The following is a 49,640-nucleotide window of genomic DNA, read 5'->3' on the forward strand; positions in this document are numbered from 1 at the left end:
GGGCCTCTCGCTTCCGTCCTGCCGTCTCTCCCAAACAACAAGCCAGCTTCACGACTGGTGCTCCAAGAGATTCTAGGAAGTGGGACTGCCGCAGGAAGCGGGTTGAGGTGGTGTCATGACCGTATCTGAACCGTCAGAAGTGATTCAGCCAAGCATACCAGATTGCGGGCAGAGCAATGAACAGTCCGCTCCGCAACTAAGTCCGGCATGGCGAACGATTGACACTGCGCCGAAGGACGGGACGCAGATCGATCTCTGGCTAACGCCTCCGAAAGGCGCGCTATCTGGCGGCGGGTATGGACGTGTCTGCGATTGTTGGTTCGCTGAGGGCAAGTGGTGGCGCTACGACGAAACCAAATATGCGTCCGATTTTCCAAATCTTCGCAGCGAAGTCTGGAATGTTAGCCACTGGATGAGCCGCCCTGCCCAGCCAGCAGTTGCGGATACGCGTCGTCGGCCTCGTGAGTGGAGTTTCTTCTGCTCCATTTTCCTCCACCCGGAAGGACGAACGAGCATGAGCAAACTTGACGATCTTCACAAGGCGGCCTTGGAAGCCGCTCAAGCATTCGAGGACGCTGCGTCATACGAGGAAGCGATGTGGACCGGATGGGGCGATTGCGTCGTACCAGCACTCGCTGAAATGCGCCGCGTGAAGGCGCAACAGGCTGTCTGCGCTTTGCGGGATGCCCAGCCATGACAGCAGCACGTTCCGATTTGATGGCGTTGGCGGAGCTTTTCGAGAAAAAGCTGACTACCGATGTGCGCACTGATTGGTCTGCTCAATTGGTCAATGACCCGAGCGAATACAACTACATCAACATTTCCATCCGCATACCTGCTGCGAAGAAATATCTTGATGCCCTCCGTCTCGCAGCATCGCAGCCGGACAGGGAAGCGTGGCGCGAAATTATCAAGCAGCCCGATGAGCGTGAACTTCCGACATACGGGCAAATTCCTTGGGATCAGCTTGGTCGCGATGTGGTCGGAGCTCAATTCGCGCACCGGCGTGACTACGATTTTGACTCATCATTCTATCCCGGACACCAAATGGTGCCGCAGATCAATTTTAATTCGCTCGCGCGGATCGTGGACAAGTATCGTTATTACGGCTTGCCATGTACAGAACCCTCCCTGCTCTCAGGAGCGGGCACGAAATCTGACGGCGGGGGGCCAAGCAATCTACGCAACACTATTTTAGGCCAGATCAAACGGTGTCGAATGTCTGGCGAAAGTGAAGAAATGCTTTCGCGTTGGATTTGCGAAGCGGTGCGGCCCCTTATCCCGTCAGACCCCTCTCCCGGCCCTGATGTGAGGGAGGCGTGGGCGACGCTTCGCAGCGAACTCTTGTGGCAAACGGAATGTAATTTCCGCCAAATGCAAGGCACCAACTGGACCTCGTTCGTTGAACAGATGGATCAAGCTATCTCCGCTCTCACCCGTCCTTTAGGGGGATTTGTTCAGGGAAGTATCGCTACAAAGCAATCCACGGACCCCGAAGGCAGTTCACGTACTGAGACTGCTTTAGATATTCTTGAACAGAATTGTTGGGATTTGCGCTGCGTCGATATCCCAACAGGTGCGGGCGATGCTGACATCGGCTGGCATATTGTTGAGCACCACATGGCCCCGCCAAAAGAGCGGATCATTGGCTATGGAAATGCTCCGCTCGATGCCCTGATGGATGCAATGAGCAGGGGGCCGAAATGAGCACCAGCAAGATTTTCCTGTGCGTTGATAGGGATGGGTGGACCGGCGGCTATCAGCTTTCGATTGATGACGACCATGGCGGGTTTCGCATCGCGGGACCGAAATACAACGGTTCAAGCAAGAGCATCATTCGACATCAGATCACGGCGCGGGATGCAGGCCGGATTCGGGAATATCTCGACAAGATAGCGCCAGCAGTTGCGGAGACGGATGCTGATGCCCAGCGGGATGACGGCGGCGGGGAGCCGGAAACACATTGAAATTACAAACCCTAGGAGAAAATCATGAGACTTACGTCTGAAGAAATATCAAAATTGCCTGTCCCGTTTAGTGCATTGCAGGCGTGTATGGCTGGGGGCGTTCAGCAGTCCACCCACAACGTAGCGATCTGGCGCGCTGACGGCACGGTGGAATGGATCGGCGGCCACCATCCCGATACGACCCTCAACCCAGGAGACGAGGTTGAACTCGTCCCAAAGGCGAATAGCGGAAGCTTCGCCTCCGACGTGAGAAGCTAAAATGACCGAGCAGATCAAGGTCGGCCCAGAATCGGTGACGGTAGACGCCCTGCTTGATGCCCGCATCAATACAGGATGCGACACCGACGAACCCTCATTGAGGAGTCTAATCCAACATTATTACAAGTCATGGAACGACAACCCCGCATGGTGGCTAAAGCAATACAACAAGTACATTTATGCATTAGCGGTAGCATTCCCAATTTCATCTCCCGTTAAGGCGCATGCGGAGACGGATGCCCGCGAGAGTTCGGAATTTCCGCCTCCTGCGGTCTTTACTGATCCCACCCCCACCTAACACAGAGCATTAAGCCCACGGACTGCATTGGAGAGAGAGATGGCCGATCATAACGAAATTCGGGATCGCGAGAAGAAGGAAAACGATACGGCCCTCATCCAAGCAAGGTCGCAAAACAAGCCGATTACCTTTATCGCCCACGACGGTTGCGAAGTTACTGTCACGCCTGACGGGCGCGTGTTTTACAACATGTCCGATTGGTACTGACCACCCTCCTAGGCAAAGGAAAGCGCTTTGCTGATAGGCAACCAGGAGAACAGAGAATGGAAGTGAGTGAGAGGCCGATCCGAGTTTTAGTCTGCGGAGGTCGTCACTTCAATGATGCGCTCACGCTCGGGTCATGGCTTGGCGGCATTCACAAGCAGCAGGGCATTTCATTGCTGATCGAAGGCGGCGCTCCAGGTGCTGACTTCATGGCTCGTAAGTTTGCCGAATGGCAGGGCATTCCCACAAAGACCTTTGAGGCCGACTGGGATCGCCACGGGCGCGCTGCTGGACCTATTCGCAACAAGCAGATGTTGGACGATGGCAAGCCCGATCTGGTCGTCGCGTTCGAGGGCGGGCAAGGAACCAAGAACATGGTTTCGCAAGCCGTTGAGGCTGGCGTTCGAGTCATCCTCGCAACCAAAATCACAACACCGCACTGAGGACCCACCCCATGCAAGTAACCGATGAAATGGTGAGTCCCGCCCCATCCCAACTTAGCAAGAGGGGTGATGCAGAAAGAGACTCAATTCAGGAAGCCTGAATCGAGACAGAACTTTTAATTCACGGACTGCAACCACGGACGGAGATTGAGATGAGCGGACCAAAGCCACAAACCGAAAAGACACTCAACATAATTCGCGGCAAGAATCTTGTCGGCGCGGCGACGAAAGAGGACATCCTAAAGGTTTTCGAGCACGTCGATGCGCTTGAAGCGTTTCTGGATGACAACGAGCAAGATGACCAATTTGGCACCGAAGGTTGGCGTCACGCTATCGGCCTCGACTGAAGCAATCACACAGCCAACGGAGATATCCATGAGCGTTCAGTGCAACACTTACGTTTTGATCGGTACATCGTTTCCATATGACACCTTTAGCGAAGACGACATGTATGAAAAGCTGGAGCCGTTCATGGATAACCCATTCAAAGGCATACACCATCACAACGGGATTTGCATCCTGAGCGACGGCATGAATGGAGAGTATTTTATTGTCGGGCGGGTCCTTGCCAAGAGCGCTAATCACGATGGCTTGGTCGCGCCGCTGGTAGTTCGTATGACGGACGCTGAGCGTTCTGAGGTGAAGTACGACATTAAGCACGCGCTTGGTTCGCTGGTCACCCTGCCCGATTTCGATGTGACTCCGATCGTAGTGAGCCACTACCGTTGACGGACTTAGTGTTTGACCCCTCGTAGTCCCCGATCCCCGCAATCTGCGAACCTTGGCTGAATCAAAATGACCCATCCTTCGGTGAATAGTATTGTGGAGAGGTTGGAGCCTTGTCCGTTTTGTGGAGGGAAGGCTGAGTTTGAGAACCTCGTATTTGAGGCCGTCGTGCGGTGCGAGGATTGCTACGCAACCTTGGTTCGCGCTCATGACGCCAAGGCAGACACCGGGGTCGAAACTGTCGTTTCGGCTTGGAATACTCGTGCCGCAGAATCCTCCCTCTCCCGAATAAAGGCTGAGACGATTGAGGAATGTGCGAGGGTGGCGGAAAACCCCGGCTTCATCGGGGCGCAGGATACAGACTGGGACTTGGGCGTGAACTTCGCAAAGACATTCATCGCCTCCGCCATCCGCTCTCTTGGTTCTACGGGTGGAGGAGATGCAGAAGAAGGCTCCACTCAGAAGGATGGATCGCGATGACCGATAGCACACGTACTGAGTTTTGCTGCGATGAGTTTGCCGAGCAGGCTGGCGCTGTGAAATCGCTTGCTGGCGGCGGCTTCATGTATCCCGCTGAAATGCGCCCGCTGTCGCAATTCGAGTGCGACGATGGCGATGGAACATGGAGCATCAATGGGTGCTGCGGCGGCGGATGCTACGTCGTTACGAATATGATGTTCTGCCCGTATTGCGGAACGAAGGTGGCGCGGCAAGAACGGAGCGCAAAATGATCCGGGCACTGATCGAGATTGAGGGCAAGGATGACTGGGAGCATTCGCGCCAGTTAGAAGCAGCGCTCGGGAAACTTGGCTTTGAGCCAAAGAAGTCAGAAGACGATATCCGTTGGCAGCGTGACCTTTGGGCCGCCCTCAACGAGGAAGGCATCGACATACGGAAGTTGGTCGAGGCTTACCGCCAGAAAGTTAACTCAGTGACGGAACGAACTGACGGCGAAGAAAAGAGCCTTGTACGCAACTTGGCTGAACCATGACCCGCGCCCTTTCCAAATCACGCACTGTTCCCCGCCGTGGATTGTCACGGGAGGAAGCTGAAGCGGCTTGCACTGGCGTCGAGACGCTTATCTATTTTGTCCGGGCGGGAGAATTCATCAAGATCGGACATTCTAAGAATTGGCGCGCCCGCGTATCTCAAATGCAGGTTGGGTCGCCGTATACGATCCAGCCCTTACTTGTTCTGCCAGGAGATTGCGAGATGGAGGTAAAGCTCCACGTCCGCTTCTATAGAGATCGCTTCCGAGGCGAATGGTTTCACAATAGCCCGGCAATCCTATCGTATATCAAAGACAACTTGCACTTATGCATTGTCGCCTCTGGCGTAGAAGCCGTCATACCTGTCCTAACGTGGACCTCAAAGGAGGTTATCCTTTGACAGCCATCCCCGAGATCACCACGCCAGAAGCCCTAGCCAAACGCCTTGGCTGGTCGGAAAGACGTGTGCGCGAGAAGGCGCGAGCACTTGGCGCATGCCGCATTTTAGGCAATCGTATGATCCTCACCCAGACTGACGTAGACGCCATCCTAGAGGCAACCCGGCCATGCCCCTCACCATCTATCGACGCGGCAAAATCTGGCACTACCGTGGCCACGTTGCCGGGCGGAGACTTCGCGGCTCTACAGGCTCTGCGATCAAGGAAGTCGCCCAGCAGGTCGCCGCGTCCATCGAAAGCAAATACTGGAAAGGTCATCTTAATGGACCGTCAGCGGTCCTGACCTTCGCCCAAGCCGCGATCCTTTATCGCAAGGCTGGCAAGCCAACCAGGTTCCTCGATAAGGTCGAGGACTACTGGAAGGACACGACCGTAAAGGACATCACCTCAGGTGCAATTCGGGCCGGTGCAAAGGCCGCCTATCCGAAGGCAATGGCTTCTACTAGGAACAGGCAATTCATCGTCGCCACTCAAGCCATCATCAATCACGCGGCGGAATCGGAGCTTTGTCCGCATATCCGGGTCAAACGCTTCCCGATTGATAAACGGCTCAAAGAGCCTGTCACGATGGAGTGGGTTCAGGCCTTCATGAAGGCGAGCACGCCGCACCTTGGCGCTCTGGCATTGTTTATGTTCCTGACGGGAGCGCGTGTCTCAGAGGCGTTGGCCGTGGTTCGCGATGACCTGGACCTCGCCAAACGAACGGTGCTCATCAAGCAGAGCAAGCTGGGGAACGAGCGCAGAGCGCACCTACCGCAGCCGCTGGTAGTGGCACTGGCAAACCTCCAAGAGGTGAAGGGTCGACCGCTGTTCTGGTACACAGACAGGCGCAACATTGTTCGCGTTTGGAGAGCCGCCTGTAAGCGCGCCGGGATCAAGGTGCTTTCTCCGCACTCATGCCGTCACGGCTTTGCTACGGCCCTCCTGCACCGTGGGATCGACCCTATAACGGTCGCCAAGCTAGGCGGCTGGAAGTCGCCGCAACACGTCTTTGCGACCTACGGCCACGCTCGGGATGACCTGACACTGACGGATATGATTACTGACGCACCAGTGACACAGCGGGCAAAGAGAAATACGACTAAGGCCCGTAAATTGGGCATTTCTTGAATTTGCCAACACTCCTGATGAGGGCCGCGATCGTTTGCAGTCGCGGCCACCCCATGATTTTGGGAACAGTGCATGCTAACGTCCAACGCAACGGGGGGCGAATTCTTGGAACGGCGAAACGAAGCTCTGGACGGACTTCGCGGATACGCAGCGCTTGCGGTCGCGGTCTTCCATACCGTACTCGGCATCGACCCCGCGCTGATCGCGCGCGTTCAGGAACAGGATTACTCCAGCCTCGCTGGAGTCTATGACCGGCTCAACTGGGTTGTCCTCCGCACTTTCAACGGATCGGTTGCGGTCGCCATCTTCTTTACTCTCAGCGGAGCGGTTTTATTCGACAGCCTGCGCCGTGTGAACGGTTCTCCCGTAAAACTGTCAGCCGTCTTTCTGCTCCGCAGATTTCTGCGAATTTATCCGGCCTTGATTGTTTGTCTGGCCGTGATGACTGGCGCATTTGTAATGTTCGGGATTCCGGTTTCGATGGAAGGGTTCATCGCAAATGCCCTGCTTCATTCCTTTCCCATCAACGGCGCGACATGGACATTAGCCGTCGAAATGCTGGCGGCTCCGGCAATTCTGGTTGCCTTCGCCGGCTATTTACTGGGACGGGAAACCGGGCTCCTTCTCGCGGGCATTGCCATTGCCCTCTTTCTGAACATCAAGGGTCTGGCAATGGGGCCGATCAAGGTCTTCTGGCCGTATTTTCTGATTGGAATGCTGATACCGACGAGGATCGGCGGCGCCGTTGCCCGGATCATGCCTCGTCACAGCGGGTGGATCATTATGATCGTCCTGCTTTATTTCTCCGGCCCGACAACCGAGAAGGTTTGCTGCGGCCTTCTCATAGCATCTCTTTACCATGGCAGCAGCGGCGCTCTTGGCGATGTTCTGCAACGCCCGGAGGCGGTGTTTCTCGGCCGGATCAGCTACAGCTTCTATCTGTACAATGTCATGTTTCTCGAGATCATCTGCAGCCATCTGCGCGGCACGGCGCAGGCGACAGCTTTTCCGCTTGAAACGGGACTTGTGATGTCCGTTGTCGTGATCGTGCTCACCATTCCGGTCGCATATGCCTCGATGAAATGGATCGAGGAGCCGTTCAACAGGCTCGGCAGGGCCGCTCGCGGCACAGTCGCCGGAGCAGCGAGAGGTAATGCGCTTGTTTGATCCATCGGGGTAACCATTTGATCACCTTGAAGGGCGAATGACGCGACTGTGGTTGGTTGGGTAACGATCACTGACCTATCTAGGGGCAGGATTTCTCAGGCGGCCCGCTCGCATGCTTCTCGATCAGCTTTCCATTCTTGTCGCCATCGGCTTTTCGGGCGCCTCGCTTGGCCTGACATTCTTCATGATGTGGGCAATCGGACGGTCCGAGACTCATCTCTTGATGTGGGCGATTGCCCTTGCATTGATCGTCGTCGGCGTCGCCCTCTTCGGCACAGTGGTCGAGAATTACAATGCGACATTCTTGCTGGTCTCGTTTTTGTTCCTGATTGCGGGATTTGGACTGCTTCATGCAGGCTGTGCCCGGTTCTGTTCCGGCCAGACCGACTGGACCACGACGACCGTCTGCACCACGATTTTCTGTCTCCTGACCGCGAAGGCTTTCGCGCTGGGTTACTCGGGCGTCGGAACCATGATCGGCAACGTCGCCATCGGCATTCTTCTTGTCATGACAGGACGCCACTACTGGCGGGCACGGTCGGAATCTCCGCTTCTCATGACGGCCAACACCGTTTTCTGTGCCATCACCGCCGCATCGTTCATCGCGTGTGGCTACGCGCTCGCCGAGCAGGGACAACTCATCCTGACCTCGCGGCCTGCCAACTGGGCGGAAGAGATCAATTCGATTGTCGCGGTCGCGGGATTGAGCGGGATGGGCGCACTCTCCCTCACCCTCAACCAGATGCGGATCGCGAACGGCCACAAATCAGACGCCATGAAAGATGCCCTGACCGGCCTGCTCAACCGGCGCGCGCTTCTCGACAATCCGCAGGAGATCGCACCCGCCGGAACGGCTGTGGTGATGATGGATCTGGATTACTTCAAGGCCATCAATGACCGCTTCGGACACGATTCCGGCGACCGGATTCTGATGGCCTTCGCCGACGTGATTCACGCCAACATCCGGGCCAACGACCTGGCCGCGCGCATGGGCGGCGAGGAATTCTGCATCATCATGCCGGACTCGACGCCAAAATCATCTGCGGCCGTTGCCGACCGCATCCGGTCGCAGATCGAAGCGACATCGGTTCAGACCGTTAGCGGGCCGGTGCGCGCAACCGTCAGCGCAGGCATTGCGGTTCGCTCGACCGAGCCGGAAACGATGCAATCCTTGCTGAACAGAGCCGACGCCGCGCTCTATGAGGCCAAGGCGTCGGGGCGCAACCGCGTCGAGATTTCCAGCTTCAGCCTCGCCGCGTAATGTCGCGGGACGCTACCGCTTTCCCTGCACCTTCTGATAAATATACGACGGATCGAAACCGCCGATGGCGGTCAGCTTGCTCCAGTTTTTCACGATCAGCCTGCCTCCGCTCCAGTCGGCCGCGCCGCTTCTGCGCAGCTTCTGCAGGTTCCGGTTCACCGTGGCGATCGACATGCCGAGCGTTTCTCCCAACTGCGTCTGATTGAGCGGCAACGCGCAGGCGCCGCCACGAACCAGATCGACCGCGTTGGCCCGATAGTAGAGTTCGGCGAAAAAGTGGGCGAGCCGCGCCGCGCCATGCCGGCTGCTGTTGTTGGTGATGGTCATCCGGAAAATCGCAGCGTCGATCAGGGTCTCGCGCCAGACCACGAAGCCGATCTGCGGACGCTCCTTGAACAGCTTGAAGAGTTCCTGATGCGGAATCGAATAGACCGACGCGCGCCCCATCGCACAAATCGAATGGTCCATGTGATCGAGGAACAATCCCTGCGCGTCGGCCCAGTCTCCCGCGATGTGAAGCGAGATGTACTGCCGTTTGCCGTCGCTCATCGTGTGATAGCGTCCAAGCATTCCTTCATCCACGATGGCGCAGGATGTTGCCTTGTCGCCCTGACGGCAGAAATCATCGCCTGCCGACATTTCGCGGTAGGTGAAACTGAGCTTGCGGACCGCGCTCACGTCTTGGGCATCGAGCCGTGAGTGCAACTTCAGTTTTCTGAGCAATGCATCGGGTGGCGCCATGTCCACCAACGCGCTCAGGGCGCTTTGGTTCTTTATCAAATGATAAAGCTCGGGATTTTTGAGCCGATATAGTGCGCCCATCATCAGATCATGGATCAGAATGACCAGGCGAACGGACCCGGCTCAGGAATGGAAAGCGATGGCGGCGGACCTGCGCGCCAAGGCTGCGCTGTTGTCACCGGGCCCCGAGCGCGAGGCGATTCTGAAGAAGGCACGCCAGCTTGAAACCGCGTCTCACATGGACGACTGGGCGTCGTCTCCCGGCTTGCGCCCACCAAAGCCGTGAACTCATGAGACGCCCGACAAAGACAAGCTGGTCCGCGGAGGATATCGAGCGCCTCAAGGCTCATGTTGCAGCCGGCGGCTCCGCAGCGCGCGCCGCGAGCATTTTCAAGCGCACGATACTGGCGGTGAAACAGGTCGCGCGCCGCGAGGGATGTCCCTTTCCTCACGACTACAGCATCCGCCGAAAGATGCGAGCTGACTGATCAGATCGGCACCAATCTGAACGGCCATTCATCAAAATCTTCAGATCGCACCCGGAACATCCACCGCTCGCTGCCGTTCTTCTCACCCTACAAGAGGAGAGACGATGAAAAAATTTGCTTATGTTGTTGCAGCCGCTGCGGCACTCGCTTTCACGGCCCCGATTGCCGCCAGCGCGCAGACCGTCGTGATCAAGGAGCGCGGAATGCACCATCATCACGGCTATCGCAATTCGCACGCCTACATGCACCGCGACCGCGGCTGGCATCGCGGCCACCACAAGAAGGTGATTGTGATCAAGCGCGGTCACCGCCATCACCATCACTGGTAATCGCAGACAATAAAAAGCCCGGTGACTTTTGGTCGCCGGGCTTTTTATTTATGTCATTCATGATGCGAGCGGCTATTCGTCGCGATAAACCTTCTCGCGCTTCTCGTGGCGCTCCTGCGCTTCGACTGACAATGTCGCGATGGGGCGGGCTTCCAGCCGCTTCAGCGAAATCGGCTCGCCGGTCTCTTCGCAATAGCCGTAGGTGTTATCCTCGATCCGCTGGAGGGCGGCGTCGATCTTGGAAATCAGCTTGCGCTGCCGGTCGCGCGCGCGAAGCTCGATGGCGCGATCGGTCTCCGATGACGCGCGGTCGGCAAGATCAGGATGATTGACGTTTTCTTCCTGAAGCTGCTGAAGCGTGGTCTTGGATTCCCGAAGGATCTCATCCTTCCAGTCGAGCAGCTTGCGGCGGAAATACTCCCGCTGCCGCTCGTTCATGAAAGGCTCTTTTTCAGAGGGCCTGTAGTTCTTCAACTTTTCCAAGTGCGGTCCATGTCGACGTACAAGGCGGACGGAAAATGCCCGTTCGCGCCGCAGCTTATATAGCGACGCCTTGTGACAGACAATATCGCGGGGGGGCCGAAAATCCCCGGAATCCCCGCCCAAAATACCAATCCACAGGGAACCTTGCCGGGCTTTTGCGGCCCCTGAATGCCCTAGCCGCCGGCGGACTGGCCGGCCTTGGCCAGTTCGACCTCCACCCGCAGCTCGATTTCGGACAGCACCTGATCGAGGCCGGGATCGCCCGAGGTGACCTTCAGATCGGCCGCTGCAGTGCGCAAACGGGCCACGGTACCGGCATCGAAGGCTCCGGCCAGCAGCCCGATCTTGAGGTCGTCCAGCACATCGAGGGCGGTCCGGCCGCGGGCGACCGAGCGGCGGCGCCGTTCGGTGGAATCCTCGACACCCTGCATTGCCAGCAGCGCATCAATACTGCCGGCGGCACGGGGCGGAGCTGAGGAGCGGGTTTCGGCGGCCGTGCTGATGTCACCGAGGGAAAATGTGGTCGAGCCCGACCGCCGGGTATTCGCCGACGGCGAGGCCAGATTGGCTCCATTCGGTCCGTAGATTCGCATCGTGCCGATCTCTCTGCGCAGCGTCTCTCGGCCTCATGCCGGTCCGTGAGCCTGCAGCCTCAAAGTGCGACGTTTATGGTTAACGGGAGGTAAACGACCCGGCAATTTATGCCGGATACGGCAAAGATCGGCCCGGGCGCGCCGATGCCAAACTCTCCCTCGTAGAAAATTACCCAAACAAAACAATCTCTTAAATGCATCACGCCGTTGGCATGGCCCTCGCATAGTTAATGGCGGACCAGTTGCGTGGGGAGCACGGAACGGGCCGCCAAGACCTCAGCGGGGAGCAGAGGATGTTTCGGATTTCTCAGGCAGTTTGCATGGCGATCGCCCTGCTGACCGCCGTCATCACCGCCGGCACACCGGCCCATGCGACATCGCGGATCAAGGATCTCGCGAACATCGAGGGCGTGCGCCAGAACCAGTTGATCGGCTACGGCCTTGTGGTCGGCCTCAACGGCACCGGCGACACCCTCAACAACATCCCCTTCACCAAGCAGTCGCTGCAAGCGATGCTCGAACGCATGGGCGTCAACATCCGCGGCTCCACTATACGCACCGGCAACGTCGCCGCCGTGATGGTCACCGGTAACCTGCCCGCCTTCGGCACCCAGGGCACCCGGATGGATGTCACCGTGTCGGCGCTCGGCGACGCCAAGAGCCTGCAGGGCGGCACCCTGCTCGTCACCCCGCTGCTCGGCGCGGACGGCAACGTCTACGCGGTCGCGCAGGGGTCGCTCGCCATCGGCGGCTTCTCGGCCGAAGGCGCGGCCGCCAGCGTCACCAAGGGCGTTCCCACCGTGGGCCGCATCGCCAACGGCGCGATCATCGAGCGCGAAATCGAATTCGCCCTCAACCGGCTGCCGAATGTCCGCCTCGCGCTGCGCAACGGTGACTTCACCACCGCAAAGCGCATCGCCGCCGCGGTCAACGATTATCTCGGCACCAAGACCGCCGAGCCGGTAGACCCCTCCACCGTGCAACTGAGCATTCCGGCGGAGTTCAAGGGCAACGTGGTCGCGCTGCTGACCGAGATCGAGCAATTGCAGGTCGAGCCGGATCTCGGCGCCAAGATCATCATCGACGAACGCTCCGGCATCATCGTGATGGGCCGAGATGTGCGCGTCGCCACTGTTGCTGTCGCGCAGGGTAACCTCACCGTGACGATTTCCGAAAGCCCGCAGGTCAGTCAGCCCGCGCCGTTCTCGCGCGGACGGACCACCGTGACGCCGAACACGCGCGTCGGCGTGCAGGAGGACGGCAAGAAACTCGCGGTGGTCAAGGACGGCGTCTCGCTGCAACAGCTCGTCGATGGCCTCAATGGCCTTGGCATCGGCCCGCGCGACCTGATCGGCATCCTGCAGGCGATCAAGGCGTCAGGTGCGATCCAGGCCGACATCGAGGTGATGTGATGAGCCTCATCCCGAGCACGACGAACGCACCCGTCACCTTCACCGGCGGACGTCCCGATCTCCTGTTGCAGGATGCCCTGACGAAAGTTTCGCCGGACAAGCAGGCGAAAGCCAAAGCCCAGGCGCAGGATTTCGAGGCGGTGTTTCTGAACTCGATGTTTTCGCAGATGATGAGCGGCATCAAGGGCGACGGTCCCTACGGCAACACGCCGGGCACCGGCATCTGGCGCTCGATGATGACCGAGCAATACTCCAAATCGTTCGCACAGGCCGGCGGCGTCGGCATCTCCAGCGACGTCTACCGCACCCTGATCCTGCAACAGGCCAACAGCGCGGCCTGAGCGCGCCGGAGGACATCATGAGCCAGCAGCAACAGCAGACCCCCGCTCCGGCGCCCGCATCGACACCGGCCGAAGCCCGCAAACTCGCCGAAGGCATGATGAAGATCATGAGTTCGCTGCTCGGCATTGTCGAGCGCGAAACCGAGCTGGTGCGCGGCGGCAATGTCCGCGAGGCCATGGCGCTGGAAGCCCAGAAAAGCGATATGTCGCGCCAATATGTCGAGGCCATCGCGCATGTGACGCGCAGCCGCGACTATCTCAAGACAACGACTCCCGAACTGCTCACCGCGCTGCATCGCTATCACGATACATTCCGCGCCATGCTGCAGGTCAATCTGACCGTGCTGGCGACAGCGCACGCTGTTTCCGAAGGCATCATCCGGGGCGTCAACGGCGAGATGCAGCGCAAGAACCTGCCCAACGGCTACACCGCCGGCGGCCAGCGCGCGATGCCGAACCAGCGCCATGCCACGCCGCTGTCGATCAGCCGCTCGCTTTAGCAGCTCACATCGAACTGTTTGATAGCGTGACGCGCAGCTCCTCACCCCGAGGAGCTCGCTCTGGCGCGCGTCTCGAAGGATGATGATGGTTCGCGACGCATCGCTGCGCGATGCTCCTCGCCATGAGGCATCGCACAACGCGAACATTTTGAATCAATTCGCCGCAGCAACATAAGGACCGGATTCAGACGGTTCCGCCAGTATGGGAACTGGAGGGGTTGGGATTTGACTCGAACGGGAGCCAGAGGCTGCCATGAGTACGGATTTCAACATCAAACCGGTGGGGGCATCGGTTGTCGCGACATATGCCGAACCTGCGTCCGACGCAGCGAGGACGGCTGTCCCGACGCAACTTCCAGCGGACAAGGCCGTCACCGCGCCGGACGCCTCCGTGCAGGCGCGCTACAATCCGCAAGGTGAAACCGACCGGCTGTCGAAGCAGGTGGTCATCGACCGCGCGGCGGCAGAAATCGTCTACCGGACCGTGGACAGCCGGACGAGCCTTGTGGTTCGCCAGTATCCCGATGAGGCGCGGCTGCGCGCACGCGCATACCTGCGGGCGATGGACATCGCCCGCGAGGACAACATGCGCCGGAATACCGATCTGAGGGTTTAGGATTCTCGCAGCGGCAGGGCGCGCGATCAGCCCTGCTTGGCGTAAGCCGTTTCCATCGACTGCGCACCCGTGGCCGGGTTGGTCATCACCGTCTTGATTTGCGCCGTGCCCTGCTTGGTCAGGGTGAATTTCGAGTCGCCCACCCTGAATGAATTGTCGCGGATCAGCACATCCTGATACTTCACGGTCGTGCCGCTCTGGTAGCGCACCTTGGCGCGGAAGCCCACGACGTTGGAGACCTGGATGCTGAACTGGTCGTTGTTGGCGTACTTGCCGGTCCAGTTGCCTTCATAGCTCGCAGCATCGACGGCCACGTACGGGCCCTTCGAGTAGTTCACGTTCGAGCCGACCGCCACGTAGTTCGATTGCAGGATGCTGTAGATGTCGGACATCGCCCTGCTCCGGCTTAAGCGCGGCCCGACAAACCCGCGGCGAGATTGCAGTTGATGTCGATCAGCGGCTTCAGCTTGTCGCGCTGCGGATTGAGCTGCAGCTCCGCGGTCTGCGTCAGCACGAACGTCCCGATATTGACGATGTTCTGGCGAACCTCGATCGGCTGCTGGTTGTCATCGCTGGTCACGGCGCTCAACAGGATCGCCCAGAGCTTGCGGTTGAACAGCAGCGCGGCGGCGAATTCGTCGTCGGTCCGGCCGAGATTATTGACGATATCCTGGAGCTTGTTGGCCGCTTTCAGCAAGGCCTGCGCCTCGATCTCGCGAGGTGATGCAGTGGTCTGGGCAGTACGAGCGTAAGCCTGGGCGGCAGCGTTGGACATCCATTACCTCGACAAGAGTTCGTCTTCGCGGCTTATCAGTTTCCTGATTTCTCTTAGAGCTTTGTAAAGATAACCGCTTAAAATAAGATTACTTGCGGCTTCTATGTGTCCGCGCGAACTGGGCACGGCTTCCAGCAAGTCTTTCACGAAGCCGAGATAGAGATCCTGATATTTCGGGATATCATCTTCGAGATACATCTGCTGCACACACAGATAAATCCGCTTGGCCGGCGTGTTCGCGGTCTCGGCCGTCAGAATATCCTTCTCGCGCAGGATCGGTGTATCGCCGTCGATCAGGAAAACCGCGCGCGTTTCCGAATTGGTGATGACACTCTTGCCGATGACGATGCGCTCAAGCGGCTTGAGCTCGACTCTCAGGGGCACATTCTGTCTCCCTTGCGTTGCAGATATCGGCCCCGGCGGACGTCTCAATCAATAGCAACTGTTTCCGGCGCAAAAAAAGCGGCGAGGATGCCCCCTCGCCGCCTTCCTGCTTTAACCCTTAGCCGTCTCTTAAGTCCGCAGAAGCTGCAGCACGCTCTGCTGCGACTGGTTGGCCAGCGCCAGCGCGGACACCGCGATCGACTGGCGGGTGGACAGCGCCTGGCTGTTCGCCGCTTCCTCGTTGGTGTCGGCGATGGTCAGGTTGGTCGAGCCGGTCTGCAGCACGTTGATCAGGTTCTTCGAGAAGTCCTGACGGATCTGCACGATCGAGAGGTTCGAGCCCAGCGTCGATGCCTGCGAGCGCAGGAAGCTGCTCGCATAGTTCAGCGAGTCCAGCACCTTGTTGGTCGCGACGTTGTCGACGAAATCGGTTCCGGCGGTCAGCGCGCCGAGGCCGAGACCGGCGGGGTCGAGATTGACGCCGGTGATGTTCAGCGTCGACTTGCCGGTCTCGTTGAAGATCAGCTTGAGCTGGTCGCCGTTCAGCAGGTTCACGCCATTGAACGAAGCGTCCTGCGACGTCGTTTTGATCTGGTTGATGATGTTGTTGTACTGCGAGACCAGATTGGCGCGGGTCGCCTGCGAGGTCGGATCGACCACCGGCGCGGAGATGCTGAGGCCGGCGAACACGCCGCCCGGATTGGTCGAGGTGCCGCCGAGCACGCCGATGGTCGACGATGCGGCATCGTTCGCCGTGGTGATGGTGATGGCGCCGTTGGTGGCGATGCTGGCCTGCAGGTTGTTCGGCAGCAGCGCGGCGTTCAACTGGTTGATGGTCGAAACCTCGCCGACGCCGGTGCCGAAGGTGATGTTGGTGGGCGTGCCGCCGCCGGTCGATGCGATGGTCAGCGTGGTGCCGTTGAGGCCGCCGCTGCTTGCCGCGCCGGCGCCGCTGTTCACCGTGATGCCGGTGGTGTTGGTCGCGGAGCCCGCCGCTGTCACGGCGCTGGTTGCGATGCTGGAGGCCGCACCCGTGGTTGTCGACGTGAACACGAGATTACCGCCCGTGACGGAAGCGACCGTGCTGCCGACCTGGTAATTGATGATCGAGGCGATGTTCGACGCGCTGAGGCTCGCGGCATTGAACGTCGTGCTGTTGGCGGAGTTGTAGGCCGCAACCGTGGCCGCGCTGATGGTGACGGGCTGCGCCGCGCCGCCGTCAACCGTGACGGTGAAAGCCAGCGAATCAGCCGGAACAGCCGCGACGCCTGCCGTGCCGGTGCTGGTGGTGTTGGCGAGTCCGGTCGAGCCGCCAGCAGCAGTGCTGTTGTAGCCGGAGATGGTGACCTGCGAGGTCGCGCCGGTGGTTGCCGACGCGATCTGGAGTTCACCGCCGGAGACGGTCAGGGCCGCCGAGCCGAACTGGTCGTTGACGATGTCGGCAACGTCCTGCGCCGTGAGCGCAGAAGCTGTACCGGCCAGCGTGCCGCCACCGCCAGTATAGGCGGTGACCGCAGCCGCATCGAGCGTGATGGCCTGCGAGGTGCCGTCAACATTCAGGGTGAAGCTCACAGCACCGCTGGTCACGTCCAGCGCCGAGAAGCCCGAACCGGTGAAGGTCGTCGCTGCGGTCGCCGGTACGGCGGCAGAGCCCGCGCCCGAGACGTTGACCGGGGTGAAGGCGCCGGCGCTGACGGTGCCGGCGGTCGCCGGAGTAGAGGTGCCGAGGATGTTTGCGCCGTTCGCGCCAGCGGTCGGCGCCGTGGTGACAACGGACTTGGTGTAGCCGACCTGGGTCTGCAGCGCCTGATTCGCGATCGACTTGGCGGTGTCGATCAGCTTCTGCAGCGAGGTGATGCCGGTGTTGGCCGCCTGCAGCACCTGCACGCCGTTGCCGATGCCGTCGAGCAGGTTGTTGATGTCGCTGGCGCGGGCGTCGAGACCCGCCGCTGTAAAGAAGTTTGTCGGGTTGTCGAGGGCCGTGTTGACCTTCTTGCCGGTGGCAAGGCGAGTCTGGGTGGTCGCCAGGAGGTCCGCCGTGGACTGCAACGACAGCAGGTTCTGACGAACTGACGCCGAAAGAACGATATCGGACATTTGAGTACCTTCCTTGATAAGCCAAGCCGATTACGGAACGGCGCTCGCATCGACGGCCGTCTTTGGCGTTAATCTTTAGAAGGCACGATTTAAATTATGGTTAAGATGCGATTAAATTGTTCCCCTAACAAAAGGTAAAGACGCACCAGCGCCCTGCCCGGCGGACCCTTATTGGTCCGAAAACCCGCCCAAACCGGAGTCAAAAAGAAAACGGCGGGGTTTCCCCCGCCGTTTCCGTGTTGTGTTTTGTTTCCGCGATTAGCGGAGGAGCTGAAGAACGCTCTGCTGCGACTGGTTGGCCAGCGCCAGCGCGGACACCGCGATCGACTGGCGGGTCGACAGCGCCTGGCTGTTCGCCGCTTCCTCGTTGGTGTCGGCCAGCGTCAGGTTCGACGAACCGGTCTGCAGGACGTTGATCAGGCTCTTCGAGAAGTCCTGACGGATCTGCACGATCGAGAGGTTCGAACCGAGGGCCGAAGCCTGGCCGCGCAGCGTGCTGGAGGCATCGTTCAGCGACGCGAGGACCTTGTTGGTCGCAGCGTTGTCGATGAAGTCGGTGCCAGCGGTCAGCGTGCCGAGGCCCAGACCAGCCGGGTTGAAGTTCACGCCCGTGATCGAAAGCGTGGACTTGCCGGTTTCGTTGAACACCAGCTTGAGCTGATCGCCGTTCAGCAGGTTCACGCCGTTGAACGAAGCGTCCTGAGCCGTCGTGCGGATCTGGTCGATGACGTTGTTGTACTGCGTCACCAGGTTCGCACGGGTGGTCTGAGCCACCGCGTCAACCACCGGAGCGCCACCGGTCGCACCGACGAACGCATTGCCGCTGTTCGTCGCGGTGCCGGTGATGGCGCCGATCGTGGACGAAGCGAAGTCGTTCGAGGTGGTGATGGTGATCTTGCCGTCGGTGCTGATCGACGCCTGCAGGTTGTTCGCCGAAAGAGCGGCGTTCAACTGGTTCAGGGTCTTCACAGTGCCGCCCGTGCCATCGCCGAAGGTGATCGTGGTGGCAGCGCCACCGCCGGTCGAAGCGATGTTCAGGGTCAGACCGCCGAGCGCCGAAGTGCTCGGAACAGCAGCCGCGCCGGCGGTGCCGGTTGCAGCGGTCACGCCGGTCGAGCCGGTTGCGCCGCCAGCCGAAGTCACCGCGGAGGTGACGACGTTGGAGGTGGTGCCGGTCGAAGCCGAAGTGAAGGTCAGCGCGCCGCCGACGACCGAAGCGGTCGCGCCGGTGATCTGGCTGTTGATCACAGCAGCAACATCCGCAGCGGTCAGAGCCGAAGCGTTAACCGTGGCGGAAGAGTGAGCGGTGTTATAGGTCGTGATAGCCGCAGCGCTCAGGGTCACGGTCTGGGCGGAACCGCCGTCAACCGCAACAGTGAAGGTCTGCGAAGCAGCCGGAACAGCCGCCGAACCAGCGGTACCCGTGCTGGTGCCGTTGGCAAGACCGGTGCTGCCGCCGTTGGCGGTGCTGGTGTAGCCGGAGATCGTGACCTCAGAGGTCGCGCCGGGGCCGGCCGAAGCGATCTCAAGCTCGCCGCCGTTGAGGGTCACGACGTTGCTGCCGTACTGATCGTTCACGAGGTCGGCAACGTCCTGCGCGGTGAGCGCAGCAGCCGTACCCGAAAGCGTGCCGCCGCCGCCGGTGTAAGCGGTGACCGCAGCAGCATCGATCGTGATCGCTGTGCTGGCGCCGCCGTCAACCTTCAGGTTGAAGGTCACCGAGCCCGAGGACACATCGAGAGCCGAGAAGCCAGAACCGGTAATGGTCGTGGCAGCGGTCGCCGGAACGGCAGCCGAGCCCGTGCCCGAAACGTCGATGGTCGAGAACGCACCGGCGGTCAGAACGCCAGCGGTCGCGGCCACAGCAGCCGTCGGGGTGCCGCGCAGATCGTCAGCGGTCGCGCCCGAGATCGCCGTCGTGGTGACCGAGGACTTGCTGGAATAACCGACAGTGGTCTGGAGCGCCTGGTTGGCGATCGACTTCGCGGTATCGACCAGCTTCTGCAGCGAGGTGATGCCGGTGTTGGCAGCCTGCAGAACCTGCACGCCGTTGCCGATGCCATCGAGGAGGTTGTTGATGTCGCTGGCGCGGGAGTCGAGGCCGGCGGCGGTGAAGAAGTTGGTCGGATTGTCGAGAGCCGTGTTGACCTTCTTGCCGGTGGCAAGGCGGGTCTGGGTGGTCGAGAGCAGGTCGGCGGTCGACTGGAGCGACAGCAGGTTCTGGCGAACCGATGCCGAGAGAACGATAGAAGACATGTGAGGTACCTTTCTGGTGTGGACGCAACGTGTACAAGCGTGTCGCCGATTTCATCAGCGAACCGAGGCACATTGGAACCAACAGTCTAAAAAGGTATGAACCGGTCGCCTCGAAGTGTCCGGATTGCGCCGGCGGGCATGCACCGCAAAAAGTCGCGATTACGCTTATCTCGCAAGGCTATTTCGCATTTCCCGCTCACGGCGAGGTGATCCGCCGTTTACCTCGCGTTAACCATAAAGCGAAAGGATTGCGTCAGGGCTGGATCAAAAACCGGAAATCAGGACGCACGGAGAATCGCCATGGCCTTGAAGGTCGAACTCAAGCCCCACGAGAAGATCATTGTCGGCTCGTGTGTGATCACCAATACCGATCAGCGAGCAAAATTCCTGATCGAGGGAGAGAGGCTGCCCGTCTTGCGCGAGAAAGATATTCTGACGCCCGAAACCGCCGACACACCGGCCAAGCTGATCTACCTGGCGGTCCAGTTGATGTACATCTCGCACGATCCGCAGGAGCACCATGCGGTGTATTTCGACGTGATGCGCGATTTCCTCAGCGCCGTGCCGAGCGCAGCGCCGATGATCAATGACATCAATAACTACATCTTAAGCGGCGATTACTATAAAGCCTTGAAGGAATCCAAGAAGCTGATCGCCTATGAAAAGCGTCTGCTCGATCAGGCCCGTGGCCTGACCAGCGAAGCCGATATCAACAGCGCCGCCGCTTGATCCACACGCCCTGACACCGAAAAGGCCTCCAGAAGGAGGCCTTTTTCGTTTTGGACAGCGAGAGAAAGCAAGCCCGGCGGGCGCAAAGGCCCACACAGCTTACAGGAACTTCACCAGGCTCATCTGATAGAGCGACGCAGTTGTCTGATAGGACGCCTGCAGGCTGGTCTGCAGCGCAAGTATCTTGGCCGCAACCTCGTTATCGTCGATGCCCTGGATCGTATCCAGCATGGCCTGCGCCACCGCGCCGGTCTGGGTCTGCCGGTCCTTTGCGGTCTTGATCGCGGCCTGGGTGCCGGCGAAGTCCGCCTGAATGTCCTCGATCGACTGCGTGCCCGGATGCACAGCGAGATTATCGACGATGCGCGAATTCAGCGCGGTCAATTGCCCGTTTGCATTCGGGTTGCTCGCGTTCGTCGTCACCGCCGCATAGACCGCGATGTTCTTCAGCGCCGCGACGAACGCCTCCTCATTGGCCCGCGCGCCATATTGAACCGTGATCGAATCGTCGATGCCGGCCACCGCAGTGCCGCGCGCCGGATCGCTGCCGTTCTCGCCGATGTACCAGGAGACAGTGTCCGTCGGCGTGCCGTTACGCAGGGCGACGGGCGGATTGGTCGAGGTGTCGACCCGCTGCGGCGGCGACGAGCTGAAGAAATCGTTGGAGGCCGCGACGGCCGATGCCGCGACAAGCGATGTGTTCGCCAGCGTTCCGACAGCAGTATTGAGCGCAGCATTCAGATTGGACGCGGTCGCCGTTGAATCCGCGCCGATGGCGAAGCTGCCGGCAGGCACCGGCGTCGAGGCCGTTGCGGTCAGGACGATCGTCTCCGATGTCCCGTCCGGAAGCGAAAACGTAAACCGCACCTTGTCGCCGTCCTGCGGATTGGTCGCGCCAAGGTCCACGGACATTTCAGGAGGCGAACCGGCAGGACCGGTGACGGTTGAACCGGTCAGCGTGGAGGTGATCGAACTAAGCTTGAAGCCGAATGGCGAGCCTGCCGCGTCTTCGCCGATGGTCACCGATGTCGGCGTCGGCGACGTGATCACCGTGCGGCCAAGCCCTGTGGTGCCGTCCGCCTGCGCGCGTTCGTCGATCAGTTGTTTCAATCCAGCCTGCGTGCCGGTGCCATTGAGAATCACATCGGCGGGCTGCGTTGCGGGTGTATCGGTGGCGCGGCCGGAAAACAGATAGCGGCCGCCGACTTCGGTGTTCAGCAGCGCGATCACCTGCGTAAACGACGCCATCGCGGTTTTCTGGCCTGCCGTCTGGCCGGTATTGTCCAGCGTGAGTGTGGCGCCGGCGGCGGCGCCCTTGACCTGGCTTGATGCATCGCTGATGCCCTGCAAAGACAGGTTCGCGATGTTGATGCGGGTGTTGAGCAGCGTTCCGGTGTTGTTGTTGGCGGTGATTCCGGCGAGTTGCGCGCGCAGTCCCGTCGCGACACCCGAGTCAACGCCGAGGCCGGAATAGGTGTTCGTCTTCTTTCCCGATGCAAGCTGCTGCGAGAGATCGTCGAGCTGGCTTTTGAGATTGATGATGGACGAGCCGAGATACGATGTCCGGCCGCTTACGCCCTCGATGGTCATGCTATCCTCACAGTACCTGCATCAGCGACTGGAACATGGAATTGACGGTGGACATCACACGCGCGTTGGCCGAATAGGCATTCTGCAGCGCAAGCAGGTTCGCCATTTCCTCGTCGATATCGACGCCGGACACCGAATCCATTTTCTTCTGCAGCGTGGCCAGCACGACATCCTGACCTTCGGATAACTGCTGCGCCGACGCGGCGGCGCTGCCCTGCATGCTGGTGAACTGCTGCGTGAAGCCGAGCAGCGTTCCCTTGTAGGGCGAAGTCGACGATCCAATACCGGTTGTTGCCGAATAGCTGTAGCTGGTTGAGGTCAACTGCTTGAGGATGAAATCCGAGCGCGTGGTGTCGCCAGCAGGCACCGACGCGCCATAGACGATCAGGCGCGAGGGATCCGCCAGCAGACCCGAGTTGACAGTGATGCGGCCTGCAAGTCCCGTCTGCTGCGCTCCGTAGGACGTGATCGCGCCCGAATAAACGTAACCGCCATCCGTGAACAAAGGCAGCTCGACACCGCCGCTTGAGAGCGAAGTCGCTGTGGTCGTCACCGATGCCGCATTGACATCGGACAGGCCGCTCGCCCCGTCATCCAGCACGCGCAAGGTCGATCCCGATGGATTCGAGAACTGAAGCCCTGCGCCGCCGAGCGCGGCGTTGAGCTGCGTCAGCACCGACGACATGCCGCCGGAAAAATCAACGCCGATCACCTTGTCGTTGGGATCGACCGTAACATCGTCTTTCAACGGCAGAACGCTCGGATCGTCGACGCGGACGATCGAGACATTGCGCTGGGTGCCGGTGATGTTGTCGGTATAGGTGAGATGAACGACGTTACCGGACTGCAGGCCGGACAGGTCGAGATCGAATCCCGTCTGCGCGCCGGATGTCGCCGGCGTGCCGCCCGTTGTCTTGTCCGACATCGCGCTTGCCATCGCTGCGGCAAGCTGGTCGACCTGGGTCTGCGCCTGCACCAGCGACTTGTCGCGCAGTTCAAGGTAGGCGGCCATCGCACCGGAGCGGATCGAACCGCTGGACACGAGGTCAATGCTTCCGCCATTGGCATAGGTGATGGTGATCGACCCAAGGGTGCTCTTGGCTGGATCGGCATTCCATTGTGTTTCCGGCGTCACCGTGCCCTGCGCGTTGAAAGACAGGGTTGCCGCATCCGAACCGCCGACGAGTTGCACACCCGATGTCGTATAGACGGAGACCTGATCGCCGTTGCCAGGAACGATACGCACGTCCATAAGCTGCGACAGTTGCGTGATGTACTGATCGCGCTGGTCGAGCATCGCGGCGGTTGCCGCGGTCGAGCCGATGCTGCCTTGCAATTGCTTGTTGATGTTCGCGATCGCGGCCAATGCATTGTTGGCCGTCGAAACCGAATTGGTCAGGCCGAGCTCGGCGCTGTTGCGCAGGTCCTGAATTCCGTTGGACGTTGCGTTCAACTGCTGCGCCATCGACTGCGCCGCGTTGATTACGCCGATCCGCGCGGATTGGGAGTCGGGGCTGGTGGAAAGCGCCTGCAGCGCCGATTTCAGCGCGTTGAACGTCGCCTCCAGCGTCGAGGACGAGTCGGGATCGCCGTAAATGCTTTGCAGGTTGTTCAGAAAGCTCGCGCGCGTGCTCGCATAGGACGCGCCCGATGTTTCGGTGCGAAGCTGGGTCTGGATGTATTCGTCGAGCGTGCGGTTGACGCCGATGGTCTGGACGCCGGTGCCGGTCGCCATCTGCACCTGGTTGGTCGTCTTGCGGACGTAACCCGGTGTTTCGGCGTTGGCGACGTTGGACGACACCAGCGACAACGCCGCCTGGTTCGCCCGCAATCCGGACATCGCCGTCGAAAGAGCTTGGCTCAGACCCATAACAAACTGCCCATCTCAGGTCGCGTGGCGCGACAACACATCAGCGGCTATCGCAGAACGTTCAGAAGATCCTGCGCCATCTGGTTCGCGGTGGTGATGACCTTGGTGTTCGCCGAATAGGCCTGCTGCGTCACGATCAGCTTGGTGAATTCGTCAGCGATATCGCTGTTCGAGCCTTCCAGCGCCGAGCCGGTGATCGAGCCGCCCTTGCCGTAGATCGCGGGACCGGATTGGTCGGTCACCTCGAACGCGCCGCCGTCGATGCGCTTGAGGAAGTTCGCGCCGTTGAAGGTCGCGAGCACGATCTGCGCGAGGTCGATGTTGCGGCCGTTCGAGTAGTTGCCCACCACACGGCCGTTATCGCCGATCGAAACCGTTTGCAGCGAGCCGGCCGGGAAGCCGTCCTGATGGATGTCGTTGACCTGCGCATTGCCGTTGGCGTCGGCGAAGGACGTCAGGCCGCTCACCCCGAAGTTGACGGTGACGTCGCCGAGCGTAATGCCGCTGATGGTCGGCGCAGTCAGGGTCACCGACGCGACCGCCGGCGTGAGCTGCCCGTTCGCGCTGAAGGTGAAGTCGGTGCCGACATTCTGCCACGCCGTCGCCGAGGCGGTGGCGTTCGGATCGACCTGATAGAACAGGTTCCACTTGTCGGTATGGCCGGGGCCGAGCGTCGATGAATCCATCTTGGCCCAGCGGAACTGGATGCTCACCGGCGAGCCGGAAATGTCGTAGCCGGTGGTCGCGCCGCCGGAAATCGATTCCTGGATGAAGGTCGCGGCATCGGAGCCGACCACCGTTCCGGCGCCAGCGGTGCCGCCGCCGAGGCGGTTCACGGCAACAGGCCCGGAGAAGCCGAGCGCTGCGAATGCTGTGGCATTGCTTGAGCTGACGGCGAGATTGCTCGCAATCCCGGTGTGCAGAACGACCGAACCGTTGGTGACCGTCGAGGACAGCGCCGAGTTGCCGCTCAGTCCGTCGATCTTGTCGAGCAACTGATCGACGGTGCTGTCGACAGGAATGTTGTTGGCGTCATCGAGGCCGCCCGAGGCGGTGAAGGTGATGGTGTTGCCGTTCACGGTGATGGTGTCGCCGACCGCGAAGCTCACCGAGAGCGAATTGGTGTTCGCGCCGCCCGACAGTGCGGTGGAGCCGTTGATCTTGGTCGGCGTGGTCAGCGCGCTGTTGACCGATGCGCCGCTGGTTGCGTTGTCGAGATACGGCAGCGGCGGCGTGCCCACCGTGCTCGGATTGACGGTGAAGTCGCCGACATTCAGCAGTTCCGAACCCGGAATGGAGGTGTCGTGCTTGGTGGTCAGCGGATAGGACGCGAGGTTGGCGCGATAGGTCACGGTCGTGGTCGGCTGCGCCGGCAGGAAGTCGCTGCCGAATTTCAGCACCTGCGGATTGCTGCCGGTGACGTTGCCGGTGGTCGGGTCGATCGGAATGCCTTCCAGATAGTAACCCGCGCCGTTGACCAGATAGCCGTTCTTGTCGAGCGTGAAGTCGCCGCGGCGGGTGTAGTTGTCGACGCCGTTGAAGATCGGATTGTTGTCGGTGAAGCTGCCGGGCTTCTGCACCACGAAGAAACCGTCGCCGCTGATTGCCATATAGGTGGAGACGGCGGCGCTCTGCACGTCGCCCTGCACGGTGTTGGTTTCGCGCGAGGCGGTGGTGACGCTGCCCGCCTTCTGATCGTTCACGCCGGTTTCCGGGATGAGATCGAGGAAGGAGGTGTCGATGCGCTTGAAGGCCGTGGTCTGCGAGTTGGCGATGTTGCCGGAGATGTTTTCCAGCGCGTAGGACTGAGCACGAAGACCCGCGACGGACGTGGTGAGAGCTCCAAAGATACCCATTACATTGTCTCCAGCTTCAATCCGGGCGGCCCGCCGGTGCCCAAAAGTCACGGCCGCAGTCGAAGTGGAGTTCGCAAGCGCCGTGCCAACAGCGTTTGCTATGTAAAATCAACGCCTTAAATGAAATGCCCCGGCCAGATGACCGGGGCACAATTGCCTAGCGGGGCAAGAATTGCCGGATCGCTCAGGTCGCGCCGCCTTCGGCCGGCTTGAAGGTGAGAGCCAGCCCGTTCATGCAGTAGCGCAGGCCGGTCGGCTTCGGCCCGTCATCGAAGACGTGACCGAGATGGCCGCCGCAGCGCCGGCACAAGGTCTCGGTGCGCACCATCATGAAGCTGCGATCGGTCTTCTCGAGAATGGCATTGGGCAGAGCCTGATAGAAGCTCGGCCATCCGGTGCCGCTGTCGAACTTGGTCTCCGACGCGAACAGCGGCAGATCGCAGCCCGCACAGGCGAAGGTGCCCTTGCGCTTTTCCTTGTTCAGAGGGCTGGAGAAAGGCCGTTCGGTTCCCGCTTCGCGCAGCACATTATACTGGGCGGGAGACAACTGCTTCTTCCACTCCTCCGGCGTCTTCTCGATCTCGAATTTCTCGGTGGATTTTTCACCGGCGCTGGCGCTGCCGAGGCCAAGCCAGCGGAAGGCCGAAAACGCGGCGAGAGACGTCGCGGATGCGAGCAGGATACGGCGGTCGATCATGGTCAAGGCTCCGTGCACATCGGAAAACAGGCTGTCCATCACGATCTACGGCCCCTGTCGCCAAAAGTTACGCCGGTCTGGCTGTAATCCGGCTCACGTTCGCGCGAGGCCCGGACCGCGACGGATATGCTTGCCGAAATAACCCCGGGATCCCGGACTTATTCGCCACTCACGTACCCGGCCCGCGCCGTTCTTCATGCATCGCCGCCGACGCCTGCTGCCGCGCAAATGACGCCTGCGCCTTCGCAGAGGCGATCCGGGCTTCGCGGGCCTCCTCGCGCGCCAGTTCCCGCGCCTGCGCCCGCTCCCGGTACCGCGACAGCGCACCGGCTGCCGCGGAATGCCCCCGTACCCACATATCAATCGCCTGCCCGGCGATACGCCCCGCCGGACCGCCGGCCCAGACCAGTTCAAACGGCGAGAACAGCCGCCAGCGGTCGTCGCCGGCAAGAATGCTCCGCGCCACAAGCTGGCCGCCCATCGCTGTCGTATTCAGACCCTGACGCCCGAAGCCGCTGAGAACCCAAAGTCCCGGCTGTATCTCGCCGATCTGCGGCATGCCGTGCACGGTCTGGCCGAACATGCCGCTCCAGCTCTCCGCGATGCTCACCAGTCCCAGTTCGGGGAATGTCGCGGCGATACGATTCTGAATGCGCTTCACATAATGCTTCGGATCGCCCTGCCATGTCGTCTCCGGACTGGACCAGAGCAGACGGTCGCCATCGACAACACGAAAATGATCAATGCCGTGACTGTCGATCACCGAGCCGCGAAACGCGACGGTGTGCAACAGTTGCGTGCCGAGCGGCTCGGTCAACACCGCATAGCGCCAGGTCGGCAGCAGCGTCGCGGTCAGCCGCTGGCTGGGCGCGCCGAGATGTGCGTTGCCGGCCAGCACGACATGGGTGCAGCGCAGTTTCGCCGACGGCGTGAACACACGCTTGCGGATGCCCGCAGGGTCGATGCTGACCACCGGCGTGTCCTCGAAGATGCGCACACCCGCGCTCTCCGCGAGCGCCGCGAGGCTCCGCACATAGGTCCGCGCGTCGAGCTGGAACGCCTTGGGAAAATGAATCGCATGGAAGTAGCGATCCGTTTTCAACACCTCGCGCACGCGGTCGACCTGCCAGCCTTCGATCTCGGTGCCGAAATCCTCGCCCATGGTCTGCAACTGGCTGATGAGTTCATCGCCGGCATCGACAAGGGAGACGTCCAGCGCGCCGTCGGTCAGCGCGATGTCCGGCATCGGCGCCGCCGTCTTGCGGACGTAGTCCGCGCCATCCTGCGCCAGCGTCCACAACTCGCGCGCATCCTCGAAACCGACGCGCTCGATCAGATCGGACGCAGGCACGCCATATCCCGGCATCACGGTCCCGAGATTGTGGCCGGACGCATTCCAGCCGATGCTGCGGCCTTCGAGCACAACCACGCTCGCGCCGAGGCGCGCGGATTCAAGCGCCGCCGTAAGGCCCGCCAATCCGCCGCCGATCACGCAGATATCGACATCGAGATCGAAGGTCAGACCCTGGCGTGCAGGCGCGCCGGTGAGATTTTCAGAAGATTCGTCCATACCTGTTCCGGAAATCGCAGACCGCGGCGGTTGTTTTCTGGGTGTAACGGTACTCGCGCCCGTCACAGGTTCTGCGTAAGCTTGTACACTATTCCGCGCCGCGAGTGGACCCATGCCACAGTGGACAATGTTTTCCCGAACGAGATGACCGTATGCGCCGCCTGATCCTGCTTCGCCATGCCAAGACCGAGCGGGATGCCCCTTCGGGCAAGGATCAGGATCGCCGGCTAGACCAGCGTGGTCATCACGACGGCGCGGAGATGGGCCGCTGGCTTGCGGCTGAAAATTACCGGCCGGACCTCGTGCTGGTGTCCACGGCAACACGGACGCGGGAAACCTGGGAGCTGGTTCGTACCGCGCTGCCAGCGGTCAGCGCGCGTCACCTGCCGGAACTGTATGGCGCCAGCCCGTCAGACCTGTTGCGGGCGATTCACGGCGCGGCGACGGCCGACCCGAAATGCCTGATGATCATCGCACACAATCCCGGCCTGCATGAACTCGCACTGGCGCTGATCGCCGGCGGCGATCCTGCGGGACGGCGCGCGCTGGACGCCAACCTGCCGACCTCCGGCGTCGCCGTGATCGACTTCAAGATCGACGACTGGGACGATATCGGCTTTCGCGGCGGTCAACTCGCACGCTTTGCCAGCCCCAAGCTGCTGAGAGAGGAATCGGGCGAAGCATGATGCCTGCGGCAATCGGGCGATCTTGCATCCCGCCAGCCGTGACTTCATCGTAGGCCCTCCAGCACACGGAGAGACCGATGTTCCAGTCCATCCTCGTTCCGATCGACCTCGCCGACACCGACCTCGCAAAGCCGGCCATCGAGACGGCGGCCTCGCTGTCGACGTCATCCGGGGGCATGGTGCGGCTGGTGAATGTGATGCCGATGACACCGGTCATGCTGGCAGAATATGTGCCGCCGGATTTCGACGCCCAGCAACGTCAATCGGCTGAAGAAGCTTTAGCCATCGTCGCACGTGAATCCGGCATCGAGAGCCGGCGCATCTCGATTGTGGTGCGGCAGGGCGGCATCTATCACGAAGTGCTGGAAGAAGCCGCGGATATCGGCGCCGACCTGATCGTGATGACCTCGCACCGGCCGTCGATGCAAAGCTATTTCCTCGGCTCGAACGCCGGGCATGTCGTCCGCTATGCAAAATGCTCAGTGCTTGTGGTCCGGCACTGACGTACCGATCAATGTGCGTGACTGACTTCTCTCCGGGATGCGCCTCGGCTATGGTCCGCGCGCCGCCAATGATCCCCATCATCAGGCGGTAAGGTTTGGCCGGGCCGGCCAACGACGCCCGGCCGAGCTGAACTCTTCAACCCGCTTACGGCAAAACGTCCTTACGGCAAAACGTCCTTGGGCAACGCCTCGAACGTGTAGCCGCGCGGCTGGTTGCGGCGCATGAAGCCGCCGATCTGCCAGCCGAACAGCGCGGCGAATCCGGCCAGAAACAGCACGCCGCCATACTGTCCCATCATCATCGCCCGGATCATCAGGCCGAGCATCGCGGCCCCGACAAGGGCCGTCATCACCAGCCCCGCCCAGTAGATCGCGGGATTGATTCCAACCACCAGCACCGCCTTGCTGTTGATCGCAGCCAGACGGCGGTGGAGTTCGAGAATGAATGCGCGATAGCCGTCATCCTGCGGCGACATCAGCGCCACGGTGTGCCAGGTGGTGGAATAAATCGACACGCGCTCGCCGCGTGTATCCTCGATATCGGCGCGGAAACGCCGCGACTGCATCGACACCGGACGATAGGACAGGCGGATGGCGGCGATCTTGTCCAGCGGCCAGAGCCCGTGCTTTCCCTTGACCTGCCAGGATAGTCCCTGATCGGTGAGATCGAATTGCCACGCGCTGCCGACCAGCGACGGCTTGAACACATAATGTGTGCCGTCACCATCCGTACCGGTTTCACCCGCGCTGTCGCGCGGGCCGGTCTTGAACATCTGCGCGAGCATGAAAATCCTTCAATCGGCACTACACGTTCTGGCCACCGCAAGGCGGCTTGCGCGGCGGCCTGCAGCTATCCTACAAGTCATACCAGCCCGCTGCGCCCGGACAAACCCTGATGGCCACGCCCGCCTATTTCTCCCGCCATATCGTCCTCGCCGGGTCCATCCTGTTTGGCGTGCTGCTGGCGCTCGGCATTCACATCATCATCCAGCGCTTCAATCTCAATCTCGGTGACCTGTGGCGGACCGACATTCCGGAGCTGATTCCGGCGCGCGCCGCGCTGGCGTGGTGGCTGGTCGGCGGCGTCGCTTTTCTCGCAGGCTATATTTCGGCATCGCTGATGAACAACGCGGTCTCGGGCCGCGTCTCGCTCCGGCTGCGCCAGTTCCTGATCGCGGTTGGCGTGATCATGCTGGCGGCCGCAGGCCAGGCGGCGTCCGCCCCAAGCCCGATCCCGACCCTGTCCGGCGCGCTGGCCGGTTTTGTCGCTCTTTGCCTCGGCGCGGTGATGGCGCTTTGCGGCGCGCAATTCGCGCTGCGCAGGGGCTGACGCGCAAACGCCGCGCGTACTGGCGCGGCGTTTTGTCTCACAACATCAAAGGTCAGGCGACGACCTAGCTTGCGGCCTTCAGGTTGATTCCGCTTTCGGCCAGCTTTGTCAGCTTCTGGTCGGTCGCCTTTTCCTCGTCGAGAGTCTTTTGCAGCACGGATGCGCAGTCGTTGCGGCCGAGCCGCTTGGCCCATGTCACCAGCGTGCCGTAGCGCGTGATCTCGTAATGCTCGACAGCCTGCGCCGCGTTGATCAGCGCTGCATCGAGCACCGACTTGTCGTCAACCTCGCCGGCGACCTCATCGGCCTCCTTGATAATGCCGTCGATCGCCGGACAGGTCACCGCCTTCGGCTCGACGCCATGCATCTGGAAGACCTGCTCCAGCCGCGCGACATGAGTCTTGGTCTGTTCGAGATGACTGAGAAAACCCTGTTTCAGCTCATTGTCGTTGGCTTTTTCGGCGAGTTTCGGAATCGCCTTCACCAGTTGCTTCTCGGCGTAATAGATGTCCTGAAGCTGGTGCACGAACAGGTCGTCCATGGTCTTGATATCTTTTGTAAAGAGTCCCATCGCGGTTATCCTTGGTTGCTGAATTTTCTCGAAGGCGCTGACGCGGCTCGGTCAGCGCGTGATCGGGATCGCGGGTCTAACCGCAAGCGCCCGCTGATGTTCCTGAAAATCCAAGCCCGGGTATCGGTATCGCCAATGGGCGGATCGGCCATGCATGGGCTTTCAAACAGCCGCCTCGTTCCCCACATCAGGCATGCCGGATCACAGCCGGCCAATGTGAAAGGCAGATGACGGCCGTTCGCCTCTGATTTGCCAGTATTAACTGCCATTCGCGTTGCAAAATCGCCCTATTTTCCGCCCGACGGATTTCGCGTATGAGTACCGCCGCAGCCGCTTGCTCACTGTCGCCTCAATCGGCTTTTATGGATTTTGCGCCCTGCCGGGAGGACGAATGCAACAACTGTTGAGCACGCTCGGGCGTGTGTTCAGGGAACGAATTGGCTGGAAACGTGTCGGGATCGTTGCCAGCCTGATCATCGTGACCATCGCGATCATGCACCTGTTCCGCACCCTCAAGGGCGTGGACACCGCAATCGTGCTGACGGCGCTTGCCGAGAAATCGCATGGCCAGATCGCGCTGGCGGCGCTGTGCGTGCTCTGCGCCTTCTTCACCCTGACGTTCTATGACCTGTTCGCGCTGCGCACCATCGGCAAGATGCATGTGCCATACCGGATCGCCGCGCTGTCGAGCTTCACCAGCTACACCATCGGCCATAATATCGGCGCCACGGTTTTCACCGGCGGTGCGATCCGTTTCCGCATCTATTCCGACTGGGGACTGAACGCGATCGACGTCGCGAAAATCTGTTTCATCTCCGGCCTGACCTTCTGGCTCGGCAACACCTTCGTGCTCGGCATCGGCATGATCTGGCATCCGGCAGCCGCCGCGTCGATCGACCTTCTGCCCGAAAGCGTCAACCGGCTGATCGGCGTCGGCCTGCTTGCAGGTATCGGCATCTATCTCGCCTGGATCGCCACGGGCCACGGCCGCCGCCAGCTCGGCAAGGACGGCTGGATGGTCCATCTGCCGTCGGCGCCGCTGACCGTCCTGCAGATCGTGATCGGCGTGATCGACCTCGGCTTTTGCGCCCTGGCGATGTATCTCCTCGCCCCGTCCAATCCGGACCTCGATTTCGTGACCCTCTCGGTGGTCTTCATTCTCGCCACGCTGCTGGGCTTCGCCAGCCATGCACCGGGCAGTCTTGGCGTGTTCGATGCCGCCATGCTGGTCGGCCTGCCGATGCTGGGCAAGGAACAGTTGCTGGCCTCCCTGCTGGTGTTTCGCATCCTCTATTTCCTGATTCCGTTCGCCACCTCGATCACCATCATGGGAGTGCGCGAATTGTGGCTCAGTGTGATCCTGCCCTGGCAGCAGAGCCGGAAACTGCAGCCCGCGCCTGCCGTCGCGCAGGCGTCACAACAGCAGCAGTCCAAGCAGGCCGCGGAGTAATTCAGCGCACAAAGATGTGGCTTGTGGGGTGTCGGGAACATGCTTTACGTTCCCGGCGCACCCCACATTTTGGCCTTATCCATCGGCTTCAAACCAGCATGTTCCAGTTGCGCGCTATCCGTCCGTCGCTCACGGCCAAGCTTCTGGCTGCGTCGTTGTCATTCGCCGCGATCGCAGGCCGCGCCGATGCGCAAACCCAGATCGTCCCGCCGTCCGCGGCCCCCGCCGTGCAGCTTGCGACGGACATGCAGATTTCGTGGGAAGTCCGCAACCGCTTCCGCCTGTTTCGCGAGGAACGCGATTTCGCGCTTCAGGTGAGCGCCCTCGGCGGCCGCAGCATCCTTGCCGCCGAACAGTCGCTGGCCACGCAGAGTGACGGGCGCGGCTGGGCGCGCAACACCCTCGGACGCCTGTGCATCGACCAGGCCGGGCGTGTCAGCGAACCGTGCACCCGCGATGGCGTGAAGGAAAGCTACCTCACCCCGGTCGATCATCCGGTGACCGTGCGCCTGACCGGCGCCGTTCCGGTCGGCGCGACCTGCGCATGGACGTTCGAGGACGGCGATCCGCCGCGGCAATCGACGCTGGATTGCGCCGAACCGATTAACCTGCGTGTCCGCTATGGCCGCGCAACCCCTGTCACGGTGGACGTTTCGAGCGGACCTGATGCGCCGTTGCGCGTGACGACGCAGATCGCGGTGCGCGACATCTTTATCGCGGGCCTCGGCGATTCCATCGCCTCGGGCGAAGGGAATCCCGACAGGCCAGTCGTACTCTCCGATGACGGATTCTGTTTCCGCTCCTATCTCGGCGGACCCGCCGGCATGTATTTCCGGCCCGGCCGCGCCGGGTTCAAGGGCGCGCGCGCATGCGACACGTCTGACGGCTCCAGCCTGCAGAACTGGCAGCGCGCCGGCGCCCAGTGGATGAACCCGGCCTGTCACCGCTCGCTCTACAGCTACCAGACCCGCATGGCGATTGCGCTCGCCGCCCAAAATCCGCAGATCGCGGTGACCTATCTGCCGCTCGCCTGCACCGGCGCGACGATCGCGGAGGGTATGTTCAGTTCGCAACGCGCGCGTGAATGCGTGGTCGGCAAGAACGGCCTGAGCTGTCAGGGCACGGTCAACGCGCAGATCACGGAACTGCGCGAAGCACTGAGCGCGGCGGCAAAGCGGCAACCCGAGCGGCAACTCGATCTTGTCCTGCTGTCGATCGGCGCGAACGACATCGACTTCTCGGGTCTCGTCGCCGACGTCATTGTCGAGCGGCAAACCGAGCGCGCGCTGTCACGGCGCTCCGGCGTGCTGACATCCGTCGACGAAGCGCGCAGCATCTTGCAGACCGGCCTGCCGCGCGATTTCAACAAGCTGCGTCAGGCCCTCAAGCCGCTTGTCGGCGGCGACCTCGCGCGCGTGGTGTATGTCGCATACGCCAATCCCGCGCTGGTGAACGGAGCGCCCTGCCCCGGCGGTCGCGGCGGCTTCGACATTCATCCCGCCTTCAACGCCGATCCGCAACGCCTCGCCGAAGTCACCAACTTCGTTCAGAGCGAATTCCTGCCGCAGATCAGAAATCTCGCGCTCTGCAGCGGCGGCGTCTTGTGCGGCGATCAGGCCCGCGACCGCATGACCTTCGTCGATCAGCACCAGGCTGCGTTCGCCAATCACGGCTTCTGCGCACGCTCGGAAACCGATCCGGCATTCGACCGCGAATGTTTTTCCGCAACCGGCGAGAGCTTCGTCAACGACATCGTCAATGCCGCGAACAATCCGCTGGTCTGCGGCGCGGGCGCCAGCGACTTCCGCGCCTATTCGCCCCGGGCGCGCTGGGTGCGCGACGCCAACGACAGCTACTTCACCGCGATGACCTATCCGCAGGCGCAGAAGGCGCCGACCAACCAGCCCGGCGACATTCACGACGCCACATGGGGCGTCCTGTCGGCCGTCTATGGCGGCGCGATCCATCCGACCGCCGAGGGCCATGCCGCGATGGCGGACGCGGCGCTTCCCGCCGCGATGAGCGTGCTCGGCCTTGGATTGACGGAAGCGCCGGTGGTCAGCGAACCGCTCTCACCGGCGGCACAACAGCGAGCACAATAGTATCAGTTCGTCATGGCCGGGCTTGACCCGGCCATCCACGACTTTCTTCTTCATTGGCAAAGACGTGGATCACCGGGTCAAGCCCGGTGATGACGACTGTGATTATTAAAACCGCGCAGCCAGCCCGCCTCAATTCACCCCGAGCTTCTTCTGCAGGCTCGAGGATGAGGTCGTGTACTGGAACACGACGCGCTTGTCCGGGAAGACATAGCGGCTGGCCTTCTGCGCCATCAGCGCGCCTTCATGGAAGCCGGAGAGAATGAGCTTCAGCTTGCCCGGATAGGTGTTGATATCGCCGATGGCGAAGATGCCGGGCACGTTGGTCTCGAACGCTTCGGTATCGACCGGGATCAGATTGCTTTCCAGATTGATGCCCCAGTTCGCGACCGGGCCGAGTTTCATCGTCAATCCGAAGAACGGCAGCATGGTGTTGCAATCGACCTTGAAGGTCTGGTTGTCATTGCCCTTCACCACTGCGCCGGACAGCATGCCGTTCTCGCCTTCGAGCGCGGTCACCTGTCCAAGCTTCATATCCATCTTTCCGGCCGCGACCAGCGCGCGCATCTGATCGACGCTATGCGGGGCGGCGCGGAAATCGTCCCGGCGGTGCAGCAGCGTGACGCGCTTTGCGATCGGCTGAAGATTGAGAACCCAGTCCAGCGCGGAGTCGCCACCACCGACGATCAGCAGGTCCTTGCCGCGGAACTGCTCCATCTTGCGCACGGCGTAGAACACCGAGGTGCCCTCATAGGCCTCGATGCCCGGCACCGGCGGACGCTTCGGCTGGAACGAACCGCCCCCGGCCGCGATCACCACCACCTTGGTCTCGAACACCTTGCCCGCGTCCGTGGTCACGCGGAACAGCGGATCGCCGATCTTCTCGACGCTCTCGATCATCTCGTTGAGATGGAAGGTCGGATTGAACGGCTTGATCTGTTCCATCAGCGCGTCGGTGAGGCCCTGTCCGGTCACCATCGGAATCGCCGGAATGTCGTAGATCGGCTTCTCGGGATAAAGCTCCGCGCACTGGCCGCCGAGCTTGTCGAGGATGTCGACCAGATGCACCTTCATGTCGAGCAGGCCGAGTTCAAACACGGCGAACAGGCCGCAGGGGCCAGCGCCAATAATCAGGACATCGGTTTTGATCGGTTCGGTCATGGTCGTTCCGGCTTGACTGGAAAGAATGGGCGGGCGGGAAGCGGAGAATGCCGCTTTTGAGGGCATTGTCTAACGAAGTCAGCCCCTTGGGGGAAGCCATATTCCGCGCCTGCCCGGCCCTCCGGCGGCTTGTGAGGCGGCGACGTTTCCCGCTATGCAGAACGCAAACCGGAGACCCAAGACGTGGACGCACCGACCCGCCCCAAGCGCCAGTTCAAACTCGCGAACTATCCGTTTCAACTGACCGACAATGTCCGCTACGGCGACCTTGATCCGAACAAGCATGTCAATAACGGGGTCTATTCCACCTATTTCGAGACCGCCCGCGTCACCCTGCTGCGCAGCGGTGACCGCGGCCTGATGCCGAAAGGCCTGAGCTGGATGCTGGTGCATCTGGCCATCGACTTCCGCGCCGAAATGCACTGGCCCGGCAGCTTTGAACTCGGCATCGGCGTGACCAAGCTCGGCCGTACCTCGGCAACTTTCGAGCAGGTGGTGTTCGCCGGCGATGTCTGCACCGCTTCGGCCGAGGCCGTCACGGTTCTGGTGGACGCGAAGACCCGCAAGCCGGCGCCGCTGACGCCCGACATCATCGAACGGTTTGAGCCGTGGATGCTTCGCTCCTGAACAGTCACCTTGCCGTGATTGCTGTTGCCGCCGGACCCGTCTGCCTCTAAAGCTCCAGACGGAATTCCGAGGCAAACGGACCGTATCCGTCAATGCTCACCTTTTCGACCGACGACCTGCGCCCGCACGAGCGGTTCGATTACTGGTGCGAAGTCCGCGCCCGCAACCTGTTTGGCGTAACCATTTCCCTGAGACAGGAGGAGCGTCAGCACTTCCGCGGACGTTTCACGGCACTCCCGGTCGGCGGCGCCACCCTGAGCCAGATGCAGGCAACGCCCTACAGCGTGTGCCGCGGCACAGACGACATTTCCCGCGCATCGAGCGACAGCCTGTGCATCTATCAACAGACCGGCGGCGCGAGCTGGTTCAACACCCAGAACGGCACTGAATTCGTGGTGCGTCCCGGCGACCTCGCGATCAGTCACACCGATGTGCCGTATTTGACCCGCCCGGCCACCGCCCACGGCTTCGATCTGCGCGTTCTGAAAATCCCGCTGGCTGGCCGCTATGTGCGCGCGCAGGGGACGCTTCGCTTCGCGCCGTCGCCGATGCGCAACAATCCGCGCCTGTCGATGGTGATCTCCGCATCGTTCGCCGCGCTCGCTGCGCAGGCCGCCAAAAACCCCGAAGCAGATTGCGAGGCTGCGGTCGGCCATCTCGCGCAACTGGCGCTGCTGGCGCGCGGCAGCGTTTCTGCCAGTTCGACCGGCACCCGCGCCGCGCTCCGGTTCGGATTCCTGCAGGCGGCGCGCGACATCCTCGCGCGCGATCTGCACCGGCCCGGCCTCTCCCCGGCCAACGTGGCCGAAGCGCTCGGCATTTCGGTCCGGCAGCTCCACATCCTGTTCGAGCCCACAGGCGAGAGTTTTTCGCGCACACTTCTCGCGATGCGGCTGGCGGAAGCCTGCCAGCTGCTGCGATCGGCTCCGGGGCTGACGGTGACGGACATCGCCCATGCCTGCGGCTTCGATAGTCTCGCGACCTTCTATCGCGTGTTCCGGATCGCCCATGGCGCGACGCCCGGCGACATCAAGGCCGCCGCGCTTCGGGGCCTGTCGTGATCAGCTTTTCAACCGATGACCTGCGCCCGCAGGATCGCTTCGATCATTGGTGCGAAGTGCGCGGCAAAAGTCTCTTCGGCGTCACGATAGAACTGGAGCGCGAGCGCCGCGCCGATTTTCACGGCCGCTTTTCAGCGGTCCCGATCGGCAGTGCGGTTCTTGCCGAGATGACCGCGTCGTCCTACCGCGTGGGCCGCACGCCTGCCGATATCGCGCGCGTCTCCAGCAACAGCCTGAGCATCGGCTACCAGATCCGTGGGCCGGGCGTTGTTGATCTCGGGCGCGGCCGGATTCATCGCATTCGTGAAGGCGACTTCACTGTCAGCCATTCCGACCAGCCGTTCATGGGTACGCCGGAACGCACGGACGGTTTTCATTTCCGCACGCTGAAGATTCCGCTGACCAGCGATATCCTGCTGGACGCGCGCGCGCACGATCTCGCGCCCGCCGCGCTTGAGGGCAACACGAAACTCACGCGCCTGATCGCGGCGATGTTTGCCGCGCTGTCAGACCCGCGCGAACCCGCCGCATCGCCCGAAGACGACATCCGGCATATCGCCCGGCTTGCGCTGCTGGCGCGCCAGCGGCTGTCGCCGGGATTTCCCGAGAGCCGCGCAGCGCTGCGCGCCGGATATCTCCACGCGGCACGCGCCATCATGAAGCGCGATCTGCATCGCACCGATCTGACGCCCACATCGGTCGCCGCCGAACTCGCGGTCTCGCTGCGTCAGGTTCATGTGCTGTTCGAGCCGACGGGATTTTCGTTTGCGCGGACCCTGACCGCGATGCGCCTGAAGGAAGCCCGGCGGCGGCTCGAAGCGATGCCCGCACATTCGGTGGCGGATATCGCTTATGCCTGCGGCTTCGACAGCATTGCGACGTTCTACCGGGTGTTCCGCTCGACGTTCGGCATGACGCCGGGCGATGTCCGCGCGCTCGGTGCCTGACCCTGCGCCGTCGCTCCCCGCGCGAAAAATCAATGAGTGTGCGCGGAATGAGAAGACGGTATTTCGCCGGCATGCGACATTGCTGATCGAAGCTGCAAGCTCCGCGTCAGGGCAGACTTGCTCACGGCTTTCATCACGAAAACATGCTCGCTTGACTGTTTCAGCGGTCCTTTCATCACCTAAAAATTTCCCCTTTCTCTCATTGTGACCCGGGAGCCACGAGTCTGAAAAGATTCGGCTTTTCCGCGCCTCATTGAAGGCAGTCTGCGCGCAATGAGACGACGGCCATTCCCCGATCTGCCACAGGTCCGCGAGGGAACGTTTGCCGCCCGGTTGGCGGCAGAGCGTATGCGACAGGTGGGGAATGGCGGGCGTTGGACGAGTTGCGGCGATCAAGCGAGCCGCGGTCGCGCTGCTGGCGGGTGGCGTTCTGGCGATCTCGGCCACGGCAAGCGCATGGGCGTCCGCAGGCTGTGATGCCATCAACAACGGCGAACTCGACCTCTCTGCCTCCACCTCGACACCGATGGCCTCACGCACCATCACCGGCAAGCGTTTTGCCCCCGGCGACGTGCTGACCACCACATCCCGCACCAATGACGGCTCGCTGAATCTGGTCTACCTGGTGTTCACGGACGGCAGCCAGGGGAGCGCGCAGCGCACCAATCCTCCGAACTTCTCCACCTTCACGCTGACGGCTGCAGGCAACGAGTCCTCCATCATTGCCTACATCTACAACAATGGCGCGGGCGGTGCATCGAACTGGATCACGGTCACCTGCACACCGGGACCGGCCAATGCCAGCCTGACGGAGATTCAGAGCAGCGGAAGTCCGAGCATCGCCGGGCAATCGGTGACCTTCACCGCCACCATGACCGGCACCGCATCCAACGGCACCCCGAACGGTACGGTGACCTTCGACTTCGGCGATGGCACCGCAGCGACGCCCGTCACACTCAGCGGCGGCACGGCCTCCATCAGCCATACCTATGCGACAGCCGGCAATAAAACCGTAACTGCGAACTATGGCGGCGATGGCAGCAACTATGTCGCAAGCTCGGCGAACATGACGCAGACCGTCAACAAGGCCACCAGTTCACCTGGTCTGAACATCACGCCGTCGCCCGCTGTCGTGGGTCAGGCATCGACATTTTCAGTGACGGTAACCGGCGCGTCGGGCGTGCCGACGCCGACCGGCACGGCCACGATCAATTTCGGCGACGGCTCATCCAACGCCGTTCTCACCTTGAGCAGCGGCACGGCCAGCACCACGCACGCCTATACGCTCGGCGGCAACTTCACTGTAAGCCTGACCTACAGCGGCGATACGAACTATACCAACACAGCCCCGTCCACCTCTTCCCTCACGGTCAATGCCGGCACCTCGGGCACCAGCATCGGTTCAAGCGCCAATCCAAGTCCGTTCGGACAAACAGTGACGTTCACCGCGACGGTCACGGGCACGAATCCCACCGGCACGGTGCAATTCCTCGATGGTGCGACGCTGCTTGGTTCCGGAATTGTAGTGGCGGGCAGCGCCACCTTCTCGACATCGGCCCTGTCTGCGGGACCGCATTCCATCACCGCGGTCTATGGCGGCGACGCCAACAACAACGGCTCGACATCCTCCGCCCTGTCCCAGACCATCAGCCTGTCCACCACCACAACGACGCTGGCGTCGTCGCAAAATCCAAGTGACGTGGGCAAACCGGTGACATTCACCGCGAGCGTTACAAGCGGCGCCGGAGCGCCGACCGGCGGCACCGTCACCTTTATGGACGGCGCAACAACGCTCGGCAGCGCCAGCGTGTCTGCAGGCGTCGCGACACTCACCACCACATCGCTTGCGCTGGGCAGCCACAGCATCACCGCCAGCTTCAGCGGCAGTCCCGGCTTTACCAGCGGCACGTCGTCACCGCTGCTGCAGTCGGTCAACATTCCCGCGGACAGCCTCAAGCTGCGCGCGTTGCAGGCCATGGCCACGCCGATGGTCAGCCAGTTCTCCGGACAGGCCATCTCGGGCGCCATCGACAATGCGATCTCGGAAGGATTCAGCGACGGCGGCGGCTCGCTTGTCGCGCCGAACAATTCCGGCATCCGCTTCAACTTTTCCGCAGACAGCAGCGACGATCCAAAAGCGTCCTCGAAGGTCAGCTCCGCCGCGCCGTTCGGCACAGGCGCGGACAAATCCCGGGTCAACGATGCGTTCGGCGCCCTCGCCTATGCGGCACCAGCCAAAGCGCCGCCGCGCTTTGTGGAGCAAAAGGAGTGGCTCGGCTGGGCCGAGGTAAAGGGCGTTACGCTCGACCGCTCAGGCAACGGCACCGGCACTTCAGCGCTGCACGGCAACCAGATCAATGTAGTTGCGGGCCTCACACGCAAGCTCGCGCCGAACTTTCTGATCGGCGCGTTCGGCGGCTACGAGACGTTCGATTATCGTTCGGATCAATTGCAGGGACGCCTGAAGGGCGACGGCTGGACCACAGGCGGCTATCTCGGCTGGAAGATCACGCAGAAAATCCGCTTCGATGCCGCCGTCGGCTATTCCGGCATCGGCTATGACGGAACCGCAGGCACCGCATCCGGGACGTTCAACGGCAATCGCTGGCTGGTGTCAGGCGGATTGACCGGCACCTATGAAAGCTACGGTTTCCAGATCGAGCCCTCGGCGCGCATCTATGCGCTGTGGGAGCACGAAAACGCCTACACGGACACGCTGGGAACGCTTCAATCCGCCCGCGACTTCTCCACAGGCCGCGCCAGTGCGGGCTTGAAGCTCGCCTATCCGCTGATGTGGTCGTCAATCGCGCTCGCCCCGTATATCGGGTTGTACGGCGACTACTACTTCAACGGCGATACGGCATCCGTTCCATCGGCAAGCCTCGCGACCGTGTCAGCCGTCGTTCTCGATGGCTGGTCGGCGCGGGCGGCGGGCGGCGTGAACGCAAAGCTCGGAAACGGTGCGCAGATTTCTGTGGGGGTGGAGCGTGGCGGCCTCGGCAGCAGCAGTGGCGTAGCGCTCTGGACTTACCGTGCCCGCGCATCAATGCCGTTCTGAGATCGCCGCCATGCAGGACCTGCCATCGTCGCTGGCCATCGCGCTTCGGCTCACCGCCGCGATCTGGATATTCGGTCTCGTTGCATTGCTGATGGGTGCGGACGGACGCATCGTCGCCGCGACATTCGTGGTCGGCGCGGCGACGGCGCTGATCGAATGGAGCATCGCGAAGAACATGACCGCACGGCCGGACGATACGTCCGCCGCGCCCGATGACGACGACTTTACGCCTGACGCTCGGGCGTCGACACCACAAGTCCGTCGAGTTCGGCGGTCACCTTGATCTGGCACGACAGGCGCGAATTCGGACGCACGTCATAGCCGAAGTCGAGCATGTCCTCTTCCATCGGGGTCGGCGATCCAACCTTCTCGCGCCAGGCTTCATCGACATAGACATGGCAGGTCGCGCAGGCGCAGGCACCGCCGCATTCCGCTTCGATTCCGGGAATCGCGTTGCGGATCGCCGCTTCCATGACGGTCGCGCCGGCCTCCACGTCCACGGAACGGGTGGTACCTGCGTGATCGGTGAAGTTGATTTTGACCATGATTGTCGAGCTGCCCGGATAATTCAGATTGAGCAGTCCTATAACGGGTCAGTCCCCGGGACGCCAGCACTGGCGGGGATAAAAGCGGCGCCGATCAGGACCGGTTCAGCATCCGCCCGATCGTTTCCCGGGCTTCCGCAACGGTCTCCTGAAGCCGCGTGATCGCGCTGGAGACATCGCCGCCGTTCTTCATGGCCGCCTCCAGCCCGAGAGCGGCCTCCGCGACGCGGAAAGCACCGATGGCCCGCGCCGAGCCTTTCAGCGTATGCGCCAGCGCGGCCGCATCCGGCGGCATGACCGTGAGGCGGGCGATGAGTTCGCCGCTCTGTGCGGCAAAAAGCGCGAGAACTTCAGCTTCGAGCGCGGCTTCCCCGAGCGTCATGCGCCCGAGATGCTGAACGTCGATAGCGGACTCTTCCGGGACCAGCGGCGGCGACGGCATCCAGTTCAAGTGCTCCAGATTGAGGGACATGACCACCCGTGGACTGCATGAGGGCGCCGGATCAACCGGCTGAAACACCCGCAGGCAATCACACCAATGGTTAACGAAACGTAGCAGCTATTCGCCACCATTTAGCCATGTTTTTGCCGTGCCTCCGCCCAGAAATACCAAAGTGCTTTTGAAAACTGTTGATTTCTGAAAGCGTTAACCCTCGCGGCGTTAACGATGATTAAAAATGAATTAACTCCTGCCATTTCATTCGACCAACCGAGCCAATAGGATGTTTGCGGAAGTGCGGGAGAACCGGCGGGACACATCCGCGGCATAACAGACTGTCAGCCGGCGGTATCGGGGCAACAATCAGACGGCGCGGCGCATGCCGCCAGCCATCTGCGAATGCGAAAAAAGTAAAGGCGTGCGGGACACATGGCAAAGAATCCGAAGGTCAAGGATCCAACCGAAGTTGCTCTTTCGGCGATCGAGGAAGCTCTGAACATGGGTGACCTGCCCCAGTCCGACAGCGGACGGGACAATGCCTTCAACGAGCCGTCGCTCGGCGCGCCAAGCCGCGGCGCGGACCTGCGCCAGCCGGATCTCGGCGCAGCGAGCTTCGACCGCCTGCCCGCCAACGACGACCGCGAGACCATCGGCAACATCCTGCAGGCCATCCAGAAGGGCCGCCCGCGCCGCAACGCCTATACCGTCGCCACGCTGTTCTCCGGCCTGTGGATCGCCGGCGTCGGCTTCATCGCCTTCGCCTTCCTGCCCGCCCTTGAAACCCTCATCGGTCAGGGCAGCGCGGGCGCGCTGGCAATGGTCGGCCTGCTCGCCGTCCTGGTCGCGCCGCTGCTGCTGTTCTATTTCGTCGCCGGCATGGCCTGGCGCAGCCAGGAAATGAGCATGATCGCTCAGTCCATGGCGCAGATGGCCGTCCGCTTTTCCGAACCCGAACACGTTGCCAACGGCGCCATCGTCAGCGTCGGTCAGGCGATCCGCCGCGAAGTCGCCGCCATGGGCGACGGTGTCGAGCGCGCCATCGCGCGCGCCGGCGAACTCGAAGCGCTGGTCGCCAACGAAGTCTCCTCGCTGGAGCGCGCCTACAGCGACAACGAAGTGCGCATCCGTGCCCTGCTGCAGGACATCGCGGTTCAGCGCGACAATCTCGTCGGCCAGGCCGAACAGGTCCGCAACGCCATTTCCGGCGTGCAGATCGACCTGCGTCAGGACATCGCCCTGATCAGCGACGCCATCGCTTCGCGCGTCGACGAAGTCGCCAGCAGCATCACCGGCGCGCTCGAGGAGCGCAGCGAACACATCACCCGCGCACTCTCCAGCGCCGGCGACAACATGATCATCGCGCTCGGCGAGCGCGGCGGCGACCTGCTCGACCGCCTCGAGGAGGCCTCGACCCAAACCGCCGCGAGCGTGCTCGACGCCAGCGAGAAGCTGACCGCCAGCCTCAATTTCAAGACCGGCCACGTCCATGAGGAATTCGCCGACCTCGCCGACCGCGTTCATGACTCGCTGAACGAGCGCCTCGACAAGATCACCGCCGAATTCGAGCAGCGCTCGACCGGCATTGTCGAAAGCATCATGACCCGCTCGGAAGACATCGTGACCAGCGTTTCGGACCGCACCGAGCGCATCTTCGACTCGCTGAAGAGCTCAAGCGACAACCTGCTGACGGAGCTCGACGCCCGCGGCGCCACCCTTTCCGAACAGATCGACGAAGCCGGCAACCGCCTGGCCGATCGCGTCCTGACCAGCGGCGACAAGGCCGGCGAGGCGCTCGACGCCACCATCAGCACGCTGGTGACGAAGGTCGTCAGCCAGACCGAAACCGCCCACGAGACCCTGAGCAACCAGCTCAGTCTGTTCGATGGCCTTGTGAAGGAACACGGCAACGAACTCGCCGAACGGTTCGCCCGCGACAGCGGCACCCTCGGCGCGCTCATCACCCGCCATATCGCCGAATTCGACCGCACCGTGAAGACCTATGGCGGCGAAATCGTCGAGCGCATGGGCGAGCATACCCAGGGCCTCGCCGACAATCTCAAGACCTATGTCGACACCTTCGACAACCGCGTCACCGCGCACAGCAACGATCTGCACGCGAAACTCGACCAGAGCCTCGGCGGCTTCAAGTCGGCGGTCGAAACCCGCATCGACGGCCTCGACAACACCCTGCTCGGCAAGATCAATGCGCTCGACGAAGTCGTCACCAACCGCACCAAGGCCATCGAGGAATCCTTCGATGCCCGCGCCGCCGCCTTCAGCGATACTGTGAGCGGCCGCGCCGCCTCCTTCACCTCGGTGATGGACGCCCGCACCAGCGCGTTCACCGACGCCATCGACAGCCGCGCGGTCGAACTGACCGCGAGGCTCGACAACCACACCGAGCTGCTCGCCCGCACCTTCGATAACCGCGTCGCAGAATTCACCGGCGCGATCGATAACCGCGCGCAGACCTTCACCAGCGCGCTCGGCGAGCATGCCGCCGAGGTCGCGAAGACCTTCGACACCCGCAGCGCCGAATTCGCCGAGGCTGTCGCCAACCAGACCGCGGCATTCAAGGAATCCATCGACTACCGCACCACCGCGTTCACCGACACGATCGACAGCCGCACCACCGCCTTCGCCGATCTGATCGACGGACGCACGGCGGCGATCACCGAACGGATCAACAACGGCGCGGAAGCCTTCACCACCGTCGTCGATGCCCGCACCTCCGCGATTACCGACGCACTCGATACCCGCGCGCAGGCCTTCGCCGATGTGGTCGATGCCCGCACCCATGCGATCAACGAGACGCTCGACGCCCGCACCGCGACCTTCGCGGACATCGTCGATACCCGCACCGCGTCCGTGGTGCAGACCTTCGACAGCCGCGCCGCGGCCTTCGTGGCGGTGGTCGAGAACCGCTCCGCGACCATTGCCGACGCGATGGAAGCTCGCGGCTCGCAGGTCATGAGCCTGATGACCACCGGCGTCGACACCATGGCCAGCGCCATGTCGGCCAAGGTCAAGGACATTCAGGGCAACCTGGAGTTCAACGTCGCCTCCCTCGCCTCAGACATCAGCGCGCGCGTCGCGCAGTTCGAGAACCTGCTCGACACCCGTGTCGAAGCCGCGGCCAACCGCGTCACCACCAGCGGCCAGCATGCCGCCGACGTGATCGGATCGCGCAGCGATGAACTGTCGCTGATCATCAAGTCGCGCACCGAGGAAGCCGAGCGCATGCTGACCGGCCTGATGGCCGACACCACCGCGACCATCCAGGGTGGCGCACGTGTCGCCCAGCAATCGCTCCTCAGCCTGTCGAGCGATGTCGGTAACCAGCTCAAGAGCGTCTCCAGCGAAGTCAGCACCGAGATCAAGAGCGCCTCGGCGGATGCCTCCTCGCAACTGCGCAGCATCACCGGCGATGTCGGCGGCCAGCTCCGCGGGATCACCGGCGAGGTCGGCACCCAGCTTCGCGACATTTCCGGCGAAGTCGGCGGCCAGCTCCGGGAGATTTCCAGCGAGGTGGGCACTCACCTGCGCGGCGTCTCCACCGACGTCAGCACCAGCCTGAAGGCCGTCTCCAGCGATCTGGAGCGCAGTGTCCAGATGGCTGCCCGCGAGGCCGAGAACACCCTCACCGTCGCTTCGACCGGTGCGTCGTCGCAGATCAAGTCCGCCTCCGCCGAGATCGAGCGCACCATCGCGGTGTCGACCGACCGCTTCGGCTCGGTGCTCACCGGCAAGGTCGAGGCCATTACCGGCGGCGTGCGCGAGCACACTGAACAGCTCGCGCAGCTTGTGGACAGCAAACGCAGCGCACTGATCGACGCGATCGCCGGCAAGGCCGCCGAAATCTCGGCGACCATCGGCAGCGCCGCGGATTCCGCGCTGAAGTCGATCGAAAACCATGGCGGCGCGTTCACCGTCGCGATGATGAACAACTCCTCGGATCTGGCCCGCCAGATCAACACTGCCAGCGAGATCGCCATCGGCGCCGTCAGCAAGTCGCTGAAGGACATCGACCAGACCTCGCGTGCGGCGATCGACCAGTCGCGTCAGGTGGCGACCTCGACCATCAGCGAGTTGCAGGAAACCTCGAAGATCCTGCGCACCGACACGCTCGCCTTGTTCGAGCGGCTGCGTGAAGGCAACATCCTGCTGCAGGAAGTGCTCACCGGCGCCCACGACAACCTCAACTCGCTCGAGCGCACGCTGGTCACGCGGGTTGCGGAGTTCGTCTCGACGATGAACGACGTCACCAGCCGCAACGGCGAAACCACCTCCACGCTGGAACAACAGCTCGGCGCGTTCACCGCCAAGACCTCCGGCGCGCTGGAAAACCTCAACGCCCTCTCGGCGCAGTTCGAGAGCCATGGCCGTGCTCTGGCCGAAGCCGCCCAGATGATCGAGAGGAGCAACGACCGCGCCAGCGACTCCGTCGCCGACCGCAACGCCATGCTCGAATCGCTGGTCTCGAACATCGACCTGCGCACCCACGACCTCGACGAGCGCCTGTCGCGCTTCACCAACCTGCTCGACGACTCGCTGGCCGCCGCCGAAACGCGGGCCCGCGACATCGCGCAGATCGTGGCGCAGACCGCCGGCTCCAGCTCGGCGGAAGTCAGCCGCCAGTTCGAGGCGGTGCGCGCCGCTGTCGAGGACGAGCGCCGCCAGACCTCGGAAGCCATGGCCGAACTTTACGACCAGGGCACCCGCGAGGCTGACAGCATGTTCCGTCAGGCTGCCGACAAGTTCGCCACCATCGTTCATGGCATGAAGCAGATGGCCTCCGAACTGCACAGCGAACTCGACGCCACCCGCGCCGAACTGCGCCGCGGCGTTCTCGAAGTGCCGCAGGAAGCCGCCGAGAGCACGGCGCAGATGCGCAAGGTCATCGTCGATCAGATCGAGGCGCTGGCCGAGCTCAACCGCATCGTCGCCCGCCACGGCAAGGGCCTCGACGTCGCCACTGGCCAGCGCGGCGGCCGCGAAGAGGAGCTTGCGATGGCCGGCCCAAGCCGGCAGGCGGTCTCGCAGCCTGCTCCGCGCCAGCGCGACATCGCCAGCGCATCCAACCTGCCCGCGCCGGATTTCGGCCCGGCTCCGCGCCGCACCGAAGCGCCGCCGGTCAGCCCCGTGAACAACGGCAACAACGACGGCTGGCTGTCGGACCTCTTGAACCGCTCGGACGATGACGGCTCGCGTGGCCGCGCCGCCCAACAGCCGCAGCGCCAAGCCGGCAACCCGCTAGAGGCGCTGTCGCTCGACATCGCACGGCTGGTGGATCGCGACCTCGCGGCCGAGATGTGGGACCGCTATCAGCGCGGCGAGCGCAAGGCGTTCTCCAAGCGGCTCTATACGCCGGCGGGCCAGAAGGCCTTCGACGAGGTCTCGCGCAAGTATCGCGCCGACCGCGCCTTCAAGCAGACGGTGGATCGTTACATCAACGAGTTCGAGCGCCTGCTGGATGAAGTCTCCCGCGACGAGCGCGGACCCGCAGCCCTGCGCGGCCACCTCGTGTCGGAAACCGGCCTTGTCTACACCCTGCTCGCCCACGCCGCGGGACGGCTGGGGTAAGGCTAAGACCTGAACCTAAATGCAAAAGCGGAGGCTCACGCCTCCGCTTTTTTGTTGTCGAGTTTCTGCTCGATTTGACGCGGTTCTCGCCAAACATACAATGTCGTCCCCGCGAAGGCGGGGACCCATAACCACCACACATCGTGGTGACGGCGTGACGGCTGCTCCGGCATCACTCTCAAACTGAAAACTCAGGGAGTATGGGTCCTGGCCGGAGCCTTTCATCGGACGGCGCTTTGCGCCGATCCGTTGGCCGGGACGACGGTTGAAAGATCACGCGATGCTCCAACACGCACAATCGTCATTGCGAGCGAAGCGAAGCAATCCACTCTTGAGGCAGAAAGATGGATTGCTTCGTCGGCTCCGCCTCCTCGCAATGACGGCACATTCTGAATCGTTGAATCGTCGTCCTGAGGTGCGCGCTTTTGCGCGCCTCGAAGGATGACGCAACCACCACAATTGTCGCCCCGGCGAACGCCGGGACTCATGACCACCAAGTCCGTGGTTGTGGCGGGAAGATTGCTCCAGCACCTCCCTCAAACCGATTCAGGGAGTCTGGGTCCCCGCCTGCGCGGGGACGACCGGACAGAGATTGCGTGCGAATCTTGCTCCGTCATTGCGAGCGAAGCGAAGCAATCCATCTGCTTCCTGCCGACAAAGAAAATGGATTGCTTCGTCGCTTCGCTCCTCGCAATGACGATGCGCTCTTGACATTCTCCATTCTAGGAATATAGTCCGTATTGTCCTGTTCACGAGGGGCGCTTCTCGAGGGCGCTTTGAAGCGGAGCAGGATGCGGCGCCTGCGCGCACGGTTCGCACCCGTTGCGTCCGGGAGGCGTGACGAGCCACGCTCGTCTGCGGGGTCACCGTCCGGGCCAACTACGTGGCTCTGCCGTTCGCGGCTGCACGAGATGGAGATGAAGGCAGCGAAAGCTGACCGGATCAGGGTTCGCCCGTCCCATCCGGAAGTACGGTCCCCTCGCCCAAAATCGCCGCGAATGGAGCGCCGTGAGGCGATGCGTTTCCGGACCAACATCGCTTCGCACGCGATGCCGGAAGCGAAACAAGACATTTGCGCCTCGCGGCGCTCCATGCCCCTCATTGTCGAGGGGCACAACGACAGCTCACCTCGCACGATTGAAGCGCGGGAGTGATGAGGCATGCGCGTAAATGAAGTGGCTGTTTGAAAATTGAATCAGGAAGTCGGTGAAGCATAGGCAGGTGCAACACCAATGATCATCATCACCGGGCTTGACCCGGTGATCCACGCCTTTGCGAAAAGTCCGAAAGGAAGACGTGGATGGCCGGGACAAGCCCGGCCATGACGACCTGTTCGTCGAGCGCACTCGTGCAACGCATCCGACGTCGTCCC

The 49,640-nt window shown here is 62.0% G+C and carries 51 protein-coding genes; 33 read left to right on the forward strand and 18 right to left on the reverse strand.

Features of this window, described 5'->3' with window-relative positions; translation table 11 throughout:
- Positions 1 to 115: 115 nt before the first annotated feature.
- The 14 genes from HMPREF9696_RS21645 to HMPREF9696_RS08765 all read left to right on the forward strand — a co-directional run bounded on the left by HMPREF9696_RS21645 (position 116) and on the right by HMPREF9696_RS08765 (position 8,881).
- Complete coding sequence (locus HMPREF9696_RS21645; protein ID WP_002712613.1) at positions 116 to 697, forward strand: hypothetical protein; 582 nt, start codon at positions 116 to 118, stop codon at positions 695 to 697.
- On the forward strand, positions 694 to 1,707 hold the full coding sequence (locus HMPREF9696_RS08710) for a hypothetical protein (RefSeq protein WP_002712614.1): 1,014 nt from the start codon (positions 694 to 696) through the stop codon (positions 1,705 to 1,707). The genes HMPREF9696_RS21645 and HMPREF9696_RS08710 overlap by 4 nt, the downstream gene beginning before the upstream one ends.
- On the forward strand, positions 1,704 to 1,967 hold the full coding sequence (locus HMPREF9696_RS08715) for a hypothetical protein (RefSeq protein ID WP_002712615.1): 264 nt from the start codon (positions 1,704 to 1,706) through the stop codon (positions 1,965 to 1,967). Before HMPREF9696_RS08710 ends, HMPREF9696_RS08715 begins: the two co-directional genes overlap by 4 nt.
- 259 nt (positions 1,968 to 2,226) lie before the next feature.
- Positions 2,227 to 2,523, forward strand: a complete 297-nt coding sequence (locus tag HMPREF9696_RS08720) for a hypothetical protein (RefSeq protein WP_002712617.1) — start codon at positions 2,227 to 2,229, stop codon at positions 2,521 to 2,523.
- A 39-nt stretch (positions 2,524 to 2,562) separates the two neighbouring features.
- Complete coding sequence (locus HMPREF9696_RS21650) at positions 2,563 to 2,730, forward strand: hypothetical protein (RefSeq protein ID WP_002712618.1); 168 nt, start codon at positions 2,563 to 2,565, stop codon at positions 2,728 to 2,730.
- Between the two features lie 56 nt (positions 2,731 to 2,786).
- Positions 2,787 to 3,170: an SLOG family protein gene (locus HMPREF9696_RS08725; RefSeq protein ID WP_002712619.1), complete on the forward strand. Its 384-nt coding sequence runs from the start codon at positions 2,787 to 2,789 to the stop codon at positions 3,168 to 3,170.
- A gap of 152 nt (positions 3,171 to 3,322) precedes the next feature.
- The gene (locus HMPREF9696_RS08730; RefSeq protein ID WP_002712620.1) at positions 3,323 to 3,517 is read left to right on the forward strand and encodes a hypothetical protein; all 195 of its coding nucleotides are present in this window, start codon (positions 3,323 to 3,325) and stop codon (positions 3,515 to 3,517) included.
- A 28-nt stretch (positions 3,518 to 3,545) separates the two neighbouring features.
- Positions 3,546 to 3,899 carry a hypothetical protein gene (locus tag HMPREF9696_RS08735; protein ID WP_002712621.1) on the forward strand — a complete coding sequence of 118 codons (354 nt, stop codon included), beginning with the start codon at positions 3,546 to 3,548 and terminating at the stop codon, positions 3,897 to 3,899.
- A gap of 66 nt (positions 3,900 to 3,965) precedes the next feature.
- A complete protein-coding gene (locus HMPREF9696_RS08740; RefSeq protein ID WP_040301301.1) occupies positions 3,966 to 4,376 on the forward strand; it encodes a Lar family restriction alleviation protein in 411 nt (136 codons plus the stop codon).
- Positions 4,373 to 4,627, forward strand: a complete 255-nt coding sequence (locus tag HMPREF9696_RS21655) for a hypothetical protein (protein ID WP_002712622.1) — start codon at positions 4,373 to 4,375, stop codon at positions 4,625 to 4,627. The genes HMPREF9696_RS08740 and HMPREF9696_RS21655 overlap by 4 nt, the downstream gene beginning before the upstream one ends.
- Positions 4,624 to 4,887 (forward strand): hypothetical protein, encoded by a 264-nt coding sequence (locus tag HMPREF9696_RS08745; protein WP_002712623.1) that lies wholly within the window; start codon positions 4,624 to 4,626, stop codon positions 4,885 to 4,887. The genes HMPREF9696_RS21655 and HMPREF9696_RS08745 overlap by 4 nt, the downstream gene beginning before the upstream one ends.
- A gap of 564 nt (positions 4,888 to 5,451) precedes the next feature.
- Entirely contained in the window at positions 5,452 to 6,453 is a 1,002-nt protein-coding gene (locus HMPREF9696_RS08755) for a tyrosine-type recombinase/integrase (protein ID WP_002712625.1), read from the forward strand.
- A gap of 72 nt (positions 6,454 to 6,525) precedes the next feature.
- On the forward strand, positions 6,526 to 7,620 hold the full coding sequence (locus HMPREF9696_RS08760; protein WP_002712626.1) for an acyltransferase family protein: 1,095 nt from the start codon (positions 6,526 to 6,528) through the stop codon (positions 7,618 to 7,620).
- A 112-nt stretch (positions 7,621 to 7,732) separates the two neighbouring features.
- Positions 7,733 to 8,881 carry a GGDEF domain-containing protein gene (locus tag HMPREF9696_RS08765; protein ID WP_002712627.1) on the forward strand — a complete coding sequence of 383 codons (1,149 nt, stop codon included), beginning with the start codon at positions 7,733 to 7,735 and terminating at the stop codon, positions 8,879 to 8,881.
- Between the two features lie 12 nt (positions 8,882 to 8,893).
- On the opposite strand, the gene HMPREF9696_RS08770 is transcribed toward HMPREF9696_RS08765, so the two are convergent.
- Positions 8,894 to 9,559: a Crp/Fnr family transcriptional regulator gene (locus HMPREF9696_RS08770; protein WP_009736969.1), complete on the reverse strand. Its 666-nt coding sequence runs from the start codon at positions 9,557 to 9,559 to the stop codon at positions 8,894 to 8,896.
- A gap of 163 nt (positions 9,560 to 9,722) precedes the next feature.
- Between HMPREF9696_RS08770 and HMPREF9696_RS08775 the strand changes: the two genes are divergently transcribed.
- From HMPREF9696_RS08775 to HMPREF9696_RS08785, 3 genes are all read left to right on the forward strand, one after another.
- Complete coding sequence (locus tag HMPREF9696_RS08775) at positions 9,723 to 9,908, forward strand: hypothetical protein (RefSeq protein ID WP_002712629.1); 186 nt, start codon at positions 9,723 to 9,725, stop codon at positions 9,906 to 9,908.
- A 4-nt stretch (positions 9,909 to 9,912) separates the two neighbouring features.
- Positions 9,913 to 10,110 (forward strand): hypothetical protein, encoded by a 198-nt coding sequence (locus tag HMPREF9696_RS21935; protein ID WP_040301307.1) that lies wholly within the window; start codon positions 9,913 to 9,915, stop codon positions 10,108 to 10,110.
- A 104-nt stretch (positions 10,111 to 10,214) separates the two neighbouring features.
- The gene (locus tag HMPREF9696_RS08785; protein ID WP_002712630.1) at positions 10,215 to 10,439 is read left to right on the forward strand and encodes a hypothetical protein; all 225 of its coding nucleotides are present in this window, start codon (positions 10,215 to 10,217) and stop codon (positions 10,437 to 10,439) included.
- Between the two features lie 72 nt (positions 10,440 to 10,511).
- Here the strand turns inward: HMPREF9696_RS08785 and dksA are convergent, their stop codons facing one another.
- Both dksA and HMPREF9696_RS08795 read right to left on the reverse strand, forming a co-directional pair.
- Positions 10,512 to 10,877 carry an RNA polymerase-binding protein DksA gene (dksA, locus tag HMPREF9696_RS08790; protein WP_002712631.1) on the reverse strand — a complete coding sequence of 122 codons (366 nt, stop codon included), beginning with the start codon at positions 10,875 to 10,877 and terminating at the stop codon, positions 10,512 to 10,514.
- Positions 10,878 to 11,095: 218 nt separating this feature from the next.
- A complete protein-coding gene (locus tag HMPREF9696_RS08795; protein WP_002712632.1) occupies positions 11,096 to 11,515 on the reverse strand; it encodes a flagellar assembly protein FliX in 420 nt (139 codons plus the stop codon).
- 293 nt (positions 11,516 to 11,808) lie between these two features.
- Here HMPREF9696_RS08795 and HMPREF9696_RS08800 point away from each other — a divergent pair, with 293 nt between their 5' ends.
- From HMPREF9696_RS08800 to HMPREF9696_RS08815, 4 genes are all read left to right on the forward strand, one after another.
- Positions 11,809 to 12,927, forward strand: a complete 1,119-nt coding sequence (locus tag HMPREF9696_RS08800) for a flagellar basal body P-ring protein FlgI (RefSeq protein WP_002712633.1) — start codon at positions 11,809 to 11,811, stop codon at positions 12,925 to 12,927.
- A complete protein-coding gene (gene flgJ, locus HMPREF9696_RS08805; RefSeq protein WP_002712634.1) occupies positions 12,927 to 13,268 on the forward strand; it encodes a flagellar assembly peptidoglycan hydrolase FlgJ in 342 nt (113 codons plus the stop codon). Before HMPREF9696_RS08800 ends, flgJ begins: the two co-directional genes overlap by 1 nt.
- A gap of 17 nt (positions 13,269 to 13,285) precedes the next feature.
- Positions 13,286 to 13,768, forward strand: coding sequence for a hypothetical protein (locus tag HMPREF9696_RS08810; protein ID WP_002712635.1), 483 nt, complete (start codon positions 13,286 to 13,288; stop codon positions 13,766 to 13,768).
- Between the two features lie 253 nt (positions 13,769 to 14,021).
- The gene (locus tag HMPREF9696_RS08815; protein WP_002712636.1) at positions 14,022 to 14,384 is read left to right on the forward strand and encodes a hypothetical protein; all 363 of its coding nucleotides are present in this window, start codon (positions 14,022 to 14,024) and stop codon (positions 14,382 to 14,384) included.
- A 26-nt stretch (positions 14,385 to 14,410) separates the two neighbouring features.
- Here the strand turns inward: HMPREF9696_RS08815 and HMPREF9696_RS08820 are convergent, their stop codons facing one another.
- From HMPREF9696_RS08820 to HMPREF9696_RS08840, 5 genes are all read right to left on the reverse strand, one after another.
- The gene (locus tag HMPREF9696_RS08820) at positions 14,411 to 14,776 is read right to left on the reverse strand and encodes a hypothetical protein (RefSeq protein ID WP_002712637.1); all 366 of its coding nucleotides are present in this window, start codon (positions 14,774 to 14,776) and stop codon (positions 14,411 to 14,413) included.
- 14 nt (positions 14,777 to 14,790) lie between these two features.
- Positions 14,791 to 15,159, reverse strand: coding sequence for a flagellar biosynthesis regulator FlaF (gene flaF / locus HMPREF9696_RS08825; RefSeq protein WP_002712638.1), 369 nt, complete (start codon positions 15,157 to 15,159; stop codon positions 14,791 to 14,793).
- 3 nt (positions 15,160 to 15,162) lie between these two features.
- Complete coding sequence (flbT, locus tag HMPREF9696_RS08830; protein ID WP_002712639.1) at positions 15,163 to 15,543, reverse strand: flagellar biosynthesis repressor FlbT; 381 nt, start codon at positions 15,541 to 15,543, stop codon at positions 15,163 to 15,165.
- A 129-nt stretch (positions 15,544 to 15,672) separates the two neighbouring features.
- Positions 15,673 to 17,640: a flagellin N-terminal helical domain-containing protein gene (locus tag HMPREF9696_RS08835; RefSeq protein ID WP_002712640.1), complete on the reverse strand. Its 1,968-nt coding sequence runs from the start codon at positions 17,638 to 17,640 to the stop codon at positions 15,673 to 15,675.
- A gap of 258 nt (positions 17,641 to 17,898) precedes the next feature.
- The gene (locus HMPREF9696_RS08840; RefSeq protein ID WP_002712641.1) at positions 17,899 to 19,896 is read right to left on the reverse strand and encodes a flagellin N-terminal helical domain-containing protein; all 1,998 of its coding nucleotides are present in this window, start codon (positions 19,894 to 19,896) and stop codon (positions 17,899 to 17,901) included.
- Between the two features lie 300 nt (positions 19,897 to 20,196).
- Here HMPREF9696_RS08840 and flbT (HMPREF9696_RS08845) point away from each other — a divergent pair, with 300 nt between their 5' ends.
- Positions 20,197 to 20,625 carry a flagellar biosynthesis repressor FlbT gene (gene flbT, locus HMPREF9696_RS08845; protein WP_002712642.1) on the forward strand — a complete coding sequence of 143 codons (429 nt, stop codon included), beginning with the start codon at positions 20,197 to 20,199 and terminating at the stop codon, positions 20,623 to 20,625.
- 99 nt (positions 20,626 to 20,724) lie between these two features.
- Here the strand turns inward: flbT (HMPREF9696_RS08845) and HMPREF9696_RS08850 are convergent, their stop codons facing one another.
- The 5 genes from HMPREF9696_RS08850 to HMPREF9696_RS08870 all read right to left on the reverse strand — a co-directional run bounded on the left by HMPREF9696_RS08850 (position 20,725) and on the right by HMPREF9696_RS08870 (position 28,208).
- Positions 20,725 to 22,215, reverse strand: a complete 1,491-nt coding sequence (locus tag HMPREF9696_RS08850) for a flagellin family protein (protein WP_002712643.1) — start codon at positions 22,213 to 22,215, stop codon at positions 20,725 to 20,727.
- A 7-nt stretch (positions 22,216 to 22,222) separates the two neighbouring features.
- Entirely contained in the window at positions 22,223 to 24,085 is a 1,863-nt protein-coding gene (flgK, locus tag HMPREF9696_RS08855) for a flagellar hook-associated protein FlgK (RefSeq protein WP_040301312.1), read from the reverse strand.
- Between the two features lie 47 nt (positions 24,086 to 24,132).
- Positions 24,133 to 25,941, reverse strand: coding sequence for a flagellar hook-basal body complex protein (locus tag HMPREF9696_RS08860; RefSeq protein ID WP_002712645.1), 1,809 nt, complete (start codon positions 25,939 to 25,941; stop codon positions 24,133 to 24,135).
- A 184-nt stretch (positions 25,942 to 26,125) separates the two neighbouring features.
- Positions 26,126 to 26,638: a peptide-methionine (R)-S-oxide reductase MsrB gene (msrB, locus tag HMPREF9696_RS08865; protein WP_002712646.1), complete on the reverse strand. Its 513-nt coding sequence runs from the start codon at positions 26,636 to 26,638 to the stop codon at positions 26,126 to 26,128.
- Positions 26,639 to 26,807: 169 nt separating this feature from the next.
- The gene (locus tag HMPREF9696_RS08870; RefSeq protein ID WP_002712647.1) at positions 26,808 to 28,208 is read right to left on the reverse strand and encodes an NAD(P)/FAD-dependent oxidoreductase; all 1,401 of its coding nucleotides are present in this window, start codon (positions 28,206 to 28,208) and stop codon (positions 26,808 to 26,810) included.
- Positions 28,209 to 28,360: 152 nt separating this feature from the next.
- Between HMPREF9696_RS08870 and HMPREF9696_RS08875 the strand changes: the two genes are divergently transcribed.
- Both HMPREF9696_RS08875 and HMPREF9696_RS08880 read left to right on the forward strand, forming a co-directional pair.
- Positions 28,361 to 28,894, forward strand: a complete 534-nt coding sequence (locus HMPREF9696_RS08875; protein ID WP_002712648.1) for a SixA phosphatase family protein — start codon at positions 28,361 to 28,363, stop codon at positions 28,892 to 28,894.
- 77 nt (positions 28,895 to 28,971) lie between these two features.
- Positions 28,972 to 29,397 (forward strand): universal stress protein, encoded by a 426-nt coding sequence (locus tag HMPREF9696_RS08880; protein WP_002712649.1) that lies wholly within the window; start codon positions 28,972 to 28,974, stop codon positions 29,395 to 29,397.
- A 161-nt stretch (positions 29,398 to 29,558) separates the two neighbouring features.
- Here HMPREF9696_RS08880 and HMPREF9696_RS08885 read toward each other — a convergent pair whose 3' ends face one another.
- Positions 29,559 to 30,182 (reverse strand): hypothetical protein, encoded by a 624-nt coding sequence (locus tag HMPREF9696_RS08885; RefSeq protein ID WP_002712650.1) that lies wholly within the window; start codon positions 30,180 to 30,182, stop codon positions 29,559 to 29,561.
- Between the two features lie 110 nt (positions 30,183 to 30,292).
- Between HMPREF9696_RS08885 and HMPREF9696_RS08890 the strand changes: the two genes are divergently transcribed.
- Entirely contained in the window at positions 30,293 to 30,727 is a 435-nt protein-coding gene (locus HMPREF9696_RS08890) for a hypothetical protein (RefSeq protein WP_002712651.1), read from the forward strand.
- A gap of 64 nt (positions 30,728 to 30,791) precedes the next feature.
- Here the strand turns inward: HMPREF9696_RS08890 and HMPREF9696_RS08895 are convergent, their stop codons facing one another.
- Positions 30,792 to 31,298: a YciE/YciF ferroxidase family protein gene (locus HMPREF9696_RS08895; RefSeq protein ID WP_002712652.1), complete on the reverse strand. Its 507-nt coding sequence runs from the start codon at positions 31,296 to 31,298 to the stop codon at positions 30,792 to 30,794.
- A 391-nt stretch (positions 31,299 to 31,689) separates the two neighbouring features.
- On the opposite strand from HMPREF9696_RS08895, the gene HMPREF9696_RS08900 reads away from it, so the two are divergent.
- Both HMPREF9696_RS08900 and HMPREF9696_RS08905 read left to right on the forward strand, forming a co-directional pair.
- Positions 31,690 to 32,748: a lysylphosphatidylglycerol synthase transmembrane domain-containing protein gene (locus tag HMPREF9696_RS08900; RefSeq protein WP_002712653.1), complete on the forward strand. Its 1,059-nt coding sequence runs from the start codon at positions 31,690 to 31,692 to the stop codon at positions 32,746 to 32,748.
- A 98-nt stretch (positions 32,749 to 32,846) separates the two neighbouring features.
- Positions 32,847 to 34,850: an SGNH/GDSL hydrolase family protein gene (locus HMPREF9696_RS08905; RefSeq protein WP_002712654.1), complete on the forward strand. Its 2,004-nt coding sequence runs from the start codon at positions 32,847 to 32,849 to the stop codon at positions 34,848 to 34,850.
- A 129-nt stretch (positions 34,851 to 34,979) separates the two neighbouring features.
- On the opposite strand, the gene HMPREF9696_RS08910 is transcribed toward HMPREF9696_RS08905, so the two are convergent.
- Entirely contained in the window at positions 34,980 to 36,008 is a 1,029-nt protein-coding gene (locus HMPREF9696_RS08910; protein ID WP_002712655.1) for an NAD(P)/FAD-dependent oxidoreductase, read from the reverse strand.
- 183 nt (positions 36,009 to 36,191) lie between these two features.
- On the opposite strand from HMPREF9696_RS08910, the gene HMPREF9696_RS08915 reads away from it, so the two are divergent.
- From HMPREF9696_RS08915 to HMPREF9696_RS21250, 5 genes are all read left to right on the forward strand, one after another.
- Positions 36,192 to 36,635, forward strand: a complete 444-nt coding sequence (locus HMPREF9696_RS08915) for an acyl-CoA thioesterase (RefSeq protein WP_002712656.1) — start codon at positions 36,192 to 36,194, stop codon at positions 36,633 to 36,635.
- A gap of 92 nt (positions 36,636 to 36,727) precedes the next feature.
- Positions 36,728 to 37,696 carry an AraC family transcriptional regulator gene (locus HMPREF9696_RS08920; RefSeq protein ID WP_002712657.1) on the forward strand — a complete coding sequence of 323 codons (969 nt, stop codon included), beginning with the start codon at positions 36,728 to 36,730 and terminating at the stop codon, positions 37,694 to 37,696.
- The gene (locus HMPREF9696_RS08925) at positions 37,693 to 38,643 is read left to right on the forward strand and encodes a helix-turn-helix transcriptional regulator (protein WP_002712658.1); all 951 of its coding nucleotides are present in this window, start codon (positions 37,693 to 37,695) and stop codon (positions 38,641 to 38,643) included. Before HMPREF9696_RS08920 ends, HMPREF9696_RS08925 begins: the two co-directional genes overlap by 4 nt.
- 364 nt (positions 38,644 to 39,007) lie before the next feature.
- Complete coding sequence (locus tag HMPREF9696_RS08930) at positions 39,008 to 41,701, forward strand: autotransporter family protein (RefSeq protein WP_002712659.1); 2,694 nt, start codon at positions 39,008 to 39,010, stop codon at positions 41,699 to 41,701.
- A 10-nt stretch (positions 41,702 to 41,711) separates the two neighbouring features.
- Positions 41,712 to 41,984: a hypothetical protein gene (locus HMPREF9696_RS21250; RefSeq protein WP_002712660.1), complete on the forward strand. Its 273-nt coding sequence runs from the start codon at positions 41,712 to 41,714 to the stop codon at positions 41,982 to 41,984.
- On the opposite strand, the gene HMPREF9696_RS08940 is transcribed toward HMPREF9696_RS21250, so the two are convergent.
- On the reverse strand, positions 41,926 to 42,246 hold the full coding sequence (locus HMPREF9696_RS08940) for a 2Fe-2S iron-sulfur cluster-binding protein (RefSeq protein WP_002712661.1): 321 nt from the start codon (positions 42,244 to 42,246) through the stop codon (positions 41,926 to 41,928). The two genes, HMPREF9696_RS21250 and HMPREF9696_RS08940, sit on opposite strands and share 59 nt — an antisense overlap.
- A 94-nt stretch (positions 42,247 to 42,340) precedes the next feature.
- Positions 42,341 to 42,718 carry an Hpt domain-containing protein gene (locus HMPREF9696_RS08945; RefSeq protein WP_002712662.1) on the reverse strand — a complete coding sequence of 126 codons (378 nt, stop codon included), beginning with the start codon at positions 42,716 to 42,718 and terminating at the stop codon, positions 42,341 to 42,343.
- A 396-nt stretch (positions 42,719 to 43,114) separates the two neighbouring features.
- Here HMPREF9696_RS08945 and HMPREF9696_RS08950 point away from each other — a divergent pair, with 396 nt between their 5' ends.
- Entirely contained in the window at positions 43,115 to 48,268 is a 5,154-nt protein-coding gene (locus HMPREF9696_RS08950; protein WP_002712663.1) for an apolipoprotein A-IV repeat region-like domain-containing protein, read from the forward strand.
- Positions 48,269 to 49,640 lie beyond the last annotated feature (1,372 nt).

This window comes from Afipia clevelandensis ATCC 49720 (genome assembly GCF_000336555.1).
Classification (GTDB): Bacteria; Pseudomonadota; Alphaproteobacteria; order Rhizobiales; family Xanthobacteraceae; genus Afipia; species Afipia clevelandensis.

What these genes read in the sequence shown, in the direction of transcription:
- HMPREF9696_RS21650 (WP_002712618.1), top strand. Translation starts at nt 2,563, where the DNA reads ATGGCCGATCATAACGAAATTCGGGATCGCGAGAAGAAGGAAAACGAT.
- HMPREF9696_RS08905 (WP_002712654.1), top strand. Translation starts at nt 32,847, where the DNA reads ATGTTCCAGTTGCGCGCTATCCGTCCGTCGCTCACGGCCAAGCTTCTG.
- HMPREF9696_RS08785 (WP_002712630.1), top strand. Translation starts at nt 10,215, where the DNA reads ATGAAAAAATTTGCTTATGTTGTTGCAGCCGCTGCGGCACTCGCTTTC.
- HMPREF9696_RS08810 (WP_002712635.1), top strand. Translation starts at nt 13,286, where the DNA reads ATGAGCCAGCAGCAACAGCAGACCCCCGCTCCGGCGCCCGCATCGACA.
- dksA (WP_002712631.1), bottom strand. Translation starts at nt 10,877, where the DNA reads ATGAACGAGCGGCAGCGGGAGTATTTCCGCCGCAAGCTGCTCGACTGG.
- HMPREF9696_RS08840 (WP_002712641.1), bottom strand. Translation starts at nt 19,896, where the DNA reads ATGTCTTCTATCGTTCTCTCGGCATCGGTTCGCCAGAACCTGCTGTCG.
- HMPREF9696_RS08795 (WP_002712632.1), bottom strand. Translation starts at nt 11,515, where the DNA reads ATGCGAATCTACGGACCGAATGGAGCCAATCTGGCCTCGCCGTCGGCG.
- HMPREF9696_RS08735 (WP_002712621.1), top strand. Translation starts at nt 3,546, where the DNA reads ATGAGCGTTCAGTGCAACACTTACGTTTTGATCGGTACATCGTTTCCA.
- HMPREF9696_RS21250 (WP_002712660.1), top strand. Translation starts at nt 41,712, where the DNA reads ATGCAGGACCTGCCATCGTCGCTGGCCATCGCGCTTCGGCTCACCGCC.
- HMPREF9696_RS08760 (WP_002712626.1), top strand. Translation starts at nt 6,526, where the DNA reads ATGCTAACGTCCAACGCAACGGGGGGCGAATTCTTGGAACGGCGAAAC.
- HMPREF9696_RS21645 (WP_002712613.1), top strand. Translation starts at nt 116, where the DNA reads ATGACCGTATCTGAACCGTCAGAAGTGATTCAGCCAAGCATACCAGAT.
- HMPREF9696_RS08895 (WP_002712652.1), bottom strand. Translation starts at nt 31,298, where the DNA reads ATGGGACTCTTTACAAAAGATATCAAGACCATGGACGACCTGTTCGTG.
- HMPREF9696_RS08820 (WP_002712637.1), bottom strand. Translation starts at nt 14,776, where the DNA reads ATGTCCGACATCTACAGCATCCTGCAATCGAACTACGTGGCGGTCGGC.
- HMPREF9696_RS08800 (WP_002712633.1), top strand. Translation starts at nt 11,809, where the DNA reads ATGTTTCGGATTTCTCAGGCAGTTTGCATGGCGATCGCCCTGCTGACC.
- HMPREF9696_RS08725 (WP_002712619.1), top strand. Translation starts at nt 2,787, where the DNA reads ATGGAAGTGAGTGAGAGGCCGATCCGAGTTTTAGTCTGCGGAGGTCGT.
- HMPREF9696_RS08765 (WP_002712627.1), top strand. Translation starts at nt 7,733, where the DNA reads ATGCTTCTCGATCAGCTTTCCATTCTTGTCGCCATCGGCTTTTCGGGC.
- HMPREF9696_RS08835 (WP_002712640.1), bottom strand. Translation starts at nt 17,640, where the DNA reads ATGTCCGATATCGTTCTTTCGGCGTCAGTTCGTCAGAACCTGCTGTCG.
- HMPREF9696_RS08885 (WP_002712650.1), bottom strand. Translation starts at nt 30,182, where the DNA reads ATGCTCGCGCAGATGTTCAAGACCGGCCCGCGCGACAGCGCGGGTGAA.
- HMPREF9696_RS21655 (WP_002712622.1), top strand. Translation starts at nt 4,373, where the DNA reads ATGACCGATAGCACACGTACTGAGTTTTGCTGCGATGAGTTTGCCGAG.
- HMPREF9696_RS21935 (WP_040301307.1), top strand. Translation starts at nt 9,913, where the DNA reads ATGAGACGCCCGACAAAGACAAGCTGGTCCGCGGAGGATATCGAGCGC.
- HMPREF9696_RS08715 (WP_002712615.1), top strand. Translation starts at nt 1,704, where the DNA reads ATGAGCACCAGCAAGATTTTCCTGTGCGTTGATAGGGATGGGTGGACC.
- HMPREF9696_RS08860 (WP_002712645.1), bottom strand. Translation starts at nt 25,941, where the DNA reads ATGGGTATCTTTGGAGCTCTCACCACGTCCGTCGCGGGTCTTCGTGCT.
- HMPREF9696_RS08720 (WP_002712617.1), top strand. Translation starts at nt 2,227, where the DNA reads ATGACCGAGCAGATCAAGGTCGGCCCAGAATCGGTGACGGTAGACGCC.
- HMPREF9696_RS08710 (WP_002712614.1), top strand. Translation starts at nt 694, where the DNA reads ATGACAGCAGCACGTTCCGATTTGATGGCGTTGGCGGAGCTTTTCGAG.
- HMPREF9696_RS08910 (WP_002712655.1), bottom strand. Translation starts at nt 36,008, where the DNA reads ATGACCGAACCGATCAAAACCGATGTCCTGATTATTGGCGCTGGCCCC.
- HMPREF9696_RS08755 (WP_002712625.1), top strand. Translation starts at nt 5,452, where the DNA reads ATGCCCCTCACCATCTATCGACGCGGCAAAATCTGGCACTACCGTGGC.
- HMPREF9696_RS08945 (WP_002712662.1), bottom strand. Translation starts at nt 42,718, where the DNA reads ATGTCCCTCAATCTGGAGCACTTGAACTGGATGCCGTCGCCGCCGCTG.
- flbT (WP_002712642.1), top strand. Translation starts at nt 20,197, where the DNA reads ATGGCCTTGAAGGTCGAACTCAAGCCCCACGAGAAGATCATTGTCGGC.
- flaF (WP_002712638.1), bottom strand. Translation starts at nt 15,159, where the DNA reads ATGTCCAACGCTGCCGCCCAGGCTTACGCTCGTACTGCCCAGACCACT.
- HMPREF9696_RS08740 (WP_040301301.1), top strand. Translation starts at nt 3,966, where the DNA reads ATGACCCATCCTTCGGTGAATAGTATTGTGGAGAGGTTGGAGCCTTGT.
- HMPREF9696_RS08850 (WP_002712643.1), bottom strand. Translation starts at nt 22,215, where the DNA reads ATGACCATCGAGGGCGTAAGCGGCCGGACATCGTATCTCGGCTCGTCC.
- HMPREF9696_RS08875 (WP_002712648.1), top strand. Translation starts at nt 28,361, where the DNA reads ATGCGCCGCCTGATCCTGCTTCGCCATGCCAAGACCGAGCGGGATGCC.
- HMPREF9696_RS08920 (WP_002712657.1), top strand. Translation starts at nt 36,728, where the DNA reads ATGCTCACCTTTTCGACCGACGACCTGCGCCCGCACGAGCGGTTCGAT.
- HMPREF9696_RS08870 (WP_002712647.1), bottom strand. Translation starts at nt 28,208, where the DNA reads ATGGACGAATCTTCTGAAAATCTCACCGGCGCGCCTGCACGCCAGGGT.
- HMPREF9696_RS08890 (WP_002712651.1), top strand. Translation starts at nt 30,293, where the DNA reads ATGGCCACGCCCGCCTATTTCTCCCGCCATATCGTCCTCGCCGGGTCC.
- msrB (WP_002712646.1), bottom strand. Translation starts at nt 26,638, where the DNA reads ATGATCGACCGCCGTATCCTGCTCGCATCCGCGACGTCTCTCGCCGCG.
- flgJ (WP_002712634.1), top strand. Translation starts at nt 12,927, where the DNA reads ATGAGCCTCATCCCGAGCACGACGAACGCACCCGTCACCTTCACCGGC.
- HMPREF9696_RS08815 (WP_002712636.1), top strand. Translation starts at nt 14,022, where the DNA reads ATGAGTACGGATTTCAACATCAAACCGGTGGGGGCATCGGTTGTCGCG.
- HMPREF9696_RS08930 (WP_002712659.1), top strand. Translation starts at nt 39,008, where the DNA reads ATGGCGGGCGTTGGACGAGTTGCGGCGATCAAGCGAGCCGCGGTCGCG.
- HMPREF9696_RS08730 (WP_002712620.1), top strand. Translation starts at nt 3,323, where the DNA reads ATGAGCGGACCAAAGCCACAAACCGAAAAGACACTCAACATAATTCGC.
- HMPREF9696_RS08900 (WP_002712653.1), top strand. Translation starts at nt 31,690, where the DNA reads ATGCAACAACTGTTGAGCACGCTCGGGCGTGTGTTCAGGGAACGAATT.
- HMPREF9696_RS08950 (WP_002712663.1), top strand. Translation starts at nt 43,115, where the DNA reads ATGGCAAAGAATCCGAAGGTCAAGGATCCAACCGAAGTTGCTCTTTCG.
- HMPREF9696_RS08880 (WP_002712649.1), top strand. Translation starts at nt 28,972, where the DNA reads ATGTTCCAGTCCATCCTCGTTCCGATCGACCTCGCCGACACCGACCTC.
- HMPREF9696_RS08745 (WP_002712623.1), top strand. Translation starts at nt 4,624, where the DNA reads ATGATCCGGGCACTGATCGAGATTGAGGGCAAGGATGACTGGGAGCAT.
- flgK (WP_040301312.1), bottom strand. Translation starts at nt 24,085, where the DNA reads ATGGGTCTGAGCCAAGCTCTTTCGACGGCGATGTCCGGATTGCGGGCG.
- HMPREF9696_RS08940 (WP_002712661.1), bottom strand. Translation starts at nt 42,246, where the DNA reads ATGGTCAAAATCAACTTCACCGATCACGCAGGTACCACCCGTTCCGTG.
- HMPREF9696_RS08775 (WP_002712629.1), top strand. Translation starts at nt 9,723, where the DNA reads ATGACCAGGCGAACGGACCCGGCTCAGGAATGGAAAGCGATGGCGGCG.